General features: G+C 68.3%; 58 protein-coding genes. 28 read left to right on the forward strand and 30 right to left on the reverse strand.

Annotated elements, in window-relative coordinates; genetic code table 11:
- From atpD to ACE3QC_RS00030, 6 genes are all read right to left on the reverse strand, one after another.
- The coding region (gene atpD, locus ACE3QC_RS00005; RefSeq protein WP_374405000.1) for a F0F1 ATP synthase subunit beta at positions 1-1222 on the reverse strand (1222 nt) is incomplete at its 3' end.
- Positions 1223-1256: 34 nt separating this feature from the next.
- The gene (locus ACE3QC_RS00010) at positions 1257-1595 is read right to left on the reverse strand and encodes a hypothetical protein (RefSeq protein ID WP_374405001.1); all 339 of its coding nucleotides are present in this window, start codon (positions 1593-1595) and stop codon (positions 1257-1259) included.
- Positions 1596-1683: 88 nt separating this feature from the next.
- Positions 1684-2565 (reverse strand): F0F1 ATP synthase subunit gamma, encoded by an 882-nt coding sequence (locus ACE3QC_RS00015; protein WP_374405002.1) that lies wholly within the window; start codon positions 2563-2565, stop codon positions 1684-1686.
- Positions 2566-2595: 30 nt separating this feature from the next.
- Entirely contained in the window at positions 2596-4125 is a 1530-nt protein-coding gene (gene atpA / locus ACE3QC_RS00020; RefSeq protein ID WP_374405003.1) for a F0F1 ATP synthase subunit alpha, read from the reverse strand.
- Positions 4126-4156: 31 nt separating this feature from the next.
- Positions 4157-4711 (reverse strand): F0F1 ATP synthase subunit delta, encoded by a 555-nt coding sequence (locus ACE3QC_RS00025; protein WP_374405004.1) that lies wholly within the window; start codon positions 4709-4711, stop codon positions 4157-4159.
- A gap of 185 nt (positions 4712-4896) precedes the next feature.
- Complete coding sequence (locus ACE3QC_RS00030; protein WP_374405005.1) at positions 4897-6441, reverse strand: trypsin-like peptidase domain-containing protein; 1545 nt, start codon at positions 6439-6441, stop codon at positions 4897-4899.
- A 118-nt stretch (positions 6442-6559) separates the two neighbouring features.
- Between ACE3QC_RS00030 and ACE3QC_RS00035 the strand changes: the two genes are divergently transcribed.
- Together ACE3QC_RS00035 and ACE3QC_RS00040 are read left to right on the forward strand one after the other, a co-directional pair.
- A complete protein-coding gene (locus ACE3QC_RS00035) occupies positions 6560-7591 on the forward strand; it encodes a bifunctional transcriptional activator/DNA repair enzyme AdaA (RefSeq protein ID WP_374406584.1) in 1032 nt (343 codons plus the stop codon).
- The gene (locus ACE3QC_RS00040) at positions 7591-8352 is read left to right on the forward strand and encodes an isocitrate lyase/phosphoenolpyruvate mutase family protein (RefSeq protein WP_374405006.1); all 762 of its coding nucleotides are present in this window, start codon (positions 7591-7593) and stop codon (positions 8350-8352) included. The genes ACE3QC_RS00035 and ACE3QC_RS00040 overlap by 1 nt, the downstream gene beginning before the upstream one ends.
- Here the strand turns inward: ACE3QC_RS00040 and ACE3QC_RS00045 are convergent.
- Together ACE3QC_RS00045 and ACE3QC_RS00050 are read right to left on the reverse strand one after the other, a co-directional pair.
- Entirely contained in the window at positions 8349-8975 is a 627-nt protein-coding gene (locus ACE3QC_RS00045; RefSeq protein ID WP_374405007.1) for a glutathione S-transferase family protein, read from the reverse strand. The genes ACE3QC_RS00040 and ACE3QC_RS00045 overlap by 4 nt on opposite strands.
- A gap of 11 nt (positions 8976-8986) precedes the next feature.
- Positions 8987-11152 carry a primosomal protein N' gene (locus ACE3QC_RS00050; protein WP_374405008.1) on the reverse strand — a complete coding sequence of 722 codons (2166 nt, stop codon included), beginning with the start codon at positions 11150-11152 and terminating at the stop codon, positions 8987-8989.
- Between the two features lie 116 nt (positions 11153-11268).
- On the opposite strand from ACE3QC_RS00050, the gene fsa reads away from it, so the two are divergent.
- The 10 genes from fsa to ACE3QC_RS00100 all read left to right on the forward strand — a co-directional run bounded on the left by fsa (position 11269) and on the right by ACE3QC_RS00100 (position 21302).
- Positions 11269-11925 carry a fructose-6-phosphate aldolase gene (gene fsa, locus ACE3QC_RS00055; RefSeq protein ID WP_374405010.1) on the forward strand — a complete coding sequence of 219 codons (657 nt, stop codon included), beginning with the start codon at positions 11269-11271 and terminating at the stop codon, positions 11923-11925.
- A 1-nt stretch (position 11926) separates the two neighbouring features.
- Positions 11927-13747, forward strand: coding sequence for a cobaltochelatase subunit CobT (cobT, locus tag ACE3QC_RS00060; RefSeq protein WP_374405012.1), 1821 nt, complete (start codon positions 11927-11929; stop codon positions 13745-13747).
- A 37-nt stretch (positions 13748-13784) separates the two neighbouring features.
- Positions 13785-14072 (forward strand): type II toxin-antitoxin system ParD family antitoxin, encoded by a 288-nt coding sequence (locus ACE3QC_RS00065; protein WP_374405014.1) that lies wholly within the window; start codon positions 13785-13787, stop codon positions 14070-14072.
- 5 nt (positions 14073-14077) lie between these two features.
- Positions 14078-14368, forward strand: coding sequence for a type II toxin-antitoxin system RelE/ParE family toxin (locus ACE3QC_RS00070; RefSeq protein ID WP_374406586.1), 291 nt, complete (start codon positions 14078-14080; stop codon positions 14366-14368).
- Positions 14365-15042: a nitroreductase gene (locus ACE3QC_RS00075; protein WP_374405015.1), complete on the forward strand. Its 678-nt coding sequence runs from the start codon at positions 14365-14367 to the stop codon at positions 15040-15042. The genes ACE3QC_RS00070 and ACE3QC_RS00075 overlap by 4 nt, the downstream gene beginning before the upstream one ends.
- Before the next feature lie 34 nt (positions 15043-15076).
- The gene (cysS, locus tag ACE3QC_RS00080) at positions 15077-16522 is read left to right on the forward strand and encodes a cysteine--tRNA ligase (protein WP_374405016.1); all 1446 of its coding nucleotides are present in this window, start codon (positions 15077-15079) and stop codon (positions 16520-16522) included.
- Positions 16523-16666: 144 nt separating this feature from the next.
- A complete protein-coding gene (locus tag ACE3QC_RS00085; RefSeq protein WP_374405018.1) occupies positions 16667-17116 on the forward strand; it encodes an endonuclease domain-containing protein in 450 nt (149 codons plus the stop codon).
- Positions 17113-18051 (forward strand): D-2-hydroxyacid dehydrogenase, encoded by a 939-nt coding sequence (locus ACE3QC_RS00090; RefSeq protein ID WP_374405019.1) that lies wholly within the window; start codon positions 17113-17115, stop codon positions 18049-18051. The genes ACE3QC_RS00085 and ACE3QC_RS00090 overlap by 4 nt, the downstream gene beginning before the upstream one ends.
- Positions 18052-18128: 77 nt before the next feature.
- The gene (locus ACE3QC_RS00095; protein WP_374405020.1) at positions 18129-19802 is read left to right on the forward strand and encodes an acetolactate synthase large subunit; all 1674 of its coding nucleotides are present in this window, start codon (positions 18129-18131) and stop codon (positions 19800-19802) included.
- A gap of 54 nt (positions 19803-19856) precedes the next feature.
- Positions 19857-21302 carry an aldehyde dehydrogenase family protein gene (locus ACE3QC_RS00100; protein ID WP_374405021.1) on the forward strand — a complete coding sequence of 482 codons (1446 nt, stop codon included), beginning with the start codon at positions 19857-19859 and terminating at the stop codon, positions 21300-21302.
- Between the two features lie 4 nt (positions 21303-21306).
- On the opposite strand, the gene ACE3QC_RS00105 is transcribed toward ACE3QC_RS00100, so the two are convergent.
- A complete protein-coding gene (locus ACE3QC_RS00105; RefSeq protein WP_374405022.1) occupies positions 21307-21645 on the reverse strand; it encodes a hypothetical protein in 339 nt (112 codons plus the stop codon).
- Positions 21635-21832, reverse strand: coding sequence for a hypothetical protein (locus ACE3QC_RS00110; RefSeq protein WP_374405023.1), 198 nt, complete (start codon positions 21830-21832; stop codon positions 21635-21637). The genes ACE3QC_RS00105 and ACE3QC_RS00110 overlap by 11 nt, the downstream gene beginning before the upstream one ends.
- 101 nt (positions 21833-21933) lie before the next feature.
- Here ACE3QC_RS00110 and ACE3QC_RS00115 point away from each other — a divergent pair, with 101 nt between their 5' ends.
- From ACE3QC_RS00115 to ACE3QC_RS00145, 7 genes are all read left to right on the forward strand, one after another.
- Positions 21934-22581: a helix-turn-helix transcriptional regulator gene (locus ACE3QC_RS00115; RefSeq protein WP_374405024.1), complete on the forward strand. Its 648-nt coding sequence runs from the start codon at positions 21934-21936 to the stop codon at positions 22579-22581.
- A gap of 47 nt (positions 22582-22628) precedes the next feature.
- Complete coding sequence (locus ACE3QC_RS00120) at positions 22629-23297, forward strand: MBL fold metallo-hydrolase (RefSeq protein ID WP_374405025.1); 669 nt, start codon at positions 22629-22631, stop codon at positions 23295-23297.
- A 154-nt stretch (positions 23298-23451) separates the two neighbouring features.
- Positions 23452-23631 carry a 50S ribosomal protein L32 gene (rpmF, locus tag ACE3QC_RS00125; RefSeq protein WP_047806539.1) on the forward strand — a complete coding sequence of 60 codons (180 nt, stop codon included), beginning with the start codon at positions 23452-23454 and terminating at the stop codon, positions 23629-23631.
- A gap of 28 nt (positions 23632-23659) precedes the next feature.
- Positions 23660-24718, forward strand: a complete 1059-nt coding sequence (gene plsX, locus ACE3QC_RS00130; protein WP_374405026.1) for a phosphate acyltransferase PlsX — start codon at positions 23660-23662, stop codon at positions 24716-24718.
- A complete protein-coding gene (locus ACE3QC_RS00135; protein ID WP_374405027.1) occupies positions 24715-25680 on the forward strand; it encodes a beta-ketoacyl-ACP synthase III in 966 nt (321 codons plus the stop codon). Before plsX ends, ACE3QC_RS00135 begins: the two co-directional genes overlap by 4 nt.
- Before the next feature lie 118 nt (positions 25681-25798).
- Positions 25799-26098: an integration host factor subunit alpha gene (locus ACE3QC_RS00140; protein ID WP_374405028.1), complete on the forward strand. Its 300-nt coding sequence runs from the start codon at positions 25799-25801 to the stop codon at positions 26096-26098.
- Between the two features lie 4 nt (positions 26099-26102).
- The gene (locus ACE3QC_RS00145; RefSeq protein WP_374405029.1) at positions 26103-26471 is read left to right on the forward strand and encodes a MerR family transcriptional regulator; all 369 of its coding nucleotides are present in this window, start codon (positions 26103-26105) and stop codon (positions 26469-26471) included.
- A gap of 31 nt (positions 26472-26502) precedes the next feature.
- Here ACE3QC_RS00145 and ACE3QC_RS00150 read toward each other — a convergent pair whose 3' ends face one another.
- The 4 genes from ACE3QC_RS00150 to ACE3QC_RS00165 form a co-directional block, all read right to left on the reverse strand.
- Positions 26503-29922 (reverse strand): chromosome segregation SMC family protein, encoded by a 3420-nt coding sequence (locus ACE3QC_RS00150; protein WP_374405030.1) that lies wholly within the window; start codon positions 29920-29922, stop codon positions 26503-26505.
- A 34-nt stretch (positions 29923-29956) separates the two neighbouring features.
- Positions 29957-30709, reverse strand: a complete 753-nt coding sequence (locus ACE3QC_RS00155; protein WP_374405032.1) for a DsbA family protein — start codon at positions 30707-30709, stop codon at positions 29957-29959.
- Positions 30710-30799: 90 nt separating this feature from the next.
- Positions 30800-31477: a thioredoxin domain-containing protein gene (locus tag ACE3QC_RS00160; protein ID WP_374405034.1), complete on the reverse strand. Its 678-nt coding sequence runs from the start codon at positions 31475-31477 to the stop codon at positions 30800-30802.
- Positions 31474-32010 (reverse strand): DUF721 domain-containing protein, encoded by a 537-nt coding sequence (locus ACE3QC_RS00165; protein ID WP_374405036.1) that lies wholly within the window; start codon positions 32008-32010, stop codon positions 31474-31476. The genes ACE3QC_RS00160 and ACE3QC_RS00165 overlap by 4 nt, the downstream gene beginning before the upstream one ends.
- Before the next feature lie 29 nt (positions 32011-32039).
- Here ACE3QC_RS00165 and ACE3QC_RS00170 point away from each other — a divergent pair, with 29 nt between their 5' ends.
- Positions 32040-33086: an A/G-specific adenine glycosylase gene (locus ACE3QC_RS00170; protein WP_374405037.1), complete on the forward strand. Its 1047-nt coding sequence runs from the start codon at positions 32040-32042 to the stop codon at positions 33084-33086.
- Here the strand turns inward: ACE3QC_RS00170 and ACE3QC_RS00175 are convergent.
- A complete protein-coding gene (locus ACE3QC_RS00175) occupies positions 33079-33300 on the reverse strand; it encodes a hypothetical protein (protein WP_374405039.1) in 222 nt (73 codons plus the stop codon). The two genes, ACE3QC_RS00170 and ACE3QC_RS00175, sit on opposite strands and share 8 nt — an antisense overlap.
- 102 nt (positions 33301-33402) lie before the next feature.
- Between ACE3QC_RS00175 and ACE3QC_RS00180 the strand changes: the two genes are divergently transcribed.
- Positions 33403-34743: a serine hydrolase domain-containing protein gene (locus tag ACE3QC_RS00180; protein ID WP_374405041.1), complete on the forward strand. Its 1341-nt coding sequence runs from the start codon at positions 33403-33405 to the stop codon at positions 34741-34743.
- A gap of 94 nt (positions 34744-34837) precedes the next feature.
- Complete coding sequence (gene nudC, locus ACE3QC_RS00185) at positions 34838-35638, forward strand: NAD(+) diphosphatase (RefSeq protein ID WP_374406588.1); 801 nt, start codon at positions 34838-34840, stop codon at positions 35636-35638.
- Here nudC and ACE3QC_RS00190 read toward each other — a convergent pair.
- The gene (locus ACE3QC_RS00190; RefSeq protein WP_374405043.1) at positions 35635-36729 is read right to left on the reverse strand and encodes a DUF5694 domain-containing protein; all 1095 of its coding nucleotides are present in this window, start codon (positions 36727-36729) and stop codon (positions 35635-35637) included. The two genes, nudC and ACE3QC_RS00190, sit on opposite strands and share 4 nt — an antisense overlap.
- 91 nt (positions 36730-36820) lie before the next feature.
- Here ACE3QC_RS00190 and ACE3QC_RS00195 point away from each other — a divergent pair, with 91 nt between their 5' ends.
- On the forward strand, positions 36821-37498 hold the full coding sequence (locus ACE3QC_RS00195) for a hypothetical protein (protein ID WP_374405044.1): 678 nt from the start codon (positions 36821-36823) through the stop codon (positions 37496-37498).
- Positions 37499-37508: 10 nt separating this feature from the next.
- Here ACE3QC_RS00195 and ACE3QC_RS00200 read toward each other — a convergent pair whose 3' ends face one another.
- Both ACE3QC_RS00200 and mgtE read right to left on the reverse strand, forming a co-directional pair.
- Positions 37509-37901, reverse strand: a complete 393-nt coding sequence (locus ACE3QC_RS00200; protein WP_374405046.1) for a DUF1489 family protein — start codon at positions 37899-37901, stop codon at positions 37509-37511.
- Between the two features lie 219 nt (positions 37902-38120).
- A complete protein-coding gene (gene mgtE / locus ACE3QC_RS00205) occupies positions 38121-39584 on the reverse strand; it encodes a magnesium transporter (RefSeq protein WP_374405048.1) in 1464 nt (487 codons plus the stop codon).
- A gap of 104 nt (positions 39585-39688) precedes the next feature.
- Here mgtE and ACE3QC_RS00210 point away from each other — a divergent pair, with 104 nt between their 5' ends.
- Entirely contained in the window at positions 39689-40153 is a 465-nt protein-coding gene (locus ACE3QC_RS00210) for a peptidylprolyl isomerase (RefSeq protein ID WP_374405050.1), read from the forward strand.
- A 6-nt stretch (positions 40154-40159) separates the two neighbouring features.
- Positions 40160-41083, forward strand: a complete 924-nt coding sequence (locus tag ACE3QC_RS00215) for a hypothetical protein (protein WP_374405052.1) — start codon at positions 40160-40162, stop codon at positions 41081-41083.
- 1 nt (position 41084) lies between these two features.
- Here the strand turns inward: ACE3QC_RS00215 and ACE3QC_RS00220 are convergent, their stop codons facing one another.
- From ACE3QC_RS00220 to ACE3QC_RS00235, 4 genes are all read right to left on the reverse strand, one after another.
- On the reverse strand, positions 41085-41969 hold the full coding sequence (locus ACE3QC_RS00220) for a LysR substrate-binding domain-containing protein (RefSeq protein WP_374405053.1): 885 nt from the start codon (positions 41967-41969) through the stop codon (positions 41085-41087).
- 67 nt (positions 41970-42036) lie between these two features.
- Positions 42037-42954, reverse strand: coding sequence for a hemolysin family protein (locus ACE3QC_RS00225; RefSeq protein ID WP_374405055.1), 918 nt, complete (start codon positions 42952-42954; stop codon positions 42037-42039).
- Positions 42955-42959: 5 nt separating this feature from the next.
- Positions 42960-43463 carry an rRNA maturation RNase YbeY gene (gene ybeY / locus ACE3QC_RS00230; RefSeq protein ID WP_374405056.1) on the reverse strand — a complete coding sequence of 168 codons (504 nt, stop codon included), beginning with the start codon at positions 43461-43463 and terminating at the stop codon, positions 42960-42962.
- Between the two features lies 1 nt (position 43464).
- Positions 43465-44490, reverse strand: a complete 1026-nt coding sequence (locus ACE3QC_RS00235; RefSeq protein ID WP_374405058.1) for a PhoH family protein — start codon at positions 44488-44490, stop codon at positions 43465-43467.
- A gap of 299 nt (positions 44491-44789) precedes the next feature.
- On the opposite strand from ACE3QC_RS00235, the gene ACE3QC_RS00240 reads away from it, so the two are divergent.
- A complete protein-coding gene (locus ACE3QC_RS00240; RefSeq protein ID WP_374405060.1) occupies positions 44790-45203 on the forward strand; it encodes a hypothetical protein in 414 nt (137 codons plus the stop codon).
- On the opposite strand, the gene miaB is transcribed toward ACE3QC_RS00240, so the two are convergent.
- From miaB to ACE3QC_RS00280, 8 genes are all read right to left on the reverse strand, one after another.
- Positions 45200-46555 (reverse strand): tRNA (N6-isopentenyl adenosine(37)-C2)-methylthiotransferase MiaB, encoded by a 1356-nt coding sequence (gene miaB / locus ACE3QC_RS00245; protein ID WP_374405061.1) that lies wholly within the window; start codon positions 46553-46555, stop codon positions 45200-45202. The two genes, ACE3QC_RS00240 and miaB, sit on opposite strands and share 4 nt — an antisense overlap.
- A 42-nt stretch (positions 46556-46597) precedes the next feature.
- A complete protein-coding gene (locus ACE3QC_RS00250; RefSeq protein ID WP_374405063.1) occupies positions 46598-47350 on the reverse strand; it encodes a lysophospholipid acyltransferase family protein in 753 nt (250 codons plus the stop codon).
- Positions 47350-47781 (reverse strand): Fur family transcriptional regulator, encoded by a 432-nt coding sequence (locus ACE3QC_RS00255; RefSeq protein WP_374405064.1) that lies wholly within the window; start codon positions 47779-47781, stop codon positions 47350-47352. The genes ACE3QC_RS00250 and ACE3QC_RS00255 overlap by 1 nt, the downstream gene beginning before the upstream one ends.
- A gap of 79 nt (positions 47782-47860) precedes the next feature.
- Positions 47861-48301 (reverse strand): MucR family transcriptional regulator, encoded by a 441-nt coding sequence (locus tag ACE3QC_RS00260; RefSeq protein ID WP_374405065.1) that lies wholly within the window; start codon positions 48299-48301, stop codon positions 47861-47863.
- Between the two features lie 140 nt (positions 48302-48441).
- Positions 48442-48897: a GNAT family N-acetyltransferase gene (locus tag ACE3QC_RS00265; RefSeq protein WP_374405066.1), complete on the reverse strand. Its 456-nt coding sequence runs from the start codon at positions 48895-48897 to the stop codon at positions 48442-48444.
- Positions 48894-49505 (reverse strand): tRNA (adenosine(37)-N6)-threonylcarbamoyltransferase complex dimerization subunit type 1 TsaB, encoded by a 612-nt coding sequence (tsaB, locus tag ACE3QC_RS00270; RefSeq protein WP_374405067.1) that lies wholly within the window; start codon positions 49503-49505, stop codon positions 48894-48896. Before tsaB ends, ACE3QC_RS00265 begins: the two co-directional genes overlap by 4 nt.
- Before the next feature lie 80 nt (positions 49506-49585).
- A complete protein-coding gene (locus ACE3QC_RS00275) occupies positions 49586-50194 on the reverse strand; it encodes a malonic semialdehyde reductase (protein ID WP_374405068.1) in 609 nt (202 codons plus the stop codon).
- On the reverse strand, positions 50191-50772 hold the full coding sequence (locus ACE3QC_RS00280; protein ID WP_374406590.1) for a NifU family protein: 582 nt from the start codon (positions 50770-50772) through the stop codon (positions 50191-50193). Before ACE3QC_RS00280 ends, ACE3QC_RS00275 begins: the two co-directional genes overlap by 4 nt.
- A 102-nt stretch (positions 50773-50874) precedes the next feature.
- On the opposite strand from ACE3QC_RS00280, the gene ACE3QC_RS00285 reads away from it, so the two are divergent.
- Positions 50875-53832, forward strand: a complete 2958-nt coding sequence (locus tag ACE3QC_RS00285; protein WP_374405069.1) for a M16 family metallopeptidase — start codon at positions 50875-50877, stop codon at positions 53830-53832.
- Between the two features lie 113 nt (positions 53833-53945).
- A complete protein-coding gene (locus ACE3QC_RS00290) occupies positions 53946-55319 on the forward strand; it encodes a class II 3-deoxy-7-phosphoheptulonate synthase (RefSeq protein WP_374405070.1) in 1374 nt (457 codons plus the stop codon).
- Positions 55320-55354 lie beyond the last annotated feature (35 nt).

The raw sequence follows: 55354 nt of genomic DNA on the forward strand, positions 1-55354 counted from the left end.
CGTCCATGCCCAGGATCGCGATGATGTCCTGCAGCGACTTGTACTTCTGCAGCGTCTCCTGGACCTTGCGCGCGGTGTCGTAGTGTTCTTGCCCCACGACGCGCGGCTCGAGCACGCGGCTGGTGGAATCGAGCGGATCGACCGCCGGGTAGATGCCCAGCTCCGAAATCGCGCGGTTCAGCGTGGTCGTCGCGTCCAAGTGGGCGAACGAGGTCGCCGGTGCGGGGTCGGTAAGGTCGTCCGCCGGCACGTAGATCGCCTGCACCGAGGTGATCGAACCCTTGGTGGTCGAGGTGATGCGTTCCTGCAGGTTGCCCATGTCGGTCGACAGAGTCGGCTGATAGCCCACCGCCGAAGGAATACGGCCGAGCAGCGCCGACACTTCCGAACCCGCCTGCGTGAAGCGGAAGATGTTGTCGACGAAGAACAGCACGTCCTGCCCTTCCTGGTCGCGGAAGTATTCGGCCATCGTCAGGCCCGACAGCGCGACGCGCGCACGAGCGCCAGGAGGCTCGTTCATCTGGCCGAACACGAGCGCGACCTTGGAACCTTCGGAAATCGCTTCGCCCGCCTCGTTCTTGGCGATGACGCCCGCGTCGAGGAATTCGTGGTAAAGGTCGTTGCCCTCGCGGGTACGCTCGCCCACGCCGGCGAAGACGGACACGCCGCCGTGGCCCTTGGCGATGTTGTTGATCAGTTCCTGAATCAGCACGGTCTTGCCCACGCCCGCGCCGCCGAACAGGCCGATCTTGCCGCCCTTCGCGTAAGGCGCGAGCAGGTCGATGACCTTGATGCCGGTGACGAGGATCGCGGCTTCGGTCGACTGGTCGATGAACAGCGGGGCCTCGGCGTGGATCGGGGCGGTCTGCTCGGCGCCGATCGGGCCGCGCTCGTCGATCGCCTCGCCGACCACGTTCATGATGCGACCGAGCGTCTTGGGGCCCACGGGCACGCGGATCTGTGCGCCGGTGTTGATCACTTCCTGCCCGCGGGTCAGCCCGTCGGTGCCGTCCATCGCGATGGTGCGCACGGTATTCTCGCCAAGGTGCTGGGCGACCTCGAGCACGAGCGTGTTGGCGCCGTTCTTGGTTTCCAGCGCGGTGAGGATCGCGGGCAGTTCGCCCTCGAACGTCACGTCGACGACGGCGCCGATGACCTGGCTGATCGTGCCGTTGGCCGAAAGGTTCGGCGTGGTCTGGTTCATTGCGGGTGCGGTGGCCATGATATCTATCCTGCCTTGCGGGTTACGCGGCGCCTCAGGCGGCGCAGACGTTTTCGGGGTCGGCCAGCGTCCATTCGCCGTCGCCGGGGGTGAGGGTGGCCTTGTCGCGCAGATACTCGTCGCTGCCGAGGCCGTATTCGCAGATCACGTCGCTCGATCCGAAGCCCGCGCGCTTGCAGACCGCGGTGTTGACCGGCTCGAGTTCGGGGCACGCTTCGGCCAGCAGGCCGGTGAACAGCGCCTGGTCGGGCGCGGGCAACGCCGGTTCGGTGGGCGTCGGGGCCACCGTCGGCGTCGGCTCGGGCGCGGGCTCTTCGCCGCACGCGGCAAGCGCCAGAGTGAGGGCGGGGAGAAGGAAGGCGATCTTTTTCACGGTAGTCTGTCCTCGGGGGCTTACAGCGCTTGCGCGCCGGTATTCCGGTTGTCGCTACAACGCTTCCGCGCCAGCGTTAGTTTTGTCGCTACAGCGCTTCCGCGCCAGCGATAATCTCGATCAGTTCGGTGGTGATCGCGGCCTGGCGGCTGCGGTTGTACTGGATGGTGAGCTTGTTGATCAGATCGCCTGCGTTGCGCGTGGCGTTGTCCATCGCGGTCATCGACGCGCCCTGTTCGGAAGCGGCGATTTCCAGCAATGCGCCGAACACCTGCGTCTTGACGTAGCGCGGCAGCAGTTCCTCGAGGATGGCTTCCTCGTCGGGCTCGTACTCGACAACCGCGTCACCGCCGGTCGCGGCATCGCCCGCGTTCTCCGGGGTGGGGACGGGAATGAGCTGCTGAACCGTCGGGTTCTGCACCAGCGCGGACTGGAACACCGGATAGACGAGGTGCGCGACGTCGAACTTGCCCGCTTCGTACATCGTCACCAGTTCATCGGCGACCGCCTCGGCTTCCTCGAAGCCGGGGTTGCGCACGGTGCTGGTGTCGAAGTTGTCGGAGATGCGATCGGCGTAGTCGCGCTTGATCGGTGCGCGGCCCTTCTTGCCGACGAGGTAGAACGCCACGTCCTTGCCCTCGGCGATCAGCGCCTTGGCCTTGGCCTTGGCGGCCTTGACGATGTTCGCGTTGAGTCCGCCGCACAGGCCCTTGTCGGTGTTGACCACCACCAGCAGGTGGCGCTGGCTGGCGCCGGTGCCGGCGAGCAGCTTGGGCGCGCTGTCGCCGCTGACCTTGCCCGCGAGCGAGGCCATGACGGCGGAAAGGCGGGTCGCATAGGGGCGCGCGGCTTCGGCCGCGGCCTGCGCCTTGCGCAGCTTCGCCGCCGCGACCATCTGCTTGGCCTTGGTGATCTTCTGGGTCGACTTGACCGAGTTGATCCGGCCCTTGAGTTCTTTCAGCGAGGCCATTTCGGCTCCCTAGCTAGTATCTCGCGGGGCTCAGGCGAACTGCTTGGCGAAGGTGTCGAGCGCGGCCACGGTGCGGTCCTTCACGTCGCCTTCGAACTTGCCGCTCTCGCGAATGTCCTTCAGCACTTCGGCGTGCTCGCCGCGCATGAAGCTCAGCATCGCGGCTTCGTATTCGGTCACGCGGTCGGTCGGGATCGCGTCGAGATAGCCGTTGGTGCCGGCGAAGATCGACACGGTCTGCTCCTCGAACGGCATCGGCGAGAACTGCGACTGCTTGAGCAGCTCGGTCAGGCGCGCGCCGCGGTTAAGCAGCTTCTGCGTCGAGGCGTCGAGGTCCGAGCCGAACTGCGCGAACGCCGCCATTTCGCGGTACTGCGCCAGCTCGAGCTTGATCGAGCCGGACACCTTCTTCATCGCCTTGGTCTGCGCGGCGCCGCCGACGCGGCTGACCGACAAGCCGACGTTGATCGCCGGGCGGATACCCGCGTTGAACAGATCGGTTTCGAGGAAGATCTGCCCGTCGGTGATCGAGATCACGTTGGTCGGGATGTAGGCCGACACGTCGCCCGCCTGCGTCTCGATGATCGGTAGCGCGGTCAGCGATCCGCCGCCCTGCGAGGTGTTCATCTTCGCCGCGCGCTCGAGCAGGCGGCTGTGGAGGTAGAATACGTCGCCCGGATAAGCTTCGCGGCCCGGCGGGCGGCGCAGCAGCAGCGACATCTGGCGGTAGGCGACGGCCTGCTTGGAAAGGTCGTCGTACACGATCACGGCGTGCATGCCGTTGTCGCGGAAGAACTCGCCCATCGCGCAGCCGGTGTAGGGTGCGAGGTACTGCAGCGGCGCGGGCTCCGACGCGGTCGCGGCGACCACGATCGAATATTCCATCGCGCCGTTTTCTTCCAGCTGGCGGACGATCTGCGCGACGGTCGAGCGCTTCTGGCCGACGGCGACGTAGATGCAGTAGAGCTTCTTGCCCTCGTCGTCGCCCTGGTTGACGTTCTTCTGGTTGATGAAGGTGTCGATCGCGACGGCGGACTTGCCGGTCTGGCGGTCGCCGATGATGAGTTCGCGCTGGCCGCGGCCGACGGGCACGAGCGCGTCGACCGCCTTTAGGCCGGTCTGCACGGGTTCGGAAACCGATTCGCGCGGGATGATGCCGGGTGCCTTCACCTCGACGCGGCGGCGCTCGCTGCTATCGATCGGGCCCTTGCCGTCGATCGGATTGCCCAGCGCGTCGACCACGCGGCCGAGCAGGCCCTTGCCGACGGGCACGTCCACGATCGTCTCGGTGCGCTTGACGCTGTCGCCTTCCTTGATCTCGGCGTCCGAGCCGAAGATCACGACGCCGACGTTGTCGGCCTCCAGGTTCAGTGCCATGCCCTGAACGCCGTTGGCGAATTCGACCATCTCGCCGGCCTGCACCTTGTCGAGCCCGTGGATGCGGGCGATGCCGTCACCGACCGAGAGCACCGAGCCGACTTCCGAGACTTGCGCCTCGGTGCCGAAATTGGCGATCTGGTCCTTGATGACCTTGGAGATTTCTGCGGCGCGGATTTCCATCGTTCGTGTCTTTCCTTCGAGCCTTGAGGCGTCAGCCCTTCATCGCGTGGGCAAGAGAATTGAGGCGGGTGCGGATCGAGCCGTCGATCCGCTTCGAACCGATCGTGACGACGAGCCCGCCCAGGAGGTCGGGATCGACTTTTGCGTCGAGCTTGACCGTGCGCCCTTCGCGCGCGGTCAGCTTGTCTTTCAATGCGGCGAGCTGTTCGTCGCTGAGCGCATGCGCGCTGGTGACTTCGGCGGCGACTTCGCCGCGCTGCGCGGCGGCGATCGCGCGGAAGGCGCGGATCACCTTGGGCAGCTCGCCCAGCCGGCGGTTGGCGGCGAGGACGCCGAGGAAATTGGTGGTGAGTTCGGACAGGCCGAGCAGCTTCGCCACGCCCGCCATCGCGGCGCCCTGCGCCTTGCGGCTCAGTTCGGGGTTGGTGGTGGCGGCGCGCAGGTCGGCCGATTCGGCCAGCGCGGCGGACAGCTTCTCGAGGTCCGATTCGACGGCCGAGACCGTGCCGGCCTCCGCCGCAAGATCGAACAGGGCAGAGGCATAGCGCCCTGACAGGCTAGCCTGAATACCGGCGGAAATCTCCACGCGTCTCTCGTCCTTTGAAGGTCCGGAAAATAGCGGTGCATCACCCATGCCGATGCGGGCGGAACGAGCCACCCCGGCAAGGCTGGCGCGCGACTAGCACCGGGTTTGCCACTATGCAACCCGGCGCGCGGCATTGCGACCGGCGCTGCTGGCCAATTGTGAAGGGGCCGTCGACCCGGCTCCGCTCAGCCGACCTTCTCCGCGCAGGCGTAGACCAGCCGTTCGTTCGGCGCATCGGGCAGGAGGCCGGTGACGCCCGACTGGAGTTCGCCGAGATCGCCCGCCGCCTCGGGCGCGCCGCACTGCGGCGGGGCGTACTTGCCGCGTGCCTCGCGCGCGCCTGTCATCGCCCCGCGCCCGAGCAGGTAACGATCGGTGCGGAACGAGCCGGTCGCCGGGTCGAACACGTTGACCGAGACCGCCTCTTCCTCGTCGGGCACGAACACCCGCGACCAGCTGCCGCCGGAAAAGCCGTATTGCGTGCGCCCATTGACGCAGCCGTCCTCGCGCCACGAGAATTCGAGCTGGCGGTCGGGCGCACCGACTACGCGGCTGCGCGACAGGTCGAGCGTGCAGGTGAGCATGCCGTCGCCGGTCGCGTCGGCGCCGGGGGCATCGGGCGCGTCGCTCGCTTCATCCATCGCCGCGGCGACGCGGCGCTCGATCTCGTCGAGGCCGGGGCGGGTGAACCACAGCGCGAGCGCGGCGATCACCGCTGCGGCGCAGACCGTGCCGGCGATCATCAGCCGCTTCTCGCCGCTCTCGCCCGCTTGCCGCGCCTGCCATGCGACCGCCCCCGCGCCCGCCGCGATCAGGGCGAGGACGAAAGCCAGCGCCATCGCGTTCTCGCGGTCGGTCTGGACCGATTCGCGCGCCTCGTCCTCGGCGCGGGCGCGGCGTTCGCGGGTTTCCTCGGCGCGCGCGGCGAGCTGCTGGCGCGCATCGGCCTGCTCGCGCTCCACGCGCGCGCGCTCGGCTTCGTTGAGGTCCTCGAGGCTGCGGCACGGCAGGCTGCTGATCCGCGCCTCGACGTCGTTCGCGCGCAGGAAGGGCAGCAGCTCGCGGGTGGAGACGGCGAAAAAGAACTCGCCGTCCGACCCCCCCGAATCGGTGCCGAAGCTGTTGACCCCGATCACCCGCCCGCACCCGTCGAGCAGCGGGCCACCCGAATTGCCGCGTGCGATCGTGGCGGTGTGGAGAATCGTGTCGAACAGCCGGCTCGGCCGCTGGCCGGAGATGAACCCGCGGCTCTTCACCGGCGGCTGCGAGCGAAAGATATCGGCGATGTCGAGCCCCTGCGCGCGATCGACGTTCATCGGATAGCCGACCGCCGAAACCTCCCCGTCGCGCACCGGCCCGGCGGCCACGGTCAGCGGCGGCAGGCGCAGGTCGCCCGTGATCTCGACCAGCGCGAGGTCCTTGCCTGGGCTCACCGCCACGGTCCGCGCGTAGTCGGCCGCCTCGCCGCCCTCGCTCGGGACGATGCCGATGCGCAGGGTGTCGTCCTGCAACGCCTCGCGCACGACATGCGCGTTGGTCACGATCCGATTGGGTGCGACCGCGAAGCCGGTGCCGTGACTGACGGGAAAGATCTCCTGCCCGTCGGTGCCGATGATGACGACGCGCACGACGCCGCGCGCGGCCGCGTCGATATCGGCCGGATCGGCCTGCGCCGTGGCGGGCAGGGCGAGTGCGAACAGCGTGGCGAGCAGGGCGAGCAGGCGGGTCATCGGCGCGCCTTGTAGGCGGGGGCGGGTTTTGACCGCAAGCTCCGGGATGCGGGCGCGGCCGATGGCGGGCATCAAGCCCTCGCCGCGCTGGTCGCCCGGCGCTATGGAGAAAGTCGAGATGGTCACCGACGATACCGCATGGGCCGCGGTCAAGCGGCGCGACAGGCGCTTCGACGGGCGCTTCGTCACCGGCGTGCTCACGACCGGCATCTATTGCCGCCCCTCGTGCGCCGCGCGCCACCCGAGCCGAGAGAACGTGCGCTTCTTCACGAGCGGGGCCGAGGCGCGCGCCGCCGGGCTGCGCGCCTGCAAGCGCTGCCTGCCCGACGACGTGGGGCGCGACGAAGCGGCGGTGCTCGCCGCGATCGACGAGATCAAGCAGGCGGACGACAAACCCTCGCTCGACGAACTGGCGCAGCTCACCGGCTATTCGCCCACGCATTTCCAGCGCGTGTTCAAGCGCGCGACCGGGCTCTCGCCCGCCGCCTACTCCCGCGCGCTGCGCGAAGAGCGGGCGCGCGACGCGCTCAGCACGGGCGACAGCGTGACCGGCGCAATCTACGAGGCGGGCTACGGCGCGCCGTCGCGCTTCTACGAGAACATGAAAGGCAGGATGGGCATGGCGCCGAGTGCATGGACCAATGGCGGAGCGGGGGTGACGATCCACTGGGCGGTGGTGCCGACCTCGATGGGCCCGATGCTCGTGGCCGCGACGGAGAAGGGCGTCTGCCGCCTGTCGTTCGACGAGGACGAGACCGAACTGCGCCGCCGCTTTCCGAAGGCCGAACTGGCCGAGGGCGGCGTGGACTTCGAGACGCTGCTCGCCGAGGTGGTCGCGACGGTCGAGGCGCCGGGCGATGCGCCTGCCGGTTTCGGCCACATCCCGCTCGACGTGAAGGGCACCGCGTTTCAGGAAGCCTGTTGGCAGGCGCTGCGCGAAATCCCGCCGGGCGAAACCCGCACCTATGCCCAGATCGCGGCGGCGGCGGGCAATCCGAAGGCGGTGCGCGCCGCGGGCAGCGCCAACGCGCGCAACAACGTCGCGGTGCTGATCCCCTGCCACCGCGTGATCCGCACCGGCGGCGACTTGGGCGGCTACGCCTACGGGCTCGACATCAAGCGCGAGCTGCTCAAGCGGGAGGCGAAGTGATGGAGCGGGTTTCGGCTTTCCGCGCGCTGCACGTCCCCTGCGATCCGCTGGTGCTGTTCAACATCTGGGATGCAGGCTCCGCGAAGGTCGTGGCGCAGGCGGGCGCGAGAGCGATCGCGACGGGCAGCTACGGCGTCGCCGAATCGCTCGGGTTGGCGGATGGCGAGACGGTGCCGCTCGATCTCGTGCTGGCCAATCTCGAACGGATCGTTTCGGTTACCGACCTGCCGGTGTCGATCGACATGGAGGCAGGGTACGGAGACACGCCGGCCGAAGTCGGCGCTTCGGTCGCCCGCGCGCGCGATATGGGTGCGGCGGGGATCAATATGGAAGACCGGCTGCCGGGCGAAACCGCGCTGGTGCCGGTCGCCGAGCAAGCCGAACGCCTCGCCGCCGCCGCGGCGACCGGCCTGTTCGTCAACGCCCGCTGCGACGTGTTTCGCGGACGAGACGCCGCCGCTGACGGCAAGGCGCTGGTCGCCGAAGCACTCGAGCGCGCCCGCGCCTATGCCGACGCCGGAGCGGGCGGCTTGTTCGTGCCTTTTCTTTCAGACGACGGCTGTATCGCCGCAATCTGTGAAGCCTCGCCGCTGCCGGTCAACATCCTGTGGTCGCCCGCCTGTGGCGACCGCGCGGCGCTGGCCGCATTCGGCGTCGCGCGGATCAGCCACGGCCATCAGCCATGGGCCGCGGCGATGGCGCTGCTCGCGCGCGAGGCGGAGGCGGTGCTGGCGGGCGGCGTGCCCAGCTATGCGGCCTAGTCCAGCTTCGGCGCCATTCCCGGCTCGCACTTTTCCATCGCGCGGCGATAGGCCGGGCGTTGCCCGATCCGCTGAAGATAGCTCGCCACATTGGGATAGCGATCGATCTTCGCGCCGTTGAACATGCGCGAGGTGGTGAGGTTGAAGCCCATCATGATGTCTGCCGTGGTGAGCTGCGATCCGCCGAAGAACTCCGCCTCCGCCAGCCGCGCCTCGACCAGCGCCCAGGCCTTGGCGATGCGCCCGGTCACGAACTCGGGGATCTCGCCCATGCGCCCCGCGACCAGCGCCATCATGCCGTTGGTCATGAAGGTGCCGTTGGCGAAGTGGAACCAGAACAGGTGATCCGCGAAATCGGGATGATCCGCACCGGGCGAGAGCTTCGCGCCGCCATGGGTGCGGTCGATATATTCGCAGATCGCCCCGCTTTCGGCCAAGGTCAGCTCGCCGTCGGTGATGACCGGCGCGATGCCCATCGGATGCAGCGCCTTGTATTCGTCGGGCGCGAGATTGTTGTCCTCCCGCCGCGAATAGAGCTTCAGCGCATATTCGATCCCCAGCTCCTCGCACAGCCAGACGATCCGTTCGGACTGGGAAATGCGCAAGTGGTGGACGGTGAGCATGGGCGGGTTCCTCAAACGAAGCTGTAGGGGTCGATATCGACCGATACCCGCACTCCGCGCGGAAAGTCGAGCGCGCCGAGCCAGTGGCGGATCGCGTCCTGCACTTGCGCGCTGCGGCGGGCGTTGACGAGCAGGCGGTAGCGGTAGCGGCCGCGCAGGAGGCTGAGCGGCGCGGGGGCGGGGCCGAGCACGGCGATGTCGGGCAGGTCGGGGCGGGTGCCGCCGATCGCGCGCGCGGCTTCCTTCGCTTCGGCCTCGTCCTCCGAACTGACGATGATCGCCGCCCAGCGCCCGAAGGGCGGGGCGCCCGCGTGGCGGCGCGCGTCGGTCTCGGCATCGTAGAACGCGTCGCGGTCGCCCGCTGCGAGCGCCGCGATAACCGGCGCGGTGGGATGGCGCGTCTGGATCAGCACCTGCCCTGGCTTCGCCCCGCGCCCCGCGCGCCCGGCGACTTGCGCGACCTGCTGATAGGTCCGCTCCGCCGCGCGCAGGTCGCCGCCTTCCAGCCCGAGGTCGGCATCGACCACGCCCACCAGCGTCAGCTCGGGGAAATGGAATCCCTTGGTGACGAGCTGCGTGCCGACGATCACGTCCACCGCCCCCGCTTCCACCGCGGAAACGAACTCCGCCGCCTTCTCGGGCGAATTGAGCGTGTCGCTCGTCGCCACCGCCACCCGCGCTTCGGGCAGGATCTCGGCCACCTCGTCCGCGATCCGCTCCACGCCCGGACCGCAGGCGACGAGGCAGTCGGGCTCACCGCATTCGGGGCACTGCGCGGGCGGCGGGGTTTCGTGCCCGCAGTGGTGGCAGGCGAGCCGGCGGGTGAAGCGATGCTCGACCAGCCAGGCGGTGCAGTTGGGGCATTCGAAACGGAAGCCGCAATTGCGGCACAGCGTCAGCGGGGCATAGCCGCGCCGGTTGAGGAACAGCAGCGACTGCTCCCCGCGTTCGAGCCGCGCGGCGAGCTCCGCCGCCAGCCGCGGCGCGAGCCAGCGGCGGCGCTCGGGCGGTTCCTCGGTCAGGTCGATGGTGTCGATAGCAGGCAGCTGGGCCGCGCCGAACCGGCTGGGCAGTTCGAGCCGCTCGTAGATCCCGCTCTCGGCCATCTGCAGGCTTTCGAGCGCGGGGGTGGCGCTGGCGAGCACGACCGGCAGTTGCTCGAAATGCGCGCGCATCACCGCCACGTCGCGCGCGTTGTAGCGCACCCCATCGTCCTGCTTGAAGCTGACCTCGTGCGCCTCGTCGACCACGATCAGGCCGAGGTTCGCGTAAGGCAGGAACAGCGCCGAGCGCGCGCCGACCACCACCTGCGCTTCACCGCTTGCGATCGCGCGCCAGGCGCGGCGGCGCTCGGTCGACTTGAGCGAACTGTGCCACACGATCGGCGCCGCGCCGAACCGGTCCTCGAACCGGCGCAGGAACGCCTCGGTCAGTGCGATCTCGGGCAGCAGGACGAGGACCTGCCGCTTTGCCTCGAGCGCGGCGGCGACGGCTTCGAAATAGGTCTCGGTCTTGCCCGATCCGGTGACGCCGTCGAGCAGGAAGGGCGCGAACGCGCGCGCCTCGACTGCCGCGACCAGCCGCGCCGCGACTTCGCTCTGGTCGTCGCTCAGGTCCACCACGGCATGGCCCGGCTCGGCGCGCGGGTAGGGGCGATCGCAATCGACCGTCACCGGCTCCAGCACGCCCTGATTGACCAGCCCGCGCAGCACGCCATCCGAAACCCCCGCCAGTTCGGCCAGTTCGCGGATCGTCGCCTGCTCGCCTTCGAGCAGTTCCATCGCCCTCTCGCGCTGCGCGGTCATGCGCTCGGGCATGCCGCCGGTCAGGCGATATTCGGTGACGGTGGCGGGGCCGCGCAGCGCGCCGCCGCTCGCGATCACCATGCGCGCGACCGAGGACAGCGATGCGCAGTAGTAATCGGCAGTCCACTCGATCAGCCGCCGCAACGCGGGCCGTAGCGGCGGGACGGGCAGGACCTCGGCAATCGGGCGCAGCTTGCTCTCGGGAACCGATTCGGCGGGGAGGCGGTCCGCATCCCAGACGATCCCGATAATCTGGCGCGGACCCAGCGGCGCGACCACGACCGAGCCGGGCTCGACTGCCATGCCGTCGGGCACGCGGTAGTCGAGCGCGCCGAGCGCGGCGTTGAAGACGATGAGGCGGACGCGGTTCATGGGCTGGCCCTCATATGAGAGGCGCAGGGGCCGCGCCGCAAGGTCCATGCTGGGCCTAGCCCCGGCAAACCGGCTTGGCTAAGGCTCCGGGGAATCGCCAATCCCGGAGCTGCACCATGAAATTCTTCGTCGACACCGCCGACACCGCCGAAATCGAGGATCTGGCCGCGACCGGCCTGCTCGACGGCGTCACCACCAATCCCTCGCTGATCGCCAAGTCTGGCCGCGATTTCATGGAAGTGACGAAGGAAATCTGCGGGCTGGTGGATGGGCCGGTCAGCGCCGAGGTCGTCGCGCTCGATCACGAGACGATGATGAAAGAGGCCGAGGTCCTGCGCAAGATCGCCGACAACGTGTGCATCAAGGTGCCGCTGACGATCGACGGGCTGAAGACCTGCAAGGCGCTGACGGGGGAGGGCACGATGGTCAACGTCACGCTGTGCTTCTCCGCCAACCAGGCGCTGCTGGCAGCCAAGGCGGGCGCGACGTTCATCTCGCCGTTCGTCGGCCGGCATGACGACAACGGGTTCGACGGGATGGAGCTTATCCGCGATATCCGCTTGATCTACGACAACTATCTGTTCGATACCGAAATCCTCGTCGCCTCCGTGCGTCATGCGACGCACGTGCTCGAAAGCGCGCGGATCGGCGCCGATGTCGCGACGATGCCGCCCGCCGTCATCAAGGGGCTGTTCAAGCACGTGCTGACCGACAAGGGCATCGAAGGCTTCCTCGCCGATTGGGCGAAGACCGGGCAGACGATTCTCAAGTAACTTGGCCGACGAAACGCCCCTCGACCGCTTCAAGCGCGCACTGACCGGCACCGCGCGGGCGTTCGCGCGCGAGCCCGACGTCGAGGTGGCGTGGAGCGCCGATGCGCCCGCGGCGAGCGGCAAGAACTTCCGCGTGCCGCTGCCCGGCCGGAACCTGCCGCCCGAACAGGCGCGCGAGGCGCGCGGCTTTGCCGACAGCTTCGCGCTGCGCCTGCGCCATCACGACGAGGGGCTGCACGCGAAGGGCGCGCCCGCCGAGCCGGTCGCGCGCGCGTGCTACGACATGGCCGAGCAGGTCCGCTACGAGGCGCTCGGGGCGAACAATTTCAGCGGGATGCGCGGCAATCTCGATGCGGCGGTGGAACTGCGCACCGCGAGCGATCCGATCACGCGCGCGCAGAGCGAGAACGACGTGCCGCTGCAGACCGCGCTCGGCCTGATCCTGCGCGAGCGGCTGACCGGCGCGCCGGTGCCCGAGCGTGCGCGAGCGGGCGTCGACATGGTGCGCGAATTCATCGAGGCGCGCGCCGAGCCGGACTTCGACGCGCTCGCGCTGTCGCTCGACGATCAGAAGGCTTTCCAGTCGCTTGCGCTCGACATGTTGCGCCACCTCGAACTCGTCCGCCCCGACGAGAGCGACAGCGGCGAGGACGAGGACGGCGAGGGCGAGGACGGGGCCGACGACACCGAAGGCGACGACGAGGATAGCGACGGCGACCAGGCGGAACCGCAGACTACCGAGATCGCCGGCGAGCCGACCGAAGGCGAGGGCGACGGCGAAACCGAAGGCGAACCCGAACCGGGCGACGAAATGGCCGATGGCGAAGCCTCGGAAGAGGGCGAGGAGGGCATGCTGCCCGTCCGCCCGAACCGGCCGTGGACCGACATCCCGAACGATTTCGAATACAGCTGGTTCACCGATCGCTTCGACGAGGAGATCGAAGCGCCCGAGCTGTGCGATGCCGAGGAACTGGACCGGCTGCGTGCCTATCTCGACAGCCAGCTCGCCGGGCTGCAATCGGTGGTCACCAAGCTCGCCAACCGCCTCCAGCGGCGGCTGATGGCGCAGCAGAACCGCAGTTGGGATTTCGACCAGGAAGAGGGCTTGCTCGATGCCGCGCGGCTGGCGCGGGTGGTCATCAGCCCCGGGCATTCGCTGAGCTACAAGATCGAGCGCGACACCGAGTTCAAGGATACCGTCGTCACCCTGCTGATCGACAACTCGGGCTCGATGCGCGGGCGACCCATCAGCATTGCCGCGATCAGCGCCGACATTCTCGCGCGCACGCTTGAGCGCTGCGGGGTGAAGACCGAGATTCTCGGCTTCACCACCCGCGCGTGGAAAGGCGGGCAAAGCCGCGAAGCCTGGCTCGCCGACGGCAAGCCGCCGCATCCCGGCCGCCTTAACGACCTGCGCCACATCGTCTACAAGCGTGCCGACGAGCCCTGGCGCCGCGCGCGCCGCAACCTCGGCCTGATGATGCGCGAAGGGTTGTTGAAGGAGAACATCGACGGCGAGGCGCTGCTCTGGGCGCACCAGCGCCTGGTCGGCCGCGCGGAGGATCGCCGCATCCTGATGGTCATCTCCGACGGCGCCCCGGTCGACGATTCGACGCTGAGCGTGAACAGCGCGGGCTACCTCGAAAGCCACCTGCGCCGGGTGATCGAGTGGATCGAGAAGAGCAGCCCGGTGCAGCTCGCCGCGATCGGGATCGGACATGACGTGACCCGATACTACAAGCGCTCGGTCACGATCATGGATGTCGAGCAGCTGGGCGGCACGATCATCGAGCAATTGGCCGGGCTGTTCGAAGTAGAGTGATTTGCGGCGTCACACATGGTGTGATAAAGTATGCGGCATGGGAAAACTCGAACGCATCACTGTGACCATGCCCGAGGAGATGGCGGCGAAAATGCGCGCTGCTGTCGAGGCGGGAGAATACGCGACCACCAGCGAGATAGTGCGTGAAGCGCTGCGCGATTGGAGTGACGAGCAGCAGCGGCGCGAGGCTGAGAACGCTGCGATGCGCGCCATTCTGGACAAGGCGCGTGCAGGCAAGCGCTATACGGCGGACGAAGTTTTCGCGAGGGTACACGAGCGGATCGACGAAATCGCTGCGCGAAAGGCGGATGGGCCTGTCGCTTGAACCTCGTGTATCTGGAAGACGCGCTCGCCGACATCAGCGAGATCGGCGACTACATAGCCGAGGACGATCCGGAACAGGCGCGAAGGTTCGTCGCCGGCTTGCGCGAATTCATCGAGACGATCCCGGAAAATCCTCGCCGGTTTCGGTTGCGAAGCGAGTGGGGCGAATCGGTTCGAGCTGCCAATTTCGGCAACTATCTCATCGTCTTCGAGTACGACGATGCAGCTGTATATGTTCTGCGAGTAGCGACCGGGCGGCGCAATATCGTCGCCCTTCTTTCGGGCACTGATCGATGACCGTCTCCGACGCCGTCACAAGCCGCCGCTCCATACGCGCTTTTCTCAACCAGCCGGTTGATCGCGCCGTGCTCCAGCGCCTTCTCGAAAAGGCGCAGCGCACGCCTTCGGGCGGGAACACGCAGCCGTGGCACGGGATCGTGCTGGCGGGCGAGCCGCTGCAAAGGCTGTTTGCGCGGATCGCTCAGGAGTTTCCCAAAGGCCGCGCGGCGCACGCGCCCGAATACAACATCTATCCGCCCGAACTCGACGGCGCCTACGAGGCGCGGCGGCGCGGCGTCGGCGAGGACATGTACGGCGCGCTCGCCATTGCGCGCGAGGACAAGGCGCAGCGGCTCGGCTGGTTCGCGAACAACTTCCGCGGCTTCGGCGCTCCGGTGCTGATGCTGGTCCACACGCCCAAATACATGGGTCCGCCGCAATGGTCGGACATCGGCATGTGGCTTCAGACGATCATGCTGCTGCTGCGCGAGGAAGGCCTCGACTCGTGCCCGCAGGAGGCCTGGGCGGTCTATTCGCCGCAGATCCGCGAAGTGGTCGACATTCCCGAGGATCATACGCTGTTCTGCGGCCTCGCCATCGGCTGGCGCGACCCGGATGCTCCGGTGAACAACTTCCCCGTAGCGCGCGCGCCGCTAGACGAGGCGGTGCGCTGGGACGGCTTCGACGCTTGACCGCGCGCCCGCGCGCGGGCCAAGGCTGGCGGCGATGACCACGACCCCGCTGCGCCTCTTCAACTCGCTCACCCGCCAGCTTGAAACCTTTCAGCCCGTCCATGCGGGGGAGGCGCGGGTCTATTCGTGCGGGCCGACGGTCTACAACTATCCGCATATCGGCAACATGCGCGCCTATGTCTTCGCCGACGTGCTCGGGCGCACGCTGAGCTGGAAGGGCTACGCGCTCACCCACGTCATCAACATTACCGACGTGGGCCACCTGACCGACGATGCCGACGCGGGCGAGGACAAGCTGGAAAAGGCCGCGGCCGAGAAGGCCCAATCGATCTGGGACATCGCGAAGCACTACACCGAAGCCTACTGGGCGGACGTAAAGGCGCTGAATATCCGCCAGCCCGCGCACTGGTCGATCGCCACCGACTACGTGCCGCAGATGATCGCCTTCGCCGAATCGATCGCGGCGAAGCATTGCTACGAACTCGACAGCGGACTCTATTTCGACGTCTCGACGGTTGCCGACTACGGGCGGCTCGCGCGCGCCAAGACCGATGAGGGCGAAGGCCGCATCGAGGCGGTGGAGGGCAAGCGCAACGCCGCCGACTTCGCGATCTGGCGCAAGACCCCGCCGGGCGAGACGCGCCAGATGGAATGGGATTCGCCGTGGGGGAAAGGCGCGCCCGGCTGGCACCTCGAATGCTCGGTGATGGGCGAGGCACTGCTCGGCTTCCCGTTCGATATCCACACCGGCGGGATCGATCACCGCGAGATCCACCACCCCAATGAAATCGCCCAGAACCAGGCGCACACCTGCTCCGACCGGAGCGGTGCCAACATCTGGATGCACAACAACTTCCTCGTCGAACGCTCTGGAAAGATGAGTAAATCGTCGGGCGAGTTCCTCCGCCTTCAATTGCTGATCGACAAGGGCTACCACCCGCTCGCCTACCGCCTGATGTGCCTCCAGGCGCACTACCGCAGCGAACTGGAGTTTTCGTGGGAGGGATTGGGAGCGGCGCTGACGCGGTTGAAACGCTGGATATATTTGTTTGAGAACTTCCGAGAGAAGTCCCAATATAAATGCCAAGAGCATGATCGCACGGAGCTCGCACGACGGGTTAATCAAATCAACGAGTTTGATGATGCCATCTCGGACGACTTGAACACACCAAAAGCACTTGTGATCATGGATGCGCTATACCGCATAGGTTATAACATTGAGGACACGTTAGACAGCCTCAGCTATATGGATTCCGTCCTTGGTCTCCATCTACTTGATCTTTCTCGCACAGACCTTCGCATTCGTCCGAAGGATTCGCAGCTCACCGAGGCTGAGGTCGAGGATGCGCTCAACCGCCGCCGCGACGCCCGCGCGGCGAAGGATTTCGCTCGCTCCGATGCGATCCGCGACGAACTCGCCGCGAAGGGGGTCGAGGTGATGGATGGCGATCCGTTGGGATGGGATTGGAAGCTTGGGTAGAGGCCCCTCCACCACTCGCTTCGCGAGCGGTCCCCCTCCCCATCGCAAGACGATGGGGAGGTTTGGTCAGGGCTTGATGAAATCCTCCCCATCGGCTTGCGATGGGGAGGTGGCAGCCGCGCCAGCGGCTGACGGAGGGGCTGCGTGAACCGACCGACCAAGCCTGCACGCACCGTCCAGCGCGCGCGCCGCCTTCGCCGCGAGATGACGTTGCCCGAAGTGTTGCTCTGGCAGCAGCTTCGCGGTTCGCCGCAAGGGATACGCTTTCGCAAGCAGCATCCGGCGGGCGGTTACATCCTCGATTTCTTCTGCGCGCGCGCGAACCTCGCCATCGAGGTCGACGGAATCGCACATGATATGGGCGACCGGCCACAGCGCGACGCAAAACGCGATGCATGGCTGGCGGAGCGTCGGATCGAAACGCGGCGCATCCCTGCGGATGACGTATTGAACGATCCTGTCGCAGTCGCGGAAAACATTATCGCAATGGCAAACATCCGCATGGCGGCGATGGGCAAGGTCCCTCCGTCATCGCTGTGCGATGCCACTTCCCCATCGCAAGCCGATGGGGAGAGTCGAGGGAGAATTCCATGATCACCGCCGTCCTCTCCGGCCTGATCCGGCCGCTCGTCGAAGCCCGTCTGCCGCCGCAGATCGAGCCGCGCTGGTACACCTCGGTCGAGGAACTGCACGCGCTCTCGCCCGAGGCGGAGATCGGGTGGTTCGATCTCGACGCGAAGGAGCCGATGATCGAGGCGGTGCGTCGGGCGGAGCGGCTCGTGTGGTTCAACTCGATCTACGCCGGGCTTGATTTCCTGCCGCTCGACCTGCTGCAACAGCGCGGGGTCACGATCACCAACGGCGCGGGGATCAACGCGATCACCATCGCCGAATACGTGGTGATGGGCATGCTGACGATGGCCAAGGGCTACCGCGAGGTCGTGCGCGCGCAGGATCGGCGCGAGTGGCTGGCGGATTCGCCGGGCAAGCGGGAACTGGCCGGGTCGAAAGCGCTGCTGCTCGGCTACGGCGCGATCGGCAAGCTGGTGAAGACCCGGCTGGAGGCGTTCGATGTCGAGGTCGCGGTGGTGCGCCGCTCGGGCGGGGACGGCGTTCTCGGCCCGGACGAATGGCGCGCGCGATTGGGCGAATTCGACTGGGTGATCCTCGCCGTGCCCGCCACGCCCGAGACCGACGCGATGATCGGCGCGGCGGAACTTGCGGCGATGAAGGCCGATGCGGTGCTCGTGAACATCGCGCGCGGCGCGGTGGTCGATCAGCCCGCGCTGGTCGCCGCGCTGGAGGACAAGCGCATCGGCGGCGCGTTCCTCGACGTCACCACGCCCGAGCCGCTGCCCGCCGACCATGCGCTGTGGGGCCTCGATAACGCGCATGTCACCATGCACCTCTCGGGCCGCGCGCAGTCCAAGATGTTCGTCCTTTCGGCCGAGCGCTTTCTCGTGAACTGCCGCCGTTTCGTGGCGGGCGAGCCGCTGGAGCCGGTGTTCGATCCCGCGCGCGGATACTGATCCGCCGCTCCCCTCCGCCTTGCGGTCGGCCCGGCGACGCCTAACATATGGCAGGCAGCAACCGGCAAAGGGCGGACATGGCGGACGGCGACACGAAGAAAGCGAGCGATCTCTTCATCGAATGCCTGGAGGCGGAAGGGGTCGAATACATCTTCGGCGTGCCGGGCGAGGAGAACCTCGATTTCCTCGAATCGCTGTCGAAATCCGAAAAGATTCAGTTGGTCCTGACCCGGCACGAACAGGGCGCGGGCTTCATGGCGGCGACCTATGGGCGGCACACCGGCAAGACCGGGGTGTGCCTCGCCACGCTCGGGCCGGGCGCGACCAATTTCGTGACCGCCGCGGCGCACGCCCAGCTCGGCGGGATGCCGATGATGATGATCACCGGGCAGAAGCCGATCAAGTCGTCGAAGCAGGGGCGCTTCCAGATCCTCGACGTGGTGGCGATGATGCATCCGATCACCAAGTTCGCCCACCAGCTCGCCTCGGGCGAGAACATCCCCAGCCGGGTGCGTGAAGGGTTCCGGCTCGCCGAGGAAGAGAAGCCCGGCGCGGTGCATCTCGAACTGCCCGAGGATATCGCGGCGGAACAGACCCATTCCTGCCCGATCCCCCGCTCGATCGCGCGGCGGCCCTCGGCCGAGGTCAAGGCCGTGCGGCAAGCGGTCAAGGCGATCGAGCAGGCGAAGGCGCCGGTGCTGGTGATCGGCGCGGGCGCGAACCGGCGGATGACCAGCCGGATGCTGCATCAGTTCGTGGAAAAGACCGGCATCCCGTTCCTGACCACGCAGATGGGCAAGGGCGTGATCGACGAGCGGCACCCGCTGTTCCTCGGCTGCGCGGCGCTGTCGGCGGGCGATTTCGTCCACCGCGCGCTCGACGATGCGGACTGCATCGTCAACGTCGGGCACGATGTGATCGAGAAGCCGCCGTTCTTCATGCGCCCGCAGACCGCCGAGCACGGGCGGCGCGTGATCCACGTCTCCAACCGCACGGCGGAGGTCGATCCGGTCTATTTCCCGCAGATCGAGGTGATCGGCGACATCGCCAACGCCATCTGGCAGATCAAGGAAGGCGTGACGCCGCAGGGCCACTGGTCGTTCGATCGGATGCGCGCCTATCGCGAGGCCGAACTCGAACATACCCGCGCGCTGGCGGATGACGCCCGCTTCCCGATCTTCCCGCCGCACCTCGTCAGGCAAGTGCGCGAATGCCTGCCCGAAGAGGGGATCGTGTGCCTCGACAACGGGGTCTACAAGATCTGGTTCGCGCGCGGCTATACCGCCCACCTGCCCAACACCGTGCTGCTCGACAACGCGCTCGCCACGATGGGCGCGGGCCTGCCGAGCGCGATGATGAGCGCGATGCTCTATCCGCAGCGCAAGGTCATGGCCGTGTGCGGCGACGGCGGGTTCATGATGAACGATCAGGAACTGGAGACGACGGTGCGCCTCGGCCTGAACCTGACCGTCCTGATCCTGCGCGACGACGCCTACGGCATGATCCGCTGGAAACAGGCCGACATGGGCTTCCGGGACTGGGGCCTGACCTATGGCAATCCCGATTTCGTCGCCTTCGCCGAAAGCTTCGGGGCCAGTGGGCACCGGGCGGAAAGCAGCGATCACTTGCGCGAACTGCTCGCCCATTGCCGCGACACGCCGGGCGTCCACGTGATCGACTGCCCGGTGGACTACACGGAAAACGACCGCATCCTGCACCACGATATCAAGGAGCTTTCGGCGAAGCTCTGACTGTCGGACGCTGGAAATGAGGGATCAAGTTCGGAGCGACGGGGTAGTATCGGCATGACCAAGCTCAAGAAGACCTACCCGCTCTATCTCAACAACAAGGCCGCGCAGCCGAACACCGATCTGGAGGTGACCGACAAGTTCACCGGCAAGGTCGCGTTCCGCACCGCGCTCGCCACGCCCGACGTGATCGAGGAAGCGATCGCGGGCGCGGTGCGCGCGGCGGAGCCGATGGCGCGGCTCGCCAGCTACGAGAAGCAGGACGTGCTCCAGCACTGCGTCGACCGTTTCCAGGAGCGGTTCGACGAACTCGCCTATGCGCTGTGCGTCGAAGCCGGGAAGCCCATCGGCGATGCCGAGGGGGAGGTCACGCGGCTGATCGACACCTTCCGCATCGGCGCGGAGGAGGCGGTGCGCAACTACGGCGAGATCCAGCCGCTCGACATCTCGGCCCGCGCCAAGGGCTACATGGGGCTATGGAAGCGCGTGCCGATCGGTCCGTGCAGCTTCATCTCGCCGTTCAACTTTCCGCTCAACCTCGCCGCGCACAAGATCGCCCCGGCGATCGCGATGGGCTGCCCGTTCGTGATGAAGCCCGCCAGCCTGACCCCGCTTGGCGCGATCATCATGGGCGAGGTGCTGGCCGAATGCGACGTGTTGCCCGAAGGCGCGTTCTCGATCCTGCCCGCGCGCCGCGACGGGGCGGACATGTTCACCAACGACGACCGGCTCAAGCTGCTCAGCTTCACCGGATCGCCGGGCGTCGGCTGGGACTTGAAGGCGCGCGCGGGTAAGAAGAAGGTCGTGCTCGAACTCGGCGGCAACGCGGCGGCGATCGTCGACAAGGATGCCGATCTCGACCACGCGCTCGAACGGATCGTGTTCGGCGCGTTCTACCAGAGCGGGCAGAGCTGCATCGGGGTGCAGCGGATCCTGATCCACGCGGACGTCTACGACGAATTCAAGGCCATGCTGGTCAAGAAGACGAAGACCTTGAAGGCGGGCGACCCGAAGAAGCGCGAGACCTTCATCGGCCCGATGATATCCGAGAAGGAGGCGGTGCGGCTCAAGGGCTGGATCGACCTCGCGGTAGAGGGCGGGGCGACCCTGCTGTGCGGCGGCAAGCGCGAGGGCAACATGCTCGAGGCGACGCTGCTCGAAGGCGTGCCGCGCGATGCCGATGCCAGCAAGGAAGAGGCGTTCGGCCCGCTCGCCAACCTGTCGAAGTTCACCGAATTCGCGGAGGCGCTGGAGCAGGTGAACGATTCGAAGTTCGGCCTCCAGGCGGGCGTGTTTACCCGCGACATCCATCAGGTGCTCGACGCGTGGGATACGCTCGACGTCGGCGGCGTAGTGGTCAACGACGTGCCCAGCTACCGGGTCGACAACATGCCCTACGGCGGGGTGAAGGATTCCGGGCTGGGCCGCGAGGGCATCCGCTTCGCGATGGAGGACATGAGCGAGATCAGGAACCTCGTGATTCGCCGCGAAAGCGCCGGTTGACGCGTTACGCGTCGACCAGCAGCAGCAGTTCGCACCGCACCTCCATGCGCGGGTGCGGCAACAGCGTGTGATCGACCGCGGTCACGGTGGCTTCGGCGACGAGCTGGCCGGGGATGGCGAATTCGTGGTCGGGCAGGTCGGCGATGAACCGCTCGCCCGCCTCGACCGCTTCGGCGCCGTCGAACACGATCTCCACCGTGTGCCGCGCGCCCTCGAACGTGATGCTGGCCCACGGCTTTTCGTCATGCCGGCGGAAGGACGCTTGCTCGTCGGCCAGGCGACCGAGCGCATCGCGCAGCCGGTCGGCAGTCGTGCGGCGAGGGCGGTTAAAATCACGCGACATGGGCATTCTCCCGCGCGGCTTCGAACGCCGCGATGAAGCTGCGGACATGCGCCTCGGTATCGGCGCGCGGTTCGCGCCCGTTGCGCAGGTCGAAGACGAAGCGCGGATCCTTCACCGCCCAGCGCCCGAACGTGGTCGGCGCGACGCCGTGCGCGCGGAGGAATTTTTCGATGGATCGGATCAGCATGGTTCTCCCCGCGAGTCAGAACATATCAGGAACATGACGAATCGCGAGGTCGCACCGGAAATCCTACTTGTCTAGGAAAAATCCTGTGCTATGCAGGAAAAATGGTTAAGCCCGCCGATACCGATCCGCGCGCGCGGCTGCTTGCGCTGTCGCGCGAGCGGAAAGTCAGCCTCGCGAGCCTTTCCGAGCTGATCGGGCGCAACGCCGCCTATCTCCAGCAGTTCGTCGGCCGCGGCAGCCCGCGCAAACTGGAGGAGGGGGACCGGCGTACGCTCGCCGAGTTCTTCGGAGTCGGCGAAATCGAACTGGGCGGGCCGGCACGCAGCGCCGCGCATCCCGAGCGGTCGGACGGTTACGTCACGATCCCGCGTCTGCCGCTCGACGTTTCGGCCGGGCCGGGATCGTTCGAGGCGCAGGAAATTCCCTTCGATTCGTTCCGCTTCCGCTCTAACTGGCTGCGCGAGATGGGGCTGGAAGGCGCCGATCTTAGCGCGATCCGGGTGGAGGGCGATTCGATGGAGCCGGTGCTGCATTCGGGCGACGAGATTTTCGTCGATCGCAATCGCCGCGGGCTGGAGGGCATCCACGTGGTCCGGGTCGACGGGGTGCTCCACGTCAAACGCCTGCACGCGACCGCGCTCGGCCGCATCACGCTGGTCAGCGAAAATCGCGCCTATCCCGATGTCGAACTGGCGCGCGAGGATGTCGAGATCATCGGCCGCGTGGTCTGGAAGAGCGGGCGGGTGTAATCCTGCCCCAACTTGATTGTCCGCCGCATCCCCGCCACATCCAGCGCATGACCGAGACCAAGCCCCAACCTCCCATGCGCGCGGCGATCATGCCCGTCACCCCGCTGCAGCAGAACTGCTCGCTGATCTGGTGCACGAAGACGATGCGCGGCGCGCTGACCGATCCGGGCGGCGATCTCGACAAGCTCAAGGCGGGCGTCGCGCAAGCGGGCGTCACGCTGGAAAAGATCCTCATCACCCACGGCCATCTCGACCATTGCGGGCAGGCGGGCGTCCTCGCGGAGGAGCTCGGCCTGCCGATCGAGGGCCCGCACGAAGCCGATCGCTTCTGGATCTCGCGCCTCGACGACGATGGCCGCCAGTGGGGCATGGATGCGAAAAGCTTCGAGCCCGACCGCTGGCTGGCCGATGGCGACACGGTGACGGTCGGCGACCTGACCCTCGACGTGATCCATTGCCCCGGCCACACCCCCGGCCACGTCGTGTTCTTCCACCGCCCCAGCAAGTTCGCGATCGTCGGCGACGTGTTGTTCCAGGGCTCGATCGGGCGCACCGATTTCCCGATGGGCAATCACCAGGATCTGATCGACGCGATCACCGGCAAGCTGTGGCCGCTGGGCGAGGACGTGACCTTCATCCCCGGCCACGGCCCGACCAGCACGTTCGGTCACGAGCGCAAGACCAACGCCTTCGTCAGCGATGCCGCGCTCGCGTAACCGCGCGCACACCGCTTGCAACCACGGAAATTTCCGCTATAGCGCGCGCCTTCCCGCCATGGCCGGGTCCGCATTCAGGCGCGCACTTGTGCGTTGCCGGACCTTGGCCTAGAGCGGCCCGCAACATACCGAATTTACTGGAACAGGTGCCGCAATGGCTGTCCCGAAGAGAAAAGTTTCACCCCATCGCCGTGGCAACCGCCGCGCGCACGATTCGCTGAAGGTCGAGGCGTTCCACGAATGCTCGAACTGCGGCGAGCTGAAGCGCCCGCACAACCTCTGTCCGCACTGCGGGCACTACAACGGCCGCGAAGTCATCGCCGTCGGTCTCTGACCGACCTCGCAATCAGCCGGAGATCGCCATGAGCCTGCCGCGTATCGCCGTCGATGCGATGGGCGGCGACGAAGGCGTGCGCGTGATGGTCGAGGGCGCGGCGCTCGCCCGTCGCCGCCATGACCGGTTCAAGTTCCTGCTGGTCGGGGACGAGAAGCGGATCGCCGCCGCGCTCGACACCCATCCGGGCATGCGCGGCGCGTCCGAAATCCTTCATTGCGAAGACGTGGTCGGCGGCGACGAGAAGCCGACCCAGGCGCTCCGCCGCGCCCGCACCACTTCGATGGGTCTCACGGTCAACGCCGTGAAGAAGGGCGACGCCGGGGCCGCGGTCAGCGCGGGCAACACCGGCGCGCTGATGGCGATGAGCAAGCTCGCGCTGCGCACGCTGCCGGGGATCGACCGGCCCGCGCTCGCTGCGCTGATGCCCACGCTCGGCGACAACGACGTCATCATGCTCGATCTCGGCGCCAATACCGAGGCCGACGCGCGCAACCTCGTCCAGTTCGCGATCATGGGCGCGGCCTATTCGCGCATCGTCAACGGCCTCGCCGAACCGCGCGTGCGCCTGCTCAACATCGGCACCGAGGAAACCAAGGGCACCGACGCGCTGCGCATCGCCGCTGCGCAATTGCAGGCGGCCACCGGCCTCGCGCTGTCGTTCGACGGGTTCGTCGAAAGCGACAAGATCAACCGCGGCGAAGTCGACGTGGTGGTGACCGACGGATTCTCCGGCAACATCGCGCTGAAGGCGATCGAAGGCACCGCGCGCTTCGTCACCGACCTCCTGCGGAGCGCCTTCACCAGCTCGCTGCGCTCGAAGATCGGCTTCCTCGTCTCGCGCCCGGCGACCGAGCTGCTGCGCCACCACCTCGATCCCAACAACCACAACGGCGCGGTCTTCCTCGGCCTCAACGGCGTGGTGGTAAAGAGCCACGGCAGCGCCAGCGCAGCGGGCGTGGCCAACGCCGTGGCGGTCGCCGCGCGCCTGCTCGAAGACGAACTCACGCACCGGATCAGCACCGACCTCGCGGCGCTCGGCGAAGCCCGCCTGCGCGCCAGCCATTCGGGCGGGGAGGCGAAGTGATCCGCTCGGTCGTGAAAGGCAGCGGCTCGGCCCTGCCGCGCACCGTCGTCAGCAACGCGGACCTCGCCGCGCGCGTCGACACCAGCGACGAATGGATCGTCGAGCGCACCGGCATCCGCCAGCGCTATCTCGCCGAACCCGACGAAACCACCTCGACCCTCGCGATCGAGGCCTCGCGCAAGGCGCTCGACGCTGCCGGGATCGCCGCGAAGGATATCGACCTGATCGTGCTGGCGACCGCCACGCCCGACCAGACGTTTCCCGCCACCGCGACCATCGTCCAGCACGCGCTGGGCTGCAACGGCGGCATCGCGTTCGACGTCGCGGCGGTCTGCTCGGGCTTCCTCTACGCGCTCGCCACGGCCGATTCGATGCTGCGCACCGGCATGGGCGAACGGGCACTGGTGATCGGCGCGGAGACGTTCAGCCGCATCCTCGACTGGGAAGACCGCACGACCTGCGTGCTGTTCGGCGACGGCGCAGGCGCGCTGGTGCTCGAGGCGCAGGACGTGGCCGACGACGGGCCGGGCCTGCTCGCGACCAATCTCCACGCCGACGGCGAGCACAACGAACTGCTCTACGTCGACGGCGGGCCTTCGACCACGCAGACGGTCGGCCATTTGCGGATGCGCGGGCGCGAGGTGTTTCGCCATGCCGTGGTCAATCTCGCCTCGGTGCTCGAGAACACGCTGGCCGAGGCGGGCTACGCGCCGGACGATCTCGACTGGGTCGTCCCGCACCAGGCCAATGCCCGCATCCTCGACGCCACCGCGCGCAAGCTGGGGCTGCCAGCGGAAAAGGTGATCGTCACCGTCGATCGGCACGCCAACACCTCGGCCGCCTCGGTCCCGCTCGCGTTCGACGTCGGCGTGAGGGATGGCCGGATCAAGCCGGGTGACCTCGTCATGTTCGAGGCGATGGGCGGCGGATTCACCTGGGGCGCGAGCCTGGTTCGGTTGTAAACGACAACGGGTGTAGTCGAGTTTTGTTTTCCACGGTCAACGCGTTGCAAAACCGGCAGATAATGGTTAGGCTCGCGCCCGTTATCCAAAGTCGGGTCGCGATGGAGGAGAATGGCGCATGACGCGTTCGGTGGGCACGCTGACTCGCGCGGATCTCGCGGAAACGATCAATCGCAAGATGGGTCTTTCGCGGGCAGAATCGCTTGCTCTGGTCGAATCGATCCTCACGCACATGTGCGAGGCGATGGCCAAGGGCGAGAACGTGAAGATTTCGGGCTTCGGCAGCTTCGTGCTGCGCGACAAGAAGAAACGGATCGGCCGCAACCCCAAGACGGGGGTGGAGGTGCCGATCACCCCGCGCCGGGTGATGACCTTCCGCGCCAGCCAGCTGTTCAAGGACAGGATAACGGAAGGCTAGAGCGATGAGCGGGTTCGACGATGGCAAGGACGACGGTGCTCTCAGGACCATCGGCGAAGTCGCCCGGGCGCTCGGCATCAAGCCGCATGTGCTGCGTTACTGGGAACAGCAATTCCCGATGTTGCAACCGCTGAAGCGCAGCGGCGGCCGCCGCTATTATCGCGCCGAGGATGTCGCGCTGGTCGAGAAGATCGACCGCCTGGTGAACCGCGAAGGCTACACCCTGAAAGGCGCGCGGGCTGCGGTGAAGGGGGGCGAGGGTGGATCCACGCCGCCGCGTGACATGGCTCCTTCGACGCGGCCCGACATGTCCGACGTTCTGCCGCGCCTCAAGGCGATCCGCGAAAGGCTCGCCGCCGCTTTGGCCGCCTGAGCCTGCGATAGCGGCAACGCGCCGCCTGCCCTCACTCCGCCGCCAGCAGCTCTTCCGCGCCGCCGAGGTCGACGCTGACCAGCCGGCTCACGCCTTTCTCGATCATCGTGACGCCGAATAGGCGGTGCATCCGGCTCATTGTCACCGCGTTGTGGGTGACGATCAGGTAGCGGGTGGCGGTTTCCTTCACCATCGCGTCGAGCAGGTCGCAGAAGCGGTCGATGTTGGCGTCGTCCAGCGGCGCGTCGACCTCGTCGAGCACGCAGATCGGGGCGGGGTTGGTGAGGAACAGCGCGAAGATCAGCGCGATCGCGGTCAGCGCCTGTTCGCCGCCCGACAGCAACGTGAGCGATTGCAGTCGCTTGCCCGGCGGCTGGGCGTAGATTTCCAGCCCGGCTTCCAGCGGATCGTCGCTGTCGATCAGCGCCAGATGCGCCTGCCCGCCTTCGAACAGCCGGGTGAACAGGCGGCGGAAATGCGCATCGACCTGCTCGAACGCGGCGCGCAGCCGTTCGCGGCCCTCGCGGTTGAGGCTGCCGATTGAGCCGCGCAGGCGGTGCACCGCCTCGGCCAGTTCGGCCTGCTCGGCGGCGTTGGTGCCGTGCTCGCCTTCGATCCGCGCCAGTTCCTCGGCGGCGACGAGGTTGACCGGGCCGATCCGCTCGCGCCCCGCGACGAGGCGGTCCATCTCCTCGGACTCGCCACCCGAATCGCCGACCCCGGCCTCGTCGAAATCGAACCGGCCCGGCAGCAGCGGGGGCGGGGACTGGAAGCGTTCGCCCGAAATCCGCGCCATCTCGCCGCGCCGCGCTTCCTCGCTCTCCGCACGCGCGGCAAGACCGGCCCGGGTCTCGCGGAAACCGGCCAGAGCTTCGGTCGCTTCGGCGAAGGCGCGGTCGGCGGCGGTGGCATCGCCTTGCGTGGATGCTACCGCCGCTTCGGCCTCCGCGAGGTCCTTCCCCAGCCGCTCGCGCGCCGCGTCGCCCTGCTCGATCTCGCGCATCAGCCCCTCGGGCTTGGCGGCGGTGATCGCGCGTTCCTCGGCGATTTCCTCGAACCGGCGCTCCATGCCCGAAAGCCGCTGCGCCGCCTCGCCCGAGCGTGCTTGCCAGTTCGCCATGTCGCCGCGCTGCGCTGCCGCCCGCTCGCGCGCCACCGCGAGCCCCTGATCGTGCGCGGCGAGCTGCGCGGCGGCGGCCTGCTGGCCCGAGCGCGCGGCCTCGTTCTTCGCTTGCGCGGCTTCGAGTGTCGCACGCCCGGTGGCGGGATCGGGCAAGGCGCCCTTGCGCTCGCGCGCATCATCGAGGTCGGCCTCGGCCTGTTCGCGCTGCTCGGCGAGTTCGCTCGCCGCCTGATCGAGTTCGGCGAGCCGCGCGGCCGTCCGTTCGCGCGCCGCCTCCGCCTGGTCGAGCGCGCGCAGGGCCTGCCGCTCGGCCTCGCTCGCTTCGGCGACCCCGCGTTCGGCGGCGACGAGCGCGCGCTGCAATGCGGAGAGTTCATCCTGCGCCGAGGCTTGCGCCGCTTCCGCGCTTTCCACCGCTTCGCGCAGCGCGGGCAATTCGGCGTCGAGTTCGGCGAAGCGGTTCTCGGCCTCCAGCCGCGCCGCTTCCGCTGCGCCTTCGCCGCGCGCGACGAAGCCGTCCCACCGGCGCAAGTGCCCGCCGGTCGTCACCAGCCACTCGCCCGGCCCGAGCGTGCGCCCGTCGTCGCTGTCGGCGATGTGGACGAGCGCCAGCCGCGCGGCGAGTTCGGGCGGGCAGCCGGGCACGTGGTCGGCGAGGCTGTCCGCCACTTTGGCGGGCGCCGCGCCGCCGGTCCAGAAGCGCCCGTCGCCTTCCGCCGTGCCGAGCGGCGCCTTGGCATCGCGCCCGAGCACCGCGGCGAGCGCGCGTTCGTAGCCTTTCGCCGCGCGCACCTTGTCGAGCGCGGCGGGCCGCCCCTTGCGCCCCGCCGCCTGCCGCTCGCGCGCTTCGCGGTCGCGCTTCAGGGCGCTCCATTCGCGTTCGACCCCCGCCAGTTCCGCGCGCGCGGCAGCGAGCGCACTGGCGGCTTCGTCGCGCGCGGTCTGCAAGCCATCCCTGCGCGCACGATCGGCTTCCAGCGCCTCGCGCAGCCGCGCCAGTTCGCGCGCCGCATCCTCCGCCGCGCCCGACGCCTCGGCGAGCGCCTCGCCCGGATCGCCCGCTTCGGAAAGTGCGCGCCGCGCTTCATCCTGCCGCCGCGCCTCCCCGTCGAGCCGCGCCACGCGCGCTTCGGCCTGCTCGATCGCGGCCTGCGCCACGCGCCATTCGGCCTCGACCCCCGCGTGATCGGCGGTCGCCTTCGCTAGCGCGAGTTCCGCCGCGCGCCCGGCACGCTCGCTATCGTCGAGCTTCGCGGCGAGCGCCGGGCGCTGTGCCTCGGCATCGGCCAGCGCCTGCTCGTTCGCGGCGAGATCCTTCGCCAGCCGCGCCAGCGCTTCGGCGGCGTCGCGCGTGAGGCGGTCGGCATCCTTGCGGTCCTCCTCCAGCCGCGCGTGCTGCCGGTCGAGGTCGGCGAGGCGCTGTTCGGCGGCCTCGAGCTGGCTGGTGAGCGCGGCCATCCTGTGCTCGTGCGCGGAGGAATCGTCACGCCGGTCCGCCAGTTCGTCCCGCGCTGCGGCGAGCGCCTTGGCGGCCGAATGCTGCGCCTTTTGCGCCGCGTCGGCATCCTCCTTGGCCCCGGCGACCCGCGCTTCGGCCGCCTTGGCCTCCTCTCGCGCCGCTTCGGCCGCCGCCGCCGCATCGCGCCAGCGCGCGAACAGCAGCCGCGCCTCGGCCACGCGGATCTGGTCGGAGAGCTTGGTGTACCGTTCCGCCTGCTTCGCCTGCCGCCGCAGCGAGGCAATCTGCGAATCGAGGCCCGCCATCAGGTCTTCGAGCCGCGCGAGGTTCGCCTCGGTCTGGCGCAGCTTGCTCTCGGCGTCGCGGCGGCGGACGTGGAGGCCCGCGATCCCCGCGGCTTCCTCCAGCATCATGCGGCGTTCGGCGGGCTTGGCGGCGATGACCTGCGCGATCTTGCCCTGGCTGACGAGCGCCGGGCTGTGCGCCCCGGTCGCGGCGTCGGCGAAGGTCAGTGCAACGTCCTTCGCGCGCACGTCGCGCCCGTTGACGCGGTAGGCGCTGCCCGCGCCGCGCTCGATCCGGCGCAGCACCTCCAGTTCGTCGCCGTCGTCGGCCTCGGCCTGGAGCACGACTTCGGCGAAGTCGCGCGGCGGGCGGCTGGCGGTGCCCGCGAAGATCACGTCCTCCATCCCGCCCGAGCGCATGGACTTGGGCGAATTCTCGCCCATGACCCAGCGGATTGCTTCGAGCAGGTTGGACTTGCCGCAGCCGTTGGGGCCGACCACGCCGGTGAGGCCCGGCTCGATGCTCAGCGTGGCAGGCTCGACGAAGCTCTTGAACCCGCTGAGCCTGAGCCGCCTGATCCGCATCGCCGCCTGCCGGTGCCCCCTGCCGTGCGGCGCCTTACCTAGCGCCGGCCCGCTGCAGCAGCGCCTCGACCTCGGCCCAGCTGCTCTCTTCGAGCATGCGGCCGTTGAGGAAGAAGGTCGGCGTGCGAGTGATCTCGTCCTCGCGCGCCTGGCTGTCGAGCCGCTCGGCGAGCTGCTCCATCGCGCCGAAATCGGCGAGGCAGGTGCGCGCCTGATCCTTGCTCAGCCCGCGCGCGGCGAAGAAATCGAGGAACCCGGCGGCTTCGGCGAAGCCGACGAAGCGCTGGTTCTCGGGCAGGCCCATCGCCTGTTCGAGCGCGGGCGCGTTCGCTTGCATCGGATCGAGCACCGCGTTGAGGTTCGCCCAGACCTGATCGGCCAGCGGAACCGCCGCTTCGGGCGCGCCGCAGCTTATCAGCCGGGTCAGGATCAGGTCGGGCGCGCCGTGGATCAGTGTGCTGCGGAACTCGAAGTTCACGCGGCCCGAATTGACGTAATCGCCCAGCAGCTCTTCCGAGCCCTGCTGCGCGAACGCGGCGCAGGCCGGGCAGGTGAGCGAGCCGTATTCGACCAGTTCGATCGGCGCCTCGGGATTGCCGACGAGGTAGCCGCCTTCGTCGGTCACGGTCACGGTGTCGCGCCACTCGGTGCCTGCGGGCGCGGCCACTTCGGCGGCCGGCTCGGCGGAGGCGGCAGGCGCGTCGGTCGATTCCGAGCCACAGGCGGCAAGGCCCAGCGCGAGCGGTGCGGCGAGGCTGGCGAGGGCGATCCGGCGAAGCATGGTCATGGCGATAAGAGTCCTTGGCAGGATGGGGAAACTAGACGAACGGGGCGACGGGGTGAAGCGCGGGGGCAGGCTGTCCACAGCTTGTCGCCTCTAGAGGCGCGCGTCGAGCTGCGGCGCGAGCATCTTCCAGTCGTGCGTGCCCGCCAGCGTGATGCCGTCGAGCACGAAGCTGGGCGTGCCTTCGATATTGTATTTCGCGGTCGCCGCCTGGCTGCTCTCGGCCAGCGCCCGCGCTGCAGCGTCGCTGGCGAGGCAGCGGTCGATCTCGGTCCGCGCGTAACCCCGGCTCTCCATCAGTTTGTAGAAGCCGAGGTCGGCGGCGATCGCGCGGCGGCGTGCCGGCTGGCTGCCGCTCTGCCACCGGGCGCGCTGCGCCGCGGTCGCCCCGGCGTAGCGCGGCAGCCATTCGTCCTGCGCGTTCATGAACAGCGTGTGGTTGCGCAGGAACTTGGCGGGCGGGCCGCAGCCGACCAGCATCGTCGCCACCAGATCGGCGGAGTTGCGCAGCATTGACCGGATTTCCAGTTCGACCTTGCCGGAGCCGATATAGCCGAGCTGCAGCGGCGCTTCGCCTTCGGTGGTGAAATGCGCGCAGTGCGGGCAGGTGTAGCTGACGAAGGCGATCAGTTCGACCTTCGCCTCCGGGTTGCCGATGCGATGCGCGCCGTCGGCCTCGACCACGCTGGTGTTCCAGTTGCCCGCGTTGGCGGGCGCGAAGACCATCGCCGCTGCGAGCAAGCCCGCCTTGGCGACCGCTGCCAGTTTCATTCCTGTTCCTCCTTGCCGCCCAAGCTGCGAGCGAGCGATTCGAGCACCGTGCGCAATTCCGGGTCGCCGATGTCGCGCAAGCTTTCGCCCAGTTCCATCGGGATCGGCTTGAGCGACGGCGGCGCCTTCGCGCGTTCCTCTGCCGCCGGCGGCTTAACCTCGCCTTGCCGCAGCTTGACGCGCGATACGGCCTTGTAGCCGAAGAAGCGGTTCACCCGCTCCATGATCTCGGGCACGACATGCTGGATCAGCGGTGCGTGCGCGGGCAGCACCACCAATTGCAGGATGCCGTCGGATTTCTCGCCGGGGGGAAAGCGGATCGCCTCGGGCATGCAGACGCGCGCGTGGCGCTCGCCCACGATCTCGGGCCAGCGGGTGACGACGCTCGACTGGACGAAGCCGAACCGGCGGAAGGCGGTGCGGCCGATCTGCGGCATCAGGTCCGATATCTGGCGCGCGGGCCCGCCGCGCGGCCGCTCGTATGCGCGGCCCTTCGCCTTGCCCGGCCCCTTCGGTTTCGCGTCCCGTTCCATTGCGGCAGTGCCCATGCCATAGGCGGCGCGTGACTGCCAGTGGCGAGACGATAGCGAGCGCGCTGCTCGCCTGGTACGGGCGGCATGCGCGCGACCTGCCGTGGCGCGCGCGGCCCGGCGAACCCGCGCCCGATCCGTACCGTGTGTGGCTGTCCGAAGTCATGCTCCAGCAGACCACCGTCGCGGCGGTGAAGCCCTATTTCGCCGCCTTCACCGCGCGCTGGCCCACCGTCGAGGCGCTCGCCGCCGCGCCGGAGGACGCGGTGATGGCCGCGTGGGCGGGCCTCGGATATTACTCCCGCGCGCGCAATCTGGTGAAATGCGCGCGCGTCGTGGCGGACAGGGGCGGCTTTCCCGACACCGAGGCCGAATTGCGCAAGCTGCCGGGGCTCGGCGACTACACCGCCGCCGCGGTCGCCGCGATCGCCTTCGCCCGGCGCGCGGTGGTGGTCGACGCCAATGTCGAGCGGGTGGTCGCGCGGCTGTTCGCGGTGGAGGCACCGCTGCCGCCTGCGCGCAAGGCGATCCGCGCGCATGCCGATGCGATCACGCCGGAGGAAAACGCGGGCGATTTCGCGCAGGCGATGATGGATCTCGGCTCGGGCATTTGCACCGCGCGCGATCCCAAGTGTCTGCTGTGCCCGCTCTCGGCGAATTGCGAGGGGCGGCGGCGCGGCGATCCGGCACGCTATCCGGTCAAGGCGCCGAAAAAGGCGAAGCCGCAGCGCACGGGCACCGCGTGGTGGATCGAGCGCGAGGGCCGCGTCTGGCTGGTGCGCCGGCCCGGCAGCGGAATGCTCGGCGGCATGCGCGCCTTGCCCGACGACGGCTGGTCCGCACGGGGCGACGGCGACGCGCAGCCGCCGGTAGCGGGCGATTGGCAGGATACCGGAACCGTGCGCCACGGCTTCACCCACTTCGATCTCGATCTGCGGGTGATGGCGCTGCGCGACGCGCCCGATATGCCGGGCGAGGGCGCGTGGTGGCCGATGGACGAACTCGCCGCCGCCGGGCTGCCCACGCTGTTCGCGAAAGCGGCGCGCCGGGCGCTCGCGCGGGAGATCGAGATCAGATAAACCCGCCGCCCAGCATCAGGCGGATCACCGCGATCGCGAACACGATCAGGCAGAAATTCCGCCCGCCGTTGCTCGACGACATCGCGCCCAGGCCGATGCCGATCACCACCACCGGCAGCGCGAACCAGTTGCCCCAGCCGAGGAAGGGGATTGTGGAAGGGATCACGATCACCAGCGCGACGATCCCGGCGAGAATGGAAAGCAGGTTCAGCATGTGTTCTATATGGATAACACAGCACGGCCTTGCAAGCGCAATTGACCGTTCAGCCGCGATGCCCCACACCCTCGCGGGTCGATTGCAAAAAAGGACCGTTCGATGGGATCGAGGACGTTCGATGAGGTGGCGGTATCGCGCCGGGGATTGCTTCGCGGCGGGGCGCTGCTGGGGGCCGGGGCCGCGCTCGCCGCGCTGCCGATGGGGCGCGCCGCTTTCGCGCAGGCGGGGCAATGGCCCGCGGTCACCGCGCTGGCCGATCGCTACGTCACATCGCGCAAGCTCGCCAACATGGTCTCGGTGCTCGGCTGGCAGCAGCGCGCGCCCGACGTGATCGCGAAGGGCACGCTGGCGATCGGCCAGGCCGCGCCCGCCGGGATCGACAGTCTCTACCGCATCTATTCGATGACCAAGCCGATCACCGGCATGGCCGCGATGATGCTGATCGAGGACGACAAGCTCGAACTCGACCAGCCGCTCGCGGAAATCCTGCCCGCCTTCGCCGACATGCGGGTGCAGAAGACCTACGACGGCTCGATCACCGATCTCGAGCCTGCCGAGCGGCCGATCACCATCCGCCACCTGCTGACCCACACCGCCGGGCTCGGCTATTCGATCATCCAGAAGGGGCCGATCAAGGCCGCCTACGAGCGCGCGGGGGCGATTCCCGGGCAAGTGACCAAGCTGCCGCTCGGCGAGATCTTCGGCCGCGGCCAGCCCGCGCCCAGCCTGGAGGCGTTCGCCGACAACCTCGCCGCGCTGCCGCTCGTCGCGCAGCCGGGCACGCGCTGGTCCTATTCGGTCGCGCTCGACCTGATGGGCCGGGTGATCGAGGTGGCCAGCGGCCAGCCGTTCGATGCCTTCCTGCAGGAACGGATGTTCGATCCGCTGGGCATGACGAGCACGTGGTTCCGCGTGCCCGCGAGCGAGGTCGGGCGGCTGACGACGAACTACGGCATTATGAACGGCACGCTGCTGCCGCTCGATCCGGCGCGCGCCTCGGTCTATCTCGATGCCCCCGCGTTCCCCTTCGGCGGGGCGGGGCTCGTTTCCAGCCCGGCGGACTACGACCGCTTCCTGCGCATGCTGGTCGGCTACGGCGAGTTCGAGGGCAAGCGCGTGATGAGCGAAGCGGCGGTTCGCCTCGGCACCTCGAACCTGCTGCCCGAAGGGGTGACGACCGAGGGCACCTTCGCCGCCGGATCGGGCTTCGGCGCGGGCGGCCGCGTGGGGCTGGGCGCGGAAGCGGGCACCTACGGCTGGGGCGGCGCGGCGGGCACGGTCGCCTTCGCCGACCTCAAGCGCGGCCTGCGCGCGGGCATGTTCACGCAATACATGCCGGTCGAGACCTATCCGCTGCATTCCGAATTTCCCGCGGCCGTGGTCGCCGACGTGATGGCGCTAGCGAAGCAGGGGGCCGGGATGCAGGGGGCGCAGGGCTGACGGGGTGCCGGGCAAGCCAGCGCTCGCCTTCACCGGCTGCCGCCTCGACCGCGCGGACAACGTGCGCGCCGACCCGGAGGCGCTGGCCGGCCTGATGAACTGGCGCGCGCGCCTGCTCGCGCTCGACGGCATGATGCCCGCGCTGGACGATACCGGACGGCTCGCCTGGGGCACGCTGGCCGACGCGCCGGACGATGCCGAGCTGGTGTTCCTCGGGCTGGACGAAGGAAAAGCCTGCTTCGCCGCCGTCCCGCCGCACGGCGATTCGCGTCCGCGCATGGCGAACCCCGCGCTGTGGAGCCTGATGGCGGCGCTCTCGCCCGAAGACCTCGCGCTCTACGGCGGCGCGCGCAGCCTGGTGGACTGGCACGCGCGACACCGCTTCTGCGCCGCGTGCGGCGGCGACACGCGGATCGCCAAGGGCGGCTGGCAACGCGATTGCCCCGCGGAACAGGGCGGCTGCGAGGCGCAGCATTTCCCGCGCACCGATCCCGTCACGATCATGCTGGTGGAGCATGGCGGCAAGCTGATGCTCGGCCGCGGCCTCGGCTGGCCCGAGGGGCGCTTTTCCGCGCTCGCGGGCTTCGTCGAGCCGGGCGAATCGATCGAGGAAGCCGTCGCGCGCGAGGTGCTGGAAGAATCAGGCGTGCGCGTGCGCGACGTCAGCTACGTCGCCAGCCAGCCGTGGCCGTTTCCCAGCCAGCTCATGATCGGCTGCCATTCACATGCCGACGACGACGTGCTGACCATCGACGAAACCGAAATGGCCGAAGTTCGCTGGTTCACCCGCGCCGAGGTCCAAGCCGCGCTCGCGGGCGAGGAAGGCGCGGCCTTCACCGCCCCGCCGCCCCACGCGATCGCGCACCACCTGCTCCACTGGTGGATCGGCGCCTAGCGAAGCACCGGCAGTACGTCGACCAACTGCACGTCGCGCATATGGCTCAGATACGCTTCGTAATAGCCCTTGTGCGAAGCGCCGACGATCGCGAGCATCCGCGTCCCCGGATCGCGGCCGAGCACTTCGCGGATATTCGCGACCATGCGCAAGTTGCGCGTTTCCCAATAGGCGACGTAGCGCCTGCCGTAAGCGCCCGGCGAAGGCTCGGCGAGCGCGGCCCCGAAATCGGAGCGATAGGCCTCGATCGCATAAGACGGCGCGTTGTAGGCGCGATAGATGTCGAGCAGCGCGCCGGGCTGCCCCAGCCGGCCTTCCAGCGCGTCGCTCTGCGCAATCCGCGCCTTCGTGGCGGGGTTGTCCCACGCGGCTGCAACGGCTGTGCCGTAAGCATCGTCGTCGATGCCTTCGCCCGCGTAGTTCGACTGATCGTCCACGCACCAGACCCGCTCAAGCCCCGATCGCGCCGCCACCCGCGCGGCGACCAGATCGCTCTCGTTCTCGCGTGTCATCCGCTCGTCGAGAAAAGTCGCCAGCCCTTCGGTAAGGTTGCCATCGGCCCGCCGCTCGCCCTCGGGCAAGCGCAGCCACTGGACCAGCGCCGATGTCGGCTCGCCCGCCGCGAGCAGCACGGCGGCCAGTTCGCGCCGCATCTCCGGCGGCGGATCGTCGGGCCACTCGGCCAGCATCCGCTCCACCGCCGCGTTGGCTGCGGGCACGTCGAGCCCGGCCGCCTGTCCGGCATCGGCGGGATCGAAGCAATAGCTCTCGATCTCCTCCGCATCGTAGCGCGCGGGCTGCCGCCGCATCGTGTCGCACGCGAGGCCGGAGATGTTCTCGACCGCCACCGCCGTCGGCTTCCATTCGACGAGGCGATCCACCAGCGGCCCGGCCATTTCGGCGCGGAAGGCATCGGGCAGTTGCGAGAGATGCGGCGACCCCAGCACCATCACCGCATTCGGCTCGCCCGCAGGCCGATCGTCGAGATCGCCGGGCCGAAACGCAGGCTCGTAGCTTTGCGCGGCCGCCGAACCGGCGAGGCCCAGCGCCAGAAGCAGCGCCGTGAATTTCGATATTGTCCTGCCTTTCATCGCTCCCCCTTTTCGTGATGAAGTTATGGCTGGCAGGCGAAAAGCGCAAATGGCAAGATCGACAAAGCGATCACGACTTCTGGAGAACGATATGACGGAATATGAACAGATCACGGCTCTCAAAAAAGATGTGGCGCGCATGAAGCTCGCCCTTTCGGCAATTCTGCTTTGTGGCGCAGGCGTTGCCCTCGTTGCCGCGACGGCTCCGAAAGAAGATGTCTCGTTCGGAACCGTCACCGCCGAGCGTATCAATATCGTTGAACCCGATGGTCTGTTTCGCGCGGTCCTGACCAACGGTGCGCGATCACCGGGGCCGATGAAGGAGGCCCGGATCGGCGCCGAGGAGGGGCACCGCAATTTTCCGATCGGCGGCCTCATTCTCTACGATGCGGCGGGGCAGGAACAGGGCGGCGTGGGAACCGGCGGTTCGAGCGAACAGGGATCGCTGGCGGTGAACGCGCTTGATTGGCCGGCCGGTGCCGACGGGGGCTTTGGCGAAGCCATCGCGACTTACCGCCGGGTGGACGCGGAAGGCGTGGCATCGTCGGGCATCCAGTTCGCCGATCGGCCAGCCGCAGGCGCATTGCCGACCGATGGCGTCGACCGACGCAGGATCAAACTCCAGAACGTCGACAGGGATGCGGAGGTTCTGCTGGCCGACGCCGAAGGAAACGACCGTATCAAGCTGCGCGTGGACGCCGGTGGCGAGGCCAGCATCGAAATAGTCGATCGTGAGGGCAACACGGTGTTCCGAGCGCCGGAAAACTGATGACGCCGCCCTAGACCAGCCCCAGCCGCGTCAGCTTGCCCATCAGCCTGCCGGGCAGCACGTCGCCGATGTCCTCGTCGTCGGCGAGGTCGCGCGGGGCGTCGTCTTCGGCGAGATAGCGCCAGCCCTGGTGGGCGCGCTTGGGGCGGGGGTGGACGGGGACCAGTTCGGGCTTGAGGCGGATGGTCCAGTGCCCGTCGCGGCGCTGTTCGAACCCGATGATCTCGCACCGCGCGACGATCGCGTGGTCGAGGATCCAGTAGAGCGAGCCGCCGATCATCTCCTCGTGCCGCCGGGGCAGGTAGCGGGTGCGCATATGCGCTTCCGGCCCCGCCTCGACCCACGCGCGCAGGGAATCGATTCCCTTCGAGCGGTAGGCGATCTTGGTCATGTTGAGCGGCATCGGGTGCGAGATAGGGATCGGCGGCGTGTTTTGCGAATGGCAGTGCCTCGCGAAACGAGAAATTCCCGCTGTCCTACATGCCGCCGAAAATCGCAGGATGGCCCGATGCCTGCCGTCCCGCCCGGTTTGCACGCGCCCGAACCGCCTTATGGCATCCGGCTGCGCGGGGGCGATTTTTTCTCTCCAGGACAGTGTAACATGTGGTCCATGTCTCGCGGTTCAGCCCGCCAGGCCGGCCGCCACCGCGAGGCCGAGGAAGGCGAAGAAGCCCATCGAATCGGTGATCATCGTCACGAACACGCTGCTCGCCACCGCCGGGTCCTGCTTCAGCCGTTCGAAGATCACCGGCACCAGCACCCCCGCGAGGCCCGCCACCGCGACGTTGACCACCATCGCCACCGCGATCACCACGCCCAGCATGGGATTGAACACGATGCCGGTGCCGATGCCGATCAGCACCGCCACGGTCACGCCGTTCAGCAGCGCGACGCGCATCTCGCGCCACAGGATGCGGCCGGTGTTGGCCTCGGTCAGCTGGTTCATCGCGATCGCGCGCACCGCCACCGCCATCGTCTGCGTGCCCGCGTTGCCGCCGATGCTGGCGACGATCGGCATCAGCACGGCGAGCGCCACCAGCTGTTCGATCGCGGCGCCGAACATCGCGATGATGAAGCTGGCGACCAGCGCGGTGCCGAGGTTGGCGATCAGCCAGCGCACGCGCGCGGCATAGGCCTCGCGGATCGGCTCGTTGATGTCGCCTTCGCCCGCGCCCGAGAGCAGCAGCACGTCCTCGCCCGCTTCCTCGGCGATGATGTGGACCACGTCGTCCACCGTCATCTGGCCGACCAGCCGCCCGTTGGCATCGACCACCGCGGCGGAGATCAGCGCGTATTTCTGGAACATCAGCGCGACCTCTTCCTGATCCATCGTCACCGGGATCAGCGTCTGGTCGCGCTTCATCACGTCGGTCAGCGCGACCGAGCGCGGCGTGCGCAGGATCCAGCTCAGCGCGCAGGTGCCGACGGGGTGGTGCGCGTGGTCGACCACGAACACCTCCCAGAAATCGTTGGCAAGGTCGCCTTCCTCGCGCAGGAAGTCGATCAGGTCGCCCACCGTCATGTGCTCGGGCACCGCGACCACCTCGCGGCTCATCAGGCGGCCGGCGGTCTCCTCGGGATAGGCGAGCGCGCTCTCGATCGCCGCGCGGTCCTCGGCGTCGAGTGCGTCGAGCACGGCGCGCTGGTCGGCGGGTTCGAGATCCTCGATCAGCTGGACGGCGTCGTCGGTCTCGAGCTGTTCGGCGATGGCGGCGACCGCGTCGGCGGGCAGCGCCTCCATCATGTCCTCGCGGACGTAATCGTTGAGCTCGGCGATCACGTCGGAGCTCATCAGGTCGGTGATCGCGGCGGCCAGCTCGCGCCGCTCGTCGCGCTCAAGCAGTTCGAGAAGGTCGGCGATGTCGGCTGGATGGAGCGGCTCGACCAGGTCGTAGACCGCGCCCTTGTCGCCGTTCTCCAGCGCCTCGCGCACGGCGCGGACGTAGTCGGGCTTCAGCCGGTTCTCCTCGTCGTGGCGCTCGTCGTCGACGCGGTCGTCGGGATGTATGGCGTCGGGGCGCGCGCCATCCTCCACCGGCGGCGGATCGGCCAGCAGCGTGTCGTCCTGGTGCGCGTCGTCCGCCATCGGCTCGCTCTAGGCGGCTCGCTTCCAAAAGCAAGCGCGCGGCGGGGTGACTTTGCGCGGGCAGCGCCTATATCGGCGCGCAACACGAACAGGAGACGAATTGCATGGCCGACCAGACGCTGACGCTCACTCTCGACACCGGCAACGGGGAAGGCGGCGATGTCGTCATCAAGCTGCGCCCCGATCTCGCGCCCGGCCATGTCGAGCGGATCACCGAACTGGCGAAGGACGGGTTCTACGACGGCGTGGTGTTCCACCGCGTGATCCCCGGCTTCATGGCGCAGGGCGGCGATCCCACCGGCACCGGCATGAGCGGCAGCGACAAGCCCGACCTCAAGGCCGAGTTCAACTCCGAACCGCACACCCGCGGCACCTGCTCGATGGCGCGCACCCAGGTGCCCGACAGCGCCAACAGCCAGTTCTTCATCTGCTTCGACGACGCGCATTTCCTCGACGGGCAGTACACCGTCTGGGGCCAGGTCGAGAGCGGCATGGAGCACGTCGACGCACTGCCCAAGGGCGAGCCCCCGCGCGAGCCGGGCAAGATCGTCAAGGCGACGGTGGCCTGACACGCGATGGCCCGTGACCTGCGGGCTCTCGGCCGTGCGCTGGGCGGGGCGGGGGCGGCGCTGCTGCTCTCCGCCTGCGCCACCGATCTCACGCAGGCGCGCAGCCCGTGCGTTTACGAACCGGGCGGCTGGTGCGGCTTCACTCGCGATCTGGCGGAAGAAAGCTGGCAATACGCCCAGCTTTCCAACGACGTCTATCGCGACGAGGAGAAGTTCCCGCACCCGACCGGCGACTACGTCATGGCCCCCGATACGCCGGCGAAGCACGAAGCGGGCTACGCCTACATCGTCTACGACCGCTACGCGCCGGATGCGGGCGGCGGCGAGAAGCGGCTCGCCGAGCGGGTGATCGCCTATCGCGGCACCGAGATGAACAGCTTCCAGGACTGGGTGCTGGGCAATATCGGCGCGCAGTACAACGATCGCGGCTGGGACACTTACGCCGAGCAGCGCAAGATGCTCGACGAACAGGGGCTGGACGCGGTGCCGATCACGCTGACCGGCCATTCGCTCGGCGGGGCGATCGCGGCCTATGTCGCGCTGCGCGAACCGCGCGCCCGGTCCTACGCCTTCAACCAGTCGCCGCGCTTCTCCGTGCCGGAGGAGCCGACGCGCAACCGCCGCGTCGCGGTGTCCGAGCGCGGCGAGGCCTTGCGCGGCCTGCCCGCCGGGGGCGGCGTGTTCCTGCAGGACATGCTGGTGCTCAACTGCCGCCCGAACGGCGCGCCGTGGAAGGATCACTCGGTCCGCAAGCTGTCCGAATGCCTGACCTGGATCGCGGCCTACGGCGACCCGCAGGCGCTCGCCTCGGTCCGCGAGAACGCCATCCCCAAGCCCGCGATCGAATGCGGCCCGCCCGGCAAGGCGCACCCCGGCGACGCCCCGCCCGAAGGCGTGTGCCGCCACAACCGCGAGATCGAGGAGGAGTGAGCTAGAGCTCCGCCTTTACCAGCCAGTCGTGGAACAGGCGCACGGGGCGTTCCTCCAGCGCTGTCGGCCGGCAGACGAACCAGTAGGAATAGGGGCTCTCGACTTCGATGTCGTAGAGTTCGGCCAGCCGGCGATCGCCCGCCCGGCGGAAATGGTCGTCGTGCATGATCGCGATGCCGAGACCTTGCGCGGCGGCTTCGAGGATGAGCTGGCCCGAATCGTAATGGTCGATCGCGGCCGGTTCCAGATCGTCGAGGCCGAGCGCGCGCTTCCACGCCTCGAAGCTGGCGGGCAGCTCGTTGTGGATCAGGAAGGTCTGCTTCGACAGCCGCTCGATATCGGGCTTCGGGCCGAGTTCTTCGGCCAGCTCGGGGCGGCAGATCGCGTGGACCTTGTTGTAGTCGAGCCGCACCGCGTGGAGCGAGCGTTCGGGGCCGCGCGAGAGGATGATCGCCGCATCGAGCGTGTCGCCGACGCGCGATTCGAGGTGAGGCCCGGTGTCGATGTCGATGTGCAGGCGCGGATGCTGCGCGCGCAGTTCGGCGAGGCGGGGGAACAGCCGCTGCGTGCCGAACAGCGGCAGCACGCCAAGATGCAGGCGCAGCAGCGAGAGGTTCTCGGATTGCCCCTCCACCGCGCGGGCGAGCGCTTCGAACTGCGGGCTGACGGCTTCGTAGAACTGGTGCCCCTCATCGGTCAGTTGCATCGCCTGCCGCGCGCGGGTGAACAGCTTCTTGCCGACGAATTCCTCGAGATTGCCGATCCGCCGCGACAATGCCGAAGGGCTCAGCCCGATTTCTTCCGCCGCCGCGCGGGCGGAACCGAGGCGGACGGTGCGCATGAAGGCTTCGAGCGCGCGGAGCGGGGGAAGGCGGCGGATCGGCATCGGGAAGGGAAACTGCGGATTGGCGGACTGATTGTCGAGCCGATTTTTTGCAGTTGCGAAAAGAAAGTTATTCCTCGGCTTCCGGCTCTTCGGGCGGGTGCAGCCGCAAGCGGGTGACGTGGGTCGCGTCGCCGTCGGTCACCTCGATCCGCCACCCGCTCGGGTGCGGCAGTATCGCACCGACCGGCGGCACTTGTTCGGCGAGGATGAAGGCGAGGCCGCCCAGCGTGTCGACCGCTTCCTCGACTTCGGCGAGCCGCGGATCGACCTGCTCGGCCACGTCGTCGAGCTCGGCGCGCGCGTCGCAATCCCACATGCCGTCGCCGATCGGCACGATCCACGCCACTGGCGCCTCGTCGTGCTCGTCCTCGATATCGCCGACGATCTCCTCGACCAGATCCTCGATCGTGATGATCCCGTCGGTGCCCGAGAATTCGTCGACCACGATGGCGAGGTGCATCCGCTGCGCGCGCATGTCGGCGAGCACGTCGAGCGCGCCGCGCGCCTGCGGCACGTAGAGCGGCTGGCGCATCAGCACGGTCCAGTCGGCCGGCGGGGCCTTGCGCTCGGCGAGGTAGGGGAACACGTCCTTGATGTGGATCATGCCGATCACGTCGTCGAGCGTGTCGCGATAGACCGGCATGCGCGAATGGCCGTTCTCGGAGAAGCTGGCGACCAGCTCGTCCCAGCCGATCGTCGCCTCGACCGCGACGATCTCGCCGCGCGGCACCGCCATGTCGTCGGCATCGTGTTCGGAGAAGTGGAGGATGTTGCGCAGCATCTGCCGCTCGACCGGCGAGAGATCGCCATCGGCACGCGTCTCGCCGCCGCCGTTGGCTGATTCCTCGTCCTCGTGTTCGTCGATCGCTTCCTCGAGCTGCGCGCGCAGCGACCGCTCGCTGTCGCCGTCGAAGAACTTGCGGATCGCGAGCCACAGCCCGTTTCTACTGTCCGGGTCTCCGGCTGAATTTTCGGATTCGGGCATGGCCCTCAAGCAAGCTCCTGGTTGTCTCGATCGCCATATGGGTCCGGCAGGCCGAGAAGCGCAAGCGCCTTTATTTCCAGCGCCTCCATAGTTTCGGCATCGCCATCCGAAATCTCGTGATCGTGGCCCGCCAGATGGAGCAGCCCGTGGAGAACGAGGTGCATCGCGTGGCGCTCGATCGCGACGCCCTTGTCCGCCGCCTCGCGCGCGCAGGTCTCGTGCGCCAGCGCGATGTCGCCGAGCATCTCCGGCCCCCCATCGGGGGCGAGCGCGAGCAGTTCGGCGCGCGTCATCATCGGGAACGACAGCACGTTGGTCGGCCGGTCCTTCGTGCGCCACTCGCGGTTGAGCGTCTGCACCTCCTCGTCCACGGTGAACAGCACGCTGGCCGACAGCCGCTGGTTGGCGAGTTCGGGTGCGACCTTCTCGGCCGCTTCGCAGGCGCGCTCGGCCAGATCGGCCCAGTCGTGGCTGCGCGGCCAGCCGTCGATTTCGATATCGAGATCCATGCTATTCGGCCTTGCCCTCGTAAGCCTCGACGATGCGGCCCACGATCGGGTGGCGCACGACGTCGGCGGCGGTGAAGCGGCTCACCGCGACGCCCTCGACCCCTTCGAGCCGGCCGACCGCATCGGCCAGCCCGCTAGAGGCGTCGCCACCGGGTATGTCGACCTGCCGCGGGTCGCCGCACACGACCATGCGGCTGTTCTGGCCGAAGCGGGTGAGGAACATCTTCATCTGCTCGCGCGTGGTGTTCTGCGCCTCGTCGAGGATCACGAAGGCATCGGCCAGCGTGCGTCCGCGCATGAAGGCGATCGGGGCGACCTCGATCACGCCCGAGGCCAGATGCCGCTCGACCTGTTCGGGCGGCATGCAGTCGTAGAGCGCGTCGTAGAGCGGGCGCAGGTAGGGATCGACCTTCTCCTTCATGTCACCGGGCAGGAAGCCGATCTTCTCGCCCGCCTCCACCGCCGGGCGGCTGAGGATCAGGCGCTGGACGCTGCCGGTGATGAGCTGGCTGACCGCCTGCGCCACGGCGAGGTAGGTCTTGCCCGTGCCCGCCGGGCCCAGCGCGAAGATGATCTCGTCGTGCGCGAGCTGGCGCATGTAGGGGATCTGCCCGGCGCTGCGCGGCACGATCGTCTTGCGCCGCGTGCGGATCATCACCGGCGGGCCGTCGTCGCCCGCGATGATCCCCTCGAGCGTGGGTTCGTTCGACATCATGATGAGCGATTCGATCGCGCCCGAATCGAGATCCTGGCCGCGCGCGAGGCGATCGTACATCGTCTGGAGCACGTCGCGCGCGCGGGCGACGCTGTCTTCCGGCCCTTCGATCTGCACCTTGTCGCCGCGCGCCGCGACGAACACGCCGAGCCGATTTTCCACCTGGACGAGATTGGCGTCGAACTGGCCGAACAACGGCACCAGCAGCGACTGGTCTTCGAATGCGACCTCGACCCGGGCGCGCCTGATCTCGCGCTGGGGAGAGGGCGGCGGCGATATGGCCGGAGCGGCGCTGTGCGGTCTTCGTCCCATGCAATCCTTTCGCGAAGGTATGCACGAATCTAGGTTGCAACGCACGGGAGGCAAGCCCGGTGCCGCAACATGGCGGTGGATAGTAACCGGCTTGTCGCATCGCGCGTGCCGGCGCATCATGGGCCAGGCCGGGAAAGCGAGGAGACGCGAGCGTGATGAAATGCATGATTGTTCCCGCAGCGGCGCTGATCGCAACGGCCTGCTCGCCATCCGCCGACCAAGGGACGAGCGCAAACGTCCAGCAAACCGAGCCTGCGTCTGCGGCACCGGTTGCATCCGAACAGGCGAACGATCCCCGCGTGGCCGAGTGGCTTCGCACCGAGAATCCCGATGCGGAAGGCTTGATGGTGCGGACGGGGCGCGTCGATCTCGACGCGGACGGCGTGGAAGAGATGCTGATTTACCTCGGTGGGCCGGGGATGTGCGGCAGCGGCGGATGCAACCTCATCGTTCTGAAGGACGACGGAGAGCGGCTGTCGAGGCTGGGCGAACTTTCCGTGGCGCAGCTGCCCGTCGGGGCGCTCGACAGCGCCACCAACGGATTACGCGATCTCGCGGTCACGACATACGGCGGCGGCGCGCCCGAGCGGATCATGAAGGTGCCGTTCGACGGGGCGGCCTATGCCTCCAACCCGACCGTGCCGCCTGCGGCGCCGAGCGACACCCTTGGCACGCCAGTCATCGGCGAAGGCGAGTTGCAGCCGCTGGATTAGGCCGTCACCGGTGTGCGGAGCCGCCCGGCGAGTGAGTTCGGCCCGGCTTCGGCCAGTTCGACCGACAGGAGATCGCCGATCGTTGCGTCGCCGCCTGGAGCATCGGCGAACCACACCGATTGCAACCACGGCGACTTGCCGAGCCACTGGCCGGGATGCTTGCCCTTCCGTTCGACCAGCACGTCGCAGGTGCGCCCGACCGAGCGCTGGTTGAACGCGAGCTGGTCGCGGTTGAGCGCGGACTGGAGGCGTTGGAGCCGCTCGTCCATCACTTCGCGTGGGACTTGCCCGTCCATCGTCGCGGCGGGGGTGCCGGGGCGGGGGGAATACTTGAAGCTGAACGCCTGCGCGTAACCCACGGCATCGACCAGCGCGAGCGTCTGCTCGAATTCGGCTTCGGTTTCGCCGGGAAAGCCGACGATGAAATCGCCCGACAGCGCCAGGTCGGGCCGCGCGGCGCGGAAGCGGTCGAGCAGCTTCAGGTAGCTCTCGGCAGTATGGCTGCGGTTCATCGCTTTGAGCACGCGGTCGCTGCCCGCCTGCACCGGCAAGTGGAGGAACGGCATCAGCTTGTCGATCTCGCCGTGCGCCGCGATCAGCGCGTCGTCCATGTCCGCGGGATGGCTGGTGGTGTAGCGGATGCGCGCGAGGCCGTCGATTTCGGCGAGGTCGCGGATCAAGCCCGCCAGTCCCACACTATGACCCTTGACGTCCTCGCCGCTCCACGCCGAGACGTTCTGGCCCAGCAGCGTGATCTCACGCGCGCCGGCTTCGACCAGCCTGTGCGCTTCGGCGATCAGATCGCTGTAAGGGCGGGAGATTTCCGCGCCGCGCGTATAGGGAACGACGCAATAGGTGCAGAACTTGTCGCACCCTTCCTGCACCGTCAGGAAAGCGGCGGGCGGGCTGGTTCGGCGCGCGGGAAGGGCGTCGAACTTGGCGATCGGCGGCATATCGGTATCGGTCGCCCGCTCCCCCGCCACCGCGCGGTCGAGCATCTGCGGCAAGCGGTGGTAGGCCTGCGGGCCGACGACCATCGACACCGCCGGGGCGCGCGCCATGATCTCCTCGCCCTCGGCCTGCGCGACGCATCCGGCGACCGCGATCAGCGGTTCCTTGCCCGCCGCGCGGCCCGCCTTGGTCAGGCGGCCGATATCCGAATAGACCTTCTCCGCCGCCTTCTCGCGGATGTGGCAGGTGTTGAGCACCACCAGGTCCGCCTCCTCGCCCTCGGGCGCGGGGGCGATGCCCTTCGCGGCGAGCAGTTCGGCCATGCGCTCGCCGTCGTAGACGTTCATCTGGCAGCCGAAGCTCTTGACCCGGTAGGTCTTCGGGGGTTCGCTCTGTCGCATGGCGCGCGGTTACCGCAAACGCGCCGCTTGCGAAAGGGCGCGTTACAGCGTGCGCGCGATCGCCGCCTGCGCGGCCTGCGCCACGGCCTTGCGATCGGCGAGTTGGGTACCCTCGAGCGGCGGGAGGAAGCGGATCGTCAGCCGGATCGGCCGCAGCCGGGCGAGGATGCGCTTGAAGTTGTCGAGTCCGTGCTCCTCCCCCACCCACGAAATGCGCGGCACGTCCTCGTAGATCAGCGCGACCGGCTGGACGGCCAGCCCCTCCGGCAGCGGATCGAGCGCGCTGAGCAGCGAGGACTTGAACGTCGCCACATCGGTGCCATCGGTCGTCGTGCCTTCGGGAAACAACGTGAGGCAGCCGGTTTCGGCCATCGCGGCGCGGATCTGTTCGACCTGTTCACCCACGCTGCCGCGCCGGTGGCGGGCGATGAACACCGTGTCGTTCATCTCGCACAGCCACTTGAGCACGGGAAACGCGCTCAGCCCGTCGTGCGCGACGAAGGCCGTGCCGCTGGCGTGGGAGAGGGCGGGAATGTCGAGCCAGCTCACGTGGTTCGACAGCAGCAGCGCGCCCTTGACGCGGCGCCCCTCCACCCGCGCGTCGAGCCCGGCGATCGAGCCGACCGCGGCGAGGAACACGCGCGGCCACCAGCGACCGGCACCCACGAGCCGCCAGACCAAGTGCAGCGGCGCGCAGAGGATCAGCATGGCCAGCATCAACAGCAGGCGCAGTGCGATCAGCGCCCAGCCCAGCGGGTGGATGCGCGGCGCGGGCAGAGCCCCGGCGGGGGCCATCAGCCGGGCTTGTCGCCGCGGTCGAGCTTGACCCCGTACAGTTCCATGCGGTGGTCGACGAGGCGATAGCCGAGCCGTTCGGCGATCACCTTCTGCAACGCCTCGAGCTCGGGATCGACGAACTCGACCACGTTACCGCTTTCCACGTCGATCAGGTGATCGTGGTGCGCTTCGGGCGCGGCTTCATAGCGCGCGCGCCCGTCACCGAAATCGTGGCGGTCGAGGATGCCGGCATCCTCGAACAGGCGCACGGTGCGATAGACCGTGGCGATGGAGATCTTGGGATCGATCCGCGAGGCGCGGCGGTGCAGTTGCTCCACGTCCGGGTGGTCTTCGCTGTCGGACAGGACGCGTGCGATCACGCGCCGCTGTTCGGTGATGCGCAGGCCACGGTCGGCGCAGAGCTGTTCGAGATCGATCCGTTGGGACACAGGAAACCCTTGTAAGAAAAAACGCCCCGCTGCCTTAACCGCGCGGAGCGTTCTTCTCAAGCTACCTGCTTGCTGTGGCTCAGGCGGTTTTCTTGCGCCGGCCGCGCTTCTGGCCCGGCTTGCGGCCGAGACCGATCTTCTTGGCCAGTTCGCGCCGCTTTTCGGCGTAGTTGGGCGCAACCATCGGATAGTCGGCGGGCAGGTTCCAGCGCGCGCGATACTCTTCCGGGCTCATGTCGTAATTGGTGCGCAGATAGCGCTTGAGCATCTTCAGCTTCTTACCGTCTTCAAGGCAGACGATATAGTCCGGCTTGACCGAAGAGCGGATCGAAACCGCCGGTTCTGGAACGGCTTCTTCCTGCGCGCCACTAGAGCCGAGGCCCGCCAGCGCGCCGTAAATATTGCTGATCAGCGACGGCACTTCGTCGACGGCAACGCTGTTGTTGCTCACATGCGCCGCGACGATGTCGGACGTCAGCGTAATGAGCATTTCGGTGGTATCGTTTTCGCTGGTTTCCATTGCTTCCTCGATGGCTGTTCGCCGGTATATGTTCTTTGCCAGACCCGTGAGGCGGTGCTCACACGCCGGCGCATGGCCTAGTCGCCTGATTATTTCAACTGGTATGAGATCACTTGTCGGCGCGTAAAGAAATTATCGTCCTATAGCTGCCGGGCGAAGGTAATGGCGTCGAGAAATTGTCCCGATGGCAACCTGTAATAGGCCTTGCGCCGGCCGATCGGTTCGAAGCCGGTCGCCGCGTAGAGCCCGAGAGCGGGATTGTTGTCGCGCATCTCCAGGAACATCCGTTCGGCCCCCCTGGCGCGCGCGTCGGCGAAGGCGCGTTCGAGCAGCGCGCGCCCGATGCCGCGGCCGCGCAGTTCGGGGCGCACGCCGATGAGCAGCAGTTCCTCCTCGCCCGGCGCGTGGCGGGTCAGCGTGAAGCCCGCCGCATCGCCGCCGGCGGAGGGCACGCCGCCGCGCTCGTCGGCCAGCCGGTAGAACGTATGGGGCATCGTCAGCGAATCGCCGACCTGCCTGCGCGACCACGCCTCGGCCCACGCCGGATCGAACGCCGCGTCCATCACCGCCATGATCCGGTCGAGATCGTCGGTCATCCCGGCAGCCTCGCATCGGGCGCGCGGCCATAGATCGGCCGTATCTCCGGGGTGAGCAGCGCGCCGGGCACGTGCACTGCGAAACGGGCATCGGGATGCAGCGAAGACGCCTCGCCGTGTCCGCGCTGCGCGACGAGTGCTTCGGCCTGCGTCCCGCCGACGCGCGCTGTGCCGATGGCACTCGCAGCGACCTCCGGTGCGAGCGAGCGCACCTCGCCCTCCGGCATACCGGAGGCATCGAACTTCTGGACAAACCATTCGCCATGACCGCCGGTATTGCACACCGCGAGCGGTTGACCCGGACGATCGGCGCGCATCGCCGCCGCGACGAGCGCAAGCGTGGGATAGCCCGAAATCTGCGCGTTCCAGGCGTAGGCCAACGCGCGCGCTGTAGCGATCCCGATGCGGACCCCGGTGAAGCTGCCCGGACCGAGCGAGACGAGGATTCTTTCGGCGCGCCCGCGATCGAGCAGTGCGGCGATCATCGGCACCAGCCGCTCGGCATGGCCGCGGCCGAGCACGCGGTGATCGTGCGCGACCACGGTGTCGCCCTCGAACAGCGCGACCGAACAGGCCTCGGTCGCGCACTCGATCGCCAGCGTTCGCATCGGATGCGTGTCGTTCCGTTACTGCCCTTGTCCGTCACCCGCGCATGCCACGTGGCGTGGCCGCCGGGCAAGCCGAACGGTCAGACGATGGTGTTGAACTTGTCGAAATCGGGCCGCGGGCTGCGCTCGAAGATCGTGCTCGCATCGCCGTAGCCGACCGAACAGATGAAGTTCGATTTCACCTTCGGATCGTCGGCGAAGAATTCGGCGTCGACCTTGGCGTTGTCGAACCCCGACATCGGCCCGGTGTCGAGCCCTAGCGCGCGCGCGGCGATGATGAAGTACGCACCCTGGAGCGATCCGTTGCGGAACGCGGCGGACTTGCGCCCGTCCTCGTCGCCTTCGAACCAGCTCTTCGCGTCGGTGTGCGGGAACAGCCAGGGCAGTTCCTCGTGGAAATCGATGTCGTAGCCGATGATTGCGGTCACCGGCGCCTGGACGATCTTGTCCCGATTGCCCTCGGAGGAAAGCTCGGCGAGCCGCTTCTTCGCCTCGTCCGACTTGCACCACACGATCCGCGCCGGGAGCATGTTGGCGGACGTCGGCCCCATCCGCGCGAGATCCCAGATCGCGCGCATCTGGTCGTCGGTCACCGGCTTGTCGAGCCAGCCGTTGTAGGTCCGCGCCTCGAGGAAAATCTGGTCGAGCGCGTCGGCCGACAGCGCGTGATCGTGGAACTGCCTGGTCATGCTGCGCGGACTTCCGTGACTTCGGGGACGTAGTGCTTGAGCAGGCCTTCGATGCCGTGCTTGAGCGTCGCGGTCGAGCTTGGGCAGCCCGAGCAGGCGCCTTGCATCTGGAGGTAGACGATCCCGTCGCGAAAGCCGCGATACTGAATATCGCCGCCGTCGCCCGCCACCGCCGGGCGCACGCGGGTTTCGAGCAGGTCGTTGATCTGAGCGACGATATCGGCGTCGGCGGGGTCTTCCTCGACCAGCATCGGCTCGTCTTCGGCCGGAACCGCGATGCCGCTGGCGTCGCCGCCGGCGAACAGCGGGGCCTGCGACACGAAATGATCGAGCAGGATCGAGACGACCTGCGGCTTCAGCGCCGACCATTCCGCACCCGGCGCGGCGGTGACCGACACGAAATCGCCGCCGAAGAACACGTTGGTCACTTCGCCGGTGTCGAAGATCGCCTGCGCCAGCGGGCTGGCTTCGGCGGCCTCCGGCGTGGCGAATTCGCGCGTGCCCGAGGGCATGACCTGCTGGCCCGGCAGGAACTTCAGGCTCGCCGGATTGGGCGTGGTTTCTGTCTCGATGAACATGCGGGCGATGTAGGGGCGCGGCGGGCGATCAACAAGCCCGGCGGGAACCGGAGCACGCGACATTCACTATCCCTTCATCCCGTCGCCCCCTATAGGCCCCGTATGACATTCCTTCCGCGTGCCGTCCGGCATCTCGCGTTTCTTCTTCCCATCGCGCTGCTGGCCCCGTCGGCGATGGCGCAGCAGGCTCCTGCGCCCAGCCTGGCGCCCGCGCCCGAATCGCTCCAGACCGGCGACGAGACCCCGTGGATCTACGAGGGCAGCAACGTCCCGCGCGACAAGGAATGGCAGTTCGGCGAGATGGACAACGGCCTGCGCTATGCCGTGCGCAAGAACGGCGTGCCGCCGCGCCAGGTCTCGATCCGCATCCGCATCGACGCGGGCTCAATCCACGAGGAAGACGACGAGCGCGGCTTCGCGCACCTGATGGAGCATCTCACGTTCCGCCAGAGCAAGTACCTCGGCCCGGCGATGGCGATCCCCACCTGGCAACGGCTCGGCGCGACCTTCGGCAGCGACACCAACGCCGAGACTTCGCCCACCCACACCGTTTACAAGCTCGACCTGCCCAACGCGACGCCGCAGGCGCTGGAGGAGAGCTTCAAGCTGCTCTCGGGCATGATCCGCGAGCCGGTGCTGAACGACGCCAACCTCGCCGCCGAAGTGCCGATCGTGCTCGCCGAAAAGCGCGAGCGCGGGGGTGCGGCCGAACGGGTGACCGAAGGCACGCGCAAGACGCTGTTCGCGGGCCAGCGGCTCGCCGACCGCATGCCGATCGGCACCGAGGAAACGCTGCGCGGCGCGACCGCCGGCGCGGTGCAGGATTTTCACTCGCGCTGGTATCGGCCGGAGAACACGGTGATCGTCGCCGCGGGCGACGTCGATCCGATCCGGCTGGCGCAGCTAGTCGAACAATGGTTCGGCGATTGGCAGGGCAAGGGGCCCCACGTCGAAGCGCCGGACTTCGGCGATCCGATGCCGCCCGCGGGCGCGACGGGCGAAAACCCGGTCGGCGAAACCGCGGTGCTGGTCGAGCCCGACCTGCCGCGGTCGTTCACTTATGCCGTCATGCGCCCCTGGCGGAAGGTCGACGACACGATCGAATACAACGAAGGGCTGCTGCTCGATTCGCTCGCGCAGGCGCTGATCAATCGCCGGCTGGAGGCGCGCGCGCGGGCGGGCGGTTCCTACCTCTACGCGCAGGTCCAGCAGGACGACGTCAGCCGCTCGACCGACGCGACGTTCGTCACCTTCGCTCCGCTGAGCGACGACTGGCAGGCCGCGCTGACCGACGTGCGCGGGGTGATCGCCGATGCGCTCGCGACGCCGCCGTCGCCCGAGGAGATCGCGCGCGAAGTGGCCGAGTTCGACGTGGTCTTCGCCAGCTCGGTCGAACAGCGCGACGTCATGGCCGGCTCGCAACTGGCCGACGATATCGTCCAGGCGGTCGATATCCGCGAAACCGTCGCCGCGCCCGAAACCGTGCTCCAAGTGTTCCGCGGGATGCAGGGCAAGATCACGCCCGAAGCCGTGCTCGAGCACACCCGTGCGCTGTTTTCGGGCGACGTCGTGCGCTCGATCTACGTCACTCCGGCGACCGGCGAAGCCGACGCCGCCGCGCTCGAGGCGGCGCTCGAAGCCGAAGCCGCGCCCGACGACAGCGCGCGCCTCACCGGCGAGCCGATCTCGTTCGACACCCTCCCGCCGGTCGGCCAGCCCGGCGAGGTGGTCAGCGCCGCGCCGCTCGGCCTGCTCGGGATCGAGCGGGTCGAACTCGGCAACGGCGTCACCGCGATCCTGTGGCCCAACGACGCCGAGCCCGGCCGGGTCGCGGTGCGCGTGCGCTTCGGCGCGGGCAACCGCGCGTTCGAGCCGGAAGACTCGGTCTACCGCGCGCTGGGCGAAGCGGCGCTGGTGTCTTCGGGCCTCGGCGAACTGGGGCAGGAGGAACTCGACCGCATTTCCACCGGGCGCAAGCTGGCGTTCGATTTCGGGATCGAGGATGCCGCGTTCACTTTCTCCGCCCAGACGCGCAACGCCGATCTCGCCGATCAGCTCTACCTCTTCGCCGCCAAGCTGGCGATGCCGCGGTGGGACGAGAACCCCGTGACCCGCGCCACCGCCGCCGCGCGCCTCGCCTACGAGAGCTATGCGACCAGCCCCAGCGGCGTGCTCGCGCGCGATCTCGAATACTACCTGCGCGATCGCGACCCGCGCTACGCGACGCCCGATCCCGAAGCGCTCGAAGGGGTCACGCCCGAAGGTTTCCGCGACGTGTGGGAGCCGCTGCTCAAGACCGGTCCGATCGAGGTGACGATCTTCGGCGAATTCGACCGCGCCGGCGCGGTCGAGGCCCTGCGCCGGACGTTCGGCGCGCTGCCCGCGCGCGAACCGATCCCGGCTGAAGTCGCGGCGCGGGTGCCCGGTTTTCCCGAGCCCTCCGCCGAGCCGGTGGTGCTCCACCATCGCGGCGATGCGAACCAGGCCGCGGCGGTGATCGCTTGGCCGAGCGGCGGCGGCGTCCCCGGCCTGCCCGAATCGCGCCAGCTCGAAATCCTCGTGAACCTGTTCAACAATCGCCTGATCGACGCGATGCGCGAACGCGCCGGGGCCAGTTATGCGCCGCAGGTGACCAATGCATGGCCGACCGACCTCGACGGCGGGGGCCGGATCACCGCGATCGCGCAGCTAAGGCCGGAAGACGTGCGCGCGTTCTTCGCCGCGGCGGACGAGATCGCGAACGACCTCGCGGCCAATCCGCCCACCGCGGACGAGCTCGCCCGCGTCACCGAGCCGCTGCGCCAGCTCATCAACCGCGCGTCGACCGGCAACACGTTCTGGATGTACCAGCTCGAAGGATCGACCCGCGATCCGCGCCGGGTGCAGCTCGTGCGATCGCTGCTCAACGACTACACGGTCACTACGCCGCAGGCGATGCAGGCGCTGGCGCAGAAGTATTTCGGCGGCCGGCCGGGCTTCCGCCTCGCGGTGATCCCGCAGGGTCAGGAACTCGCGAGCGCACCGGCCCCGGCGACAGGCGCGGCGGCGGGCGGGCGCTGAGCACCCCATAGCCGAGCCATCAATGGCCGAAAGTTAATTGCGCTTGCGGCGCGGCGTGCATTGGCCTTCAATGCCGCGCCCCAGACAGGACAGAAACGAGAGAGTACGCCCCCGTGGCCCGCAACTGGAATCCCGATAGCTGGCAGTCGCACGAAGCACGGCACCTGCCGCAATACGAGGACGCCGCCGCGCTGGCCGACGCGGAGGCGACCCTGCGCAGTTATCCGCCGCTGGTGTTCGCGGGCGAGGCGCGCGCGCTCAAGGCCGAGCTGGCGGGCGTCGCCAACGGGCAGGGCTTCCTGATCCAGGGCGGCGATTGCGCGGAAAGCTTCGCCGAATTCCACCCCAACAACATCCGCGACACGTTCCGCGTGCTGTTGCAGATGGCGGTCGTGCTCACCTTTGCCGGCAAGCTGCCGGTGGTGAAGGTCGGGCGCATGGCGGGGCAGTTTGCCAAGCCGCGCAGCGCGGCGACCGAAACGCAGGGTGACCTGACCCTGCCGAGCTATTTCGGCGACAACGTCAACGGGATCGAGTTCTCGCCCGAATCGCGGCGCAACGACCCCCAGCGCATGGTGCGCGCCTATTCGCAGGCGGCGGCCACGCTCAACCTGCTGCGCGCCTTCGCCGGGGGCGGCTACGCCAACCTGCGGCAGGTCCACCAATGGACGCTCGATTTCATGGGTCGCAGCCCGTGGGCCGATCGCTTCGCGGAAACCGCCGACCGCATCGGCGAGGCGCTCGATTTCATGGAGGCGTGCGGGGTCGATCCGGGCACCGTGCCGCAGCTTCAGGGCACCAGCTTCTACACCAGCCACGAGGCGCTGCTGCTGCCTTACGAGCAGGCGATGACGCGCCAGGATTCGCTGACCGGTGACTGGTACGACACCAGCGCGCACATGGTCTGGATCGGCGACCGCACGCGTTTCGAGGGCAGTGCGCACGTCGAATTCGCGCGCGGGATCGGCAATCCGCTGGGCCTCAAGTGCGGGCCGAGCCTCGAACCCGACGTGCTGCTCAAGCTGCTCGACACGCTGAACCCGGCGCGCGAGCCGGGGCGGATCACGCTCATCAGCCGCTTCGGGCACGACAAGGTCGAAGCCGGGCTGCCGCGCCTGCTCCGCGCGGTGGCGCGCGAAGGGCATCCGGTGGTGTGGAGCTGCGATCCGATGCACGGCAACGTCGTCAAGGCGGAGAGCGGCTTCAAGACCCGCCCGTTCGACCGCATCCTGACCGAAGTGAAGGGTTTCTTCGCGGTCCACCGCGCCGAGGGAACCCACGCGGGCGGCATCCATATCGAGATGACCGGGCAGGACGTGACCGAATGCACCGGCGGTGCGGTCGCGATCACCGACGAAGCGCTCGGCGACCGCTACCACACCCACTGCGATCCGCGGCTCAACGCGGCGCAATCGCTGGAACTGGCGTTCCTTCTCGCCGACATGATCCGCCTGGAAACCGCCGACCGCCGCGCCGCCGCGGCCTGATTTCCGGTTTGCGCAAGGGCACAGAAATCGGCTGA

Source organism: Pelagerythrobacter sp. (assembly GCF_041912895.1).
GTDB lineage: Bacteria > Pseudomonadota > Alphaproteobacteria > Sphingomonadales > Sphingomonadaceae > Pelagerythrobacter.

Coding starts and splice junctions, on each gene's coding strand:
- ACE3QC_RS00015 (WP_374405002.1), bottom strand. CDS start 2,565: ATGGCCTCGCTGAAAGAACTCAAGGGCCGGATCAACTCGGTCAAGTCG.
- atpA (WP_374405003.1), bottom strand. CDS start 4,125: ATGGAAATCCGCGCCGCAGAAATCTCCAAGGTCATCAAGGACCAGATC.
- ACE3QC_RS00030 (WP_374405005.1), bottom strand. CDS start 6,441: ATGACCCGCCTGCTCGCCCTGCTCGCCACGCTGTTCGCACTCGCCCTG.
- ACE3QC_RS00035 (WP_374406584.1), top strand. CDS start 6,560: ATGGTCACCGACGATACCGCATGGGCCGCGGTCAAGCGGCGCGACAGG.
- ACE3QC_RS00040 (WP_374405006.1), top strand. CDS start 7,591: ATGGAGCGGGTTTCGGCTTTCCGCGCGCTGCACGTCCCCTGCGATCCG.
- ACE3QC_RS00045 (WP_374405007.1), bottom strand. CDS start 8,975: ATGCTCACCGTCCACCACTTGCGCATTTCCCAGTCCGAACGGATCGTC.
- ACE3QC_RS00050 (WP_374405008.1), bottom strand. CDS start 11,152: ATGAACCGCGTCCGCCTCATCGTCTTCAACGCCGCGCTCGGCGCGCTC.
- fsa (WP_374405010.1), top strand. CDS start 11,269: ATGAAATTCTTCGTCGACACCGCCGACACCGCCGAAATCGAGGATCTG.
- ACE3QC_RS00065 (WP_374405014.1), top strand. CDS start 13,785: ATGGGAAAACTCGAACGCATCACTGTGACCATGCCCGAGGAGATGGCG.
- ACE3QC_RS00075 (WP_374405015.1), top strand. CDS start 14,365: ATGACCGTCTCCGACGCCGTCACAAGCCGCCGCTCCATACGCGCTTTT.
- cysS (WP_374405016.1), top strand. CDS start 15,077: ATGACCACGACCCCGCTGCGCCTCTTCAACTCGCTCACCCGCCAGCTT.
- ACE3QC_RS00090 (WP_374405019.1), top strand. CDS start 17,113: ATGATCACCGCCGTCCTCTCCGGCCTGATCCGGCCGCTCGTCGAAGCC.
- ACE3QC_RS00095 (WP_374405020.1), top strand. CDS start 18,129: ATGGCGGACGGCGACACGAAGAAAGCGAGCGATCTCTTCATCGAATGC.
- ACE3QC_RS00100 (WP_374405021.1), top strand. CDS start 19,857: ATGACCAAGCTCAAGAAGACCTACCCGCTCTATCTCAACAACAAGGCC.
- ACE3QC_RS00105 (WP_374405022.1), bottom strand. CDS start 21,645: ATGTCGCGTGATTTTAACCGCCCTCGCCGCACGACTGCCGACCGGCTG.
- ACE3QC_RS00110 (WP_374405023.1), bottom strand. CDS start 21,832: ATGCTGATCCGATCCATCGAAAAATTCCTCCGCGCGCACGGCGTCGCG.
- ACE3QC_RS00115 (WP_374405024.1), top strand. CDS start 21,934: ATGGTTAAGCCCGCCGATACCGATCCGCGCGCGCGGCTGCTTGCGCTG.
- ACE3QC_RS00120 (WP_374405025.1), top strand. CDS start 22,629: ATGACCGAGACCAAGCCCCAACCTCCCATGCGCGCGGCGATCATGCCC.
- rpmF (WP_047806539.1), top strand. CDS start 23,452: ATGGCTGTCCCGAAGAGAAAAGTTTCACCCCATCGCCGTGGCAACCGC.
- plsX (WP_374405026.1), top strand. CDS start 23,660: ATGAGCCTGCCGCGTATCGCCGTCGATGCGATGGGCGGCGACGAAGGC.
- ACE3QC_RS00140 (WP_374405028.1), top strand. CDS start 25,799: ATGACGCGTTCGGTGGGCACGCTGACTCGCGCGGATCTCGCGGAAACG.
- ACE3QC_RS00145 (WP_374405029.1), top strand. CDS start 26,103: ATGAGCGGGTTCGACGATGGCAAGGACGACGGTGCTCTCAGGACCATC.
- ACE3QC_RS00150 (WP_374405030.1), bottom strand. CDS start 29,922: ATGCGGATCAGGCGGCTCAGGCTCAGCGGGTTCAAGAGCTTCGTCGAG.
- ACE3QC_RS00155 (WP_374405032.1), bottom strand. CDS start 30,709: ATGACCATGCTTCGCCGGATCGCCCTCGCCAGCCTCGCCGCACCGCTC.
- ACE3QC_RS00160 (WP_374405034.1), bottom strand. CDS start 31,477: ATGAAACTGGCAGCGGTCGCCAAGGCGGGCTTGCTCGCAGCGGCGATG.
- ACE3QC_RS00165 (WP_374405036.1), bottom strand. CDS start 32,010: ATGGAACGGGACGCGAAACCGAAGGGGCCGGGCAAGGCGAAGGGCCGC.
- ACE3QC_RS00175 (WP_374405039.1), bottom strand. CDS start 33,300: ATGCTGAACCTGCTTTCCATTCTCGCCGGGATCGTCGCGCTGGTGATC.
- ACE3QC_RS00180 (WP_374405041.1), top strand. CDS start 33,403: ATGGGATCGAGGACGTTCGATGAGGTGGCGGTATCGCGCCGGGGATTG.
- nudC (WP_374406588.1), top strand. CDS start 34,838: ATGAACTGGCGCGCGCGCCTGCTCGCGCTCGACGGCATGATGCCCGCG.
- ACE3QC_RS00190 (WP_374405043.1), bottom strand. CDS start 36,729: ATGAAAGGCAGGACAATATCGAAATTCACGGCGCTGCTTCTGGCGCTG.
- ACE3QC_RS00195 (WP_374405044.1), top strand. CDS start 36,821: ATGACGGAATATGAACAGATCACGGCTCTCAAAAAAGATGTGGCGCGC.
- ACE3QC_RS00200 (WP_374405046.1), bottom strand. CDS start 37,901: ATGCCGCTCAACATGACCAAGATCGCCTACCGCTCGAAGGGAATCGAT.
- mgtE (WP_374405048.1), bottom strand. CDS start 39,584: ATGGCGGACGACGCGCACCAGGACGACACGCTGCTGGCCGATCCGCCG.
- ACE3QC_RS00210 (WP_374405050.1), top strand. CDS start 39,689: ATGGCCGACCAGACGCTGACGCTCACTCTCGACACCGGCAACGGGGAA.
- ACE3QC_RS00215 (WP_374405052.1), top strand. CDS start 40,160: ATGGCCCGTGACCTGCGGGCTCTCGGCCGTGCGCTGGGCGGGGCGGGG.
- ACE3QC_RS00220 (WP_374405053.1), bottom strand. CDS start 41,969: ATGCCGATCCGCCGCCTTCCCCCGCTCCGCGCGCTCGAAGCCTTCATG.
- ACE3QC_RS00225 (WP_374405055.1), bottom strand. CDS start 42,954: ATGCCCGAATCCGAAAATTCAGCCGGAGACCCGGACAGTAGAAACGGG.
- ybeY (WP_374405056.1), bottom strand. CDS start 43,463: ATGGATCTCGATATCGAAATCGACGGCTGGCCGCGCAGCCACGACTGG.
- ACE3QC_RS00235 (WP_374405058.1), bottom strand. CDS start 44,490: ATGGGACGAAGACCGCACAGCGCCGCTCCGGCCATATCGCCGCCGCCC.
- miaB (WP_374405061.1), bottom strand. CDS start 46,555: ATGCGACAGAGCGAACCCCCGAAGACCTACCGGGTCAAGAGCTTCGGC.
- ACE3QC_RS00250 (WP_374405063.1), bottom strand. CDS start 47,350: ATGGCCCCCGCCGGGGCTCTGCCCGCGCCGCGCATCCACCCGCTGGGC.
- ACE3QC_RS00260 (WP_374405065.1), bottom strand. CDS start 48,301: ATGGAAACCAGCGAAAACGATACCACCGAAATGCTCATTACGCTGACG.
- ACE3QC_RS00265 (WP_374405066.1), bottom strand. CDS start 48,897: ATGACCGACGATCTCGACCGGATCATGGCGGTGATGGACGCGGCGTTC.
- tsaB (WP_374405067.1), bottom strand. CDS start 49,505: ATGCGAACGCTGGCGATCGAGTGCGCGACCGAGGCCTGTTCGGTCGCG.
- ACE3QC_RS00275 (WP_374405068.1), bottom strand. CDS start 50,194: ATGACCAGGCAGTTCCACGATCACGCGCTGTCGGCCGACGCGCTCGAC.
- ACE3QC_RS00280 (WP_374406590.1), bottom strand. CDS start 50,772: ATGTTCATCGAGACAGAAACCACGCCCAATCCGGCGAGCCTGAAGTTC.
- ACE3QC_RS00285 (WP_374405069.1), top strand. CDS start 50,875: ATGACATTCCTTCCGCGTGCCGTCCGGCATCTCGCGTTTCTTCTTCCC.